Consider the following 57,671-nt stretch of genomic DNA (forward strand, 5'->3'; position numbering starts at 1 on the left):
CCAGCGTTCATCCTGAGCCAGGATCAAACTCTCCGATAAAGATCTAGCTCAAAAAGAATCAACAGGTCATGCTTCACTCTTTAGTTTTCAAGGAACACGCTGAAATTCTTTTTTATCAACCGCGTTTCGCGGCGACAAAATAGATAATAACACCTTAAATAAATTTCGTCAACACTTTTTTTAAAAAAATGTTTTTGCGGCATAACCTCGGGATGACACTCAACAAAATCATCAGGGGATTGGGCCTCCCTGACCGCCCGACAAATATGCGGGAAGGCCAGAGAAGCATCCCCGGCCCTTTCTTTACCGATCTCGCCTCAAGCCTCTTTTAGATCTTTGGAGACGGCAACAGCCTCCGGCTTACTGGATGGCAACCGGAACACAAACAGCAGCGCGAGAACCGCGATGCCGACCAAAATGAGGAAAATGTGATGCAGACCATAAACGAGCGCTTCCCGCATCGTTTTCATCACGCTCGACGGAATTTGCCCGATGTTGTGCGGATCGAGCAAGCGGTTGAGATCTGACACATTGATATTCTTCACCTCGGCGTGCCCCATCATGAACACCTTCATGTAATGGTTAAAAAGCGTCCCAAAGACCGCCACACCGATCGTTTGTCCGAGCGAACGCAAAAACGTGTTGGAAGCCGTGGCAGCTCCGCGCAGGTTCCACCCGACGGAAGACTGGACAATAACCGTGTATACCGTCATCGAGAAGCCGAAGCCGAAACCGATTATAAGCATGATCACGCTTAAAACCCAATCTGGCGTCGTCTGGCTGATAAAAGCCAGAGACACATTTCCTGCCAAAATGAGAATCAGCCCCAGCACCGCCGTTTTGCGCGGACCGACTTTGAGCATCAGCCTGCCTCCGAGAGTGGCACCAATCGGCCAGCCAATCGACATCGGCAGCAGCGTTAACCCCGAACCGGTTGCTCCGCGCCCGTGTACCCCTTGAACCCAGAGGGGCAAATAAACATTGAGCGCGATCAGAATGCCGCTCGACAAGAGAGCAGCCAAATTGGAAACGAGGATGGACGGAATTTTGAACAATTCCAGCGGCAGCATCGGCTCTTCAGCCTTGAACTCCACCCAGATGAAGATCAGCAAAAACAGGATTCCAACCAAAAACAGGCCGATGATGATTGCCGATCCCCAAGAATAGACCGTTCCTCCCGTTGACAGGGCAAACAGGATCGAGGCGACGGCGATGGAAAAAGTGAGAACACCTAAATAATCGATTTTTCTTTCGCGGGAATCTCCTTCTTCCCGCAAAAAGATCCAGAGCATGATCACAGAAACCAGACCAAACGGCAAATTGATATAAAAAATCCACCGCCATGATACGTAATCAACCAGAAACCCGCCGACAAGGGGGCCGACCAGTCCGGATAATCCCCAGATCGAACTAAACCACCCCTGAACTTTGGCCCGCTGTTCATAAGGGAAGATATCGCCGATAATCGTAAAGGTTGTCGGCATGATTCCTCCGGCGCCCAACCCTTGCAATGCGCGGAACCAGATCAGCTGATGCATCGACGAAGACAATCCGGATAACATCGAACCCAATAAAAATAAAGCGGCCCCAACCGTGAAGACGACTTTTCTTCCATAGAGATCAGCCAGTTTGCCGAAAATGGGCGTCGTCACAGTTGAGGTGAGAAGGTATGCGGCAAATACCCAACTGATGAATTGCAATCCCCCCAGTTCACTGGCAATCCGGGGCATTGCCGTACTGACGATCGTGACCTCAATTGCCGCCAAAAACGTCGCGATCAACATCGCGATGGTCACTTGTTTACGATTCGTTTGCATGAACCAACCTCCACAACTGGGCAAAAATTTAATTGCTCCATTTTATCATAGCATGCTTCCTTTTCCCCAAAAATCATAAAACAAACCTTTTTATTTATTATGTTGCAAAATCGGACATCTTCTTGATCCCGCCCGCACATCCCTTTGATTGCGCAAAAAATGCGTTCGTGTTACAATCTTTCTGACATTGAAAGCGCTTTTTAAGGAGGGGCCGTATGCTGCTTTCCGGCAAGCTGAATAAAATTCGCACCTTTGCCCTTGGCCTGATTTTTGCCGGCGTGGGAGTCATGTATCTGGGATTCCTGGCCAAAGACCTGATCGCCCTCTTCCTGGCGATTGGCATGATCTTCATCCTGGCCAGCGTTGGCATTTATTTTTGGATCGGAATCATCTCCACTCAATCCGCGCACATCATCTGCCCCGCTTGCGGGAAACAGACAAAGGTGTTGGGAAAAAAGGATGAATGCATGCATTGCAGAGCCATTTTATCGTTTGACCCCGCAGATGCTCCCAAGCAATCCGAAACACCACCAATGTAGCGAGGCCCTTCACTGACAAAGGGCTTCGCTTCGTTATGCCGGCCCGAAACTTCTCTTCCGAGTCAATTTCCGCTATAATAGTACCAATTCTTTGAAAACGGGACAGGCTGTCGCCAAACTTGAGAAGCAATCTTGGAAAACCGGCAGAGATCCATGACAGGGGTTAAGCAAAAGGTTCTACAGATCCTTTGCCCCAAAGGAACCGGAGCACCGGAACCCGACAGACTTCTGTTTTTCGGCCTTTGCAAAACAATTTGTTTCTTGAAACATGATGCACCGAAAGGAGGAACAGGCAATTGAAACCACATAATCTTCTTGAAATGGTCTCACAAACGGTCAGCCGATTTCCGGACAAAACGGCGCTGCTGTGGACGGAAGACAGCCAGCCGCGCTCGATGACTTACCAAAAACTGTGGGCCACCGTTCGCGATTTCGCTTTTGGCCTGGAACGGCTGGGAATAAAGGCAGGAAGCAAAGTGGCCATCATCTCGGAAAACCATCCCCGCTTTCTCATCAGCGATCTTGCCATTTTAAGTTTGGGTGCCGTTTCCGTTCCCATCCATCCGTTGAAACCGGCCGCCGACATCAAAAAAATCCTGCTCCATTCCGAAGCCGAGGCTGTCCTGGTCGGAACTCCTCCAATGCTGGATCAGCTTGATCCGCCTTCAGAAATCCGTCACACCATTCTGTTGACCGGAAAAGCGGAAGGAAAACGCGGAGCCCTTCGCTTTGAAACAGTCATCCAGTTGGGGCAAACGGTTGCCCTCGAGGAGCTGGATTGGGTTTACCCCGCGATTCAGCCCCCTGAGCTAGCCGCTATTGTCTATCAGCAAGGCGTCCATGGAAAACCGAAAGGAGCGATGCTCTCCCATGCCAACATTCTCAGCCACCTGGAAAGCATCTCTCATGTCATCCCGATGGTATCGGATGACATTGTCCTTTCCGCTTTGCCCGCCTCCTCCAGCCTGACCCGGCTGGCCGGACAGATGGCCCCGCTCCGATGCGGTGCAACGATTGCATACACGGATCAAACAGATGATCTGCTCAGCCCCATGATCCAATACCGGCCAACCATTTTCATCGGAAGTGCGAAACAGGTGGAACGTCTGTACAATCTGGTGCACAGCGAAATCGAACGTTCCCAATTCAGGGCATTTCTTTTTCGGACGGCACGCCGCCTCACGCAAACCTACTACGATCATGCCCGTAAGGGTTTCAACTGGCCCATACCCGGTACAGCCAGATGGACGCACACCCTGGCCCATACCCTGGTCTTCTCCAAATGGGTGCACCGGTTCGGCGGAAGATTGCGATTTCTGATCAGCGATCAACTTTCCTTGTCGGATGAGGCACGGGGCTTTTTTGAAACACTGGGTTTGCCGGTTATTACAACGCACAATACCGCCGCTTGCACTTCCATCATATTGGCAAGCCGTCTTACTGATCCGGCAGACGGCAGCAGAAATACCCTGCCCGGGATCGAATACCGTTTCCTCTCGGACGGCGAATTGCTGGTGAAAAGCGCCAGCGTAATGATGGGCTACTACAACCGACCGGAGAAAACCCAACAGACGATTGTGAACGGATGGCTTCACACGAGGGAATTCGCTGAAGCCGTTTCGGACGGACAGATCAAAATGACCGGGCTCAGAAAAAATTGTGTCACCTTGTCCGACGGAACTCTGGTAGACACCGATGATTGCGAAGATGCGCTCAACGCAAGCCCTTTGATCGAGAGAGCCGTTTTGCTCGGAAACGCCCGTCCGTACATAACCGCGTTGATCACACCTGATCCCGCTGCCTGCGCCGGAAAGAGCCCGGCAGAATTGGAAGAGCTGATAAAAGAGGAAATCGACCGCCGGTTAGAAGGTTTTTCATTGATAGAAAAGCCAAAGCGGTTTGCCCTCCTGCACCGCTCTTTTTCCCAAAGCCGCGGGGAATTGACTTCTACCCAGAGGCTGCGGCTGCCAAAAATCGAGGAAAACTATGCGGAAATCATCGAAGCCATGTATAGCGAAAGCACAGCTTCCCGATCGGCTGCCGCAACCGAAAGCAAAGACCCTGCCACACCTTAAGCAGGGCCTTTTCATTGCTTCTCTTTTTTTTGACATTCAGGACAAACTCCGTACACTTCCATGCGATGTGTTTCAACCTGATATCCTGTCGCCTTTGCTGCTTCCTGCTCCATTTTGAAGAGCGGCGGATGATCAAAATCGGTGATCTTTCCACACTTCCGGCAAATCACATGATAATGATCGTCCATATTGGCATCAAAGCGGCTGGAGGCGTCACCATAGGTCAATTCCCTGACCAATCCCGCATCTTTGAACACACGCAAATTATTGTATACGGTTGCCACGCTCATATTGGGAAAATTTCCTTCCAGCGCCTTATAAATCTCATCAGCCGTCGGATGACCCATTGAAGAGTAGAGATAGGTTAAAATGGCATGACGCTGCGGGGTCATACGAACTCCAATCCCTTTGAGCATCTCGACTGCTTCTGCCAGGCGGTTGGTCATTGTTCTCCACCTCGCTGAATCCGCCCTGTGAAAGAACGATTCTCACTTAATAATCTATATAATTAGTCTACGCCCCCCTTTGCCCTTTTGTCAATGAAAGAGGTCATTTTCCTGTATCGATCCTTTTTTATTTTTGTCCGGATTAAAAAATAACAAACACCAAAAGAGGCGAAAACATTCATATCCAAATCCATAAAGCAGGGTCTTGGCGCTTCTCTTTGCCCCGGTCGTAACGGTCGATGCGGAGAAGCACCAATCCCCTTTTGCTTTCGTCTGTCGACAGCTTCAACTTCTTTCGTCTGATCTTTCCAACTTTTGCAATTAGAGTTAAAGAGATACTTTCAATTGTTTTTTAGAATCCAGATTAAATAATCAATCTCCGTTCTCAAAGAATGACCGGCAATTCCTTTAAACCGCGCATCAGGAAACTGGGGCGCCATTCCAACTGTTCAAGGGAGGTGCCCGGCTTTATATCGGGGAAGCGGTTAAGCAGCGACGAAATGGCAATCTGCGCCTCCAAACGGGCTAAAGGTGCTCCCAGACAGTAATGGATCCCATAGCCAAAACCGATGTGCGGATTATGTTTACGGGTGATATCCAGTTGATCCGGATTGACAAATTGCTCCGGATCCCGATTGGCCGATGCCAGAGCAACCAGCACCATATCCCCTTTTTTAATGGTCTCTCCATGCCAGTTCACATCTTCTATCGCAAAGCGGTTGGTCGTAAACTCAACCGGGCTGTAGTAACGCAGAAACTCTTCCACCGCCGTTTGAATCAGTTCCGGATTTTGCTGCAAAAGGGCCATCTGATCAGGATTTTCAAGCAGGGCCAGCACTCCGTTTCCGATCAGGTTGACCGTTGTTTCATGCCCGGCGACAATCAGCAGAAAAATCATGGCATAAAGTTCTTTCTCAGAAAGTTTATCTCCTTCTGCTTCTGCATGAACAAGACTGGAGATCAGATCATCGGTTGAATTTTGCCGGCGTTTTTCCACCAATTCCTGCAAATAAGCGACAAAAGCTTTGATTTTGGGACCAGCCTTCCTCATCCGGTCCGGATGATTATTGGCATCAATGATCGCGTTGGACCAATCGCGAAATTTCATCCTGTCTTCAGTGGGAATTCCCAGCATTTCGCTGATTACGATGATGGGCAGGGGAAAGGCAAACTCACTCATTAAATCGATTGGTTTTCCTTTTTCCATTTTCTCCAACAGCCCGTCGGCGATATTTTGGATATTCTCATGCATCCCCTGGATCATCTTGGGCGTAAACGCTTTGGATACCAGACTTCTGAGTCGGGTATGATCGGGCGGATCCATCGCCAGCATGGTTTCCATTAAGTACTCTGATTCCTCAAGCACGATCAATTTTTTAAACCGCTCTTCCCCGAGCGCGGTTCGCCCTCTTTTGATAAAGCGGCTGTCCTTTAAAGCCGAAAGCGCATCCTCGTAGCGGGTAATCAGCCAGGCATCGAGCCCGTTCGGCATTTTCACTTTGTAAACGGGCGCTTTTTCCCGCAATTCAGTATAAAACGCATAGGAGTGTTTCTTATAATCCGGAGCAAACAGATCAAACTGAAGTTTCATTGAGGCCCCCATCCTTTTTGGAGAAAATAAATTACTCTATTATATTCCCCTTTTTTAATTCATTAATCAATGAATTGTTTTTTAAAAAACCGGGCAGTCCAAAATGGTCTCCCCTTTTTTATTTGGTCCAGGTTGCAAGGGTATGGCGAACCCATTCGCACAGGAATTCTTCTTTCCTTTTGCGACTGCGGCTTTTTTCCGGAAAGTAAATATTTTGTGCCAGATAAAAGATAATGGCACCGACAAACTGATTCACCATCATCGACGGATCAAATTGATGAAAGTGCCTCTCATCGATCTTTGCTTCGATCAGGGCGCAGATCTCCCGCCAGACCTCACAAAGCTGATGGATGCTCCTCTGCAACAGCGCAGGGTCGAGCAGCGAACGTTCTTTCAGATAGATGATGAGCAATTCCCGGTCGCGAACGGCATATTTCATCAAAAGGCTGCCAATTTGAAAAAGAACGTCTTTAAGCTCGTCAATCTCCGCAATCTTTTGCAATTCTTGCTTGATCCGGCCGATTTTCCGGTCGATCTCTTCTTCAAAAATCGCATGCAAAATTTGCAATTTCCCCCCGGGAAAATAGTGATACAGAAGCCCGTCCGCCATTCCGATGCTTTCATTGATCGCTTTCGTTGTTGTACCGTGATAGCCCCGCTCGGCAAATAACTTTTTCGCCATCTCCAACAGCTGCTTGCGCCGCTCGATCGCCTGGATTTCCCGGGTTTTTTTCCTCGTTTCCCGCAATTTATTACCACCTCTTCATTTTGCCTTCAGTGAAAGATTCAGTTGGACAATTTAGGCATCACCACCCGGTGTGGCTCATATATATCTAACAAACCAAAGGAAAGAGAGTGAGGTTTATGGCAAAAGGATTCGCCAGGATCATAGGAGTTTTGCTCACCCTCATCGGGGTGATCGGCTTCTTTTTACCAACTCAAGGCACCATTTATAATCTCCTGCATTTAACCTTGGCTCATAACCTGTTTCATCTGATTAGCGGCATTATCTTTTTGGCCGTAAGCGCCCAAGAGAAGTGGAGCCTGCTGACTGCACGGGTCTTCGGCGTTTTGTACGGCATCATCGCGATTCTCGGCCTTTTCGACGGCCTTGTTGAAAATACTGCCACGATTGAAGTCGTTCATATCCTGGTCGCCCTTGCCGCTTTATACTTCGGATTCAGAGATTGGGCCAGGGAAGTCAAAGTGAAAAAGGAAAAACAAACCGAATCAAAAGGTTCATAATTTGACCCTTAATTCCCCACCCTTCTTTCCCGGTGGGGCTTTTGTGCATGACGGCGGATCAGCCGCGAATCATGCAAAAAGGCGGTGTTTTAGTTAAAAGGCGACTTTTGACTGATCAAAAATCGCCTTCTTCGCGTTCTCCTTTTACCGCCCCGCCGGCTCGTATTTCCCCTTCTCCTTTTTCACTTTTTTCCCGTACCAACAGTAAGGCAGGAGGTCGCAGATCTGGCATTTGGGATTTCTCGCGGCGCAAACGCGGCGGCCGTGCCAGATGATCCGATGATGGGTGTCGCTCCATTCGGCCCGGGGAACCCGTTTCATCAGTTGGCGCTCCGTCTCAAGCGGGTTGTCGCTATCCGCAAGGGCCAAGCGGTTGGCCACCCTCTGTACATGCGTATCCACCGCCAGCGCCGGAACACCAAAGGCATTGCTCAATACGACATTGGCCGTTTTGCGGCCGACTCCGGGCAATGCTTCCAGCTGCTTGCGGTCTTGCGGCACCTCTCCTCCGTACTTCTCCACCAAAATGCGACATGTTTGCAAAATGCTCTTGCTTTTATTGCGATACAATCCCAGACCGCGAATGTGCTCCGCCAGATCTTCCTCGGTCAAATCAAGAAAATCTTCCGGCCGGGGGAACTTTTCAAACAATCCTTTCGTCACTTTGTTCACCTGGCGGTCGGTTGATTGCGCCGACAGAATCGTGGCGATCAAGAGTTCAAAAGGATTTCGGTAGTTCAGTTCACAATGGGCATCCGGATACATTTCGGCGAGGGTTTCCAAGATTTTTCGCGTCGGTACGCGTTTCGGCTTCTGCACTTCCATTTTCTCCCCTCCCTACAAAACGCGTTTAGCCGCTTCAATAATCAATTCGTCGCTGCGCGCGTCAAAAGGCGTGCGGTAAAATGTGCCAAAGCGATGAAGAATTTTAAATCCGCACAGGTTTAAAAGATGGTTGATTTCGGACGGGTAAACATAACGGAGCCGGAACAGCGTGCGGATTCGCTCAATCATTAAACCTGAAGGATCAAATCGTTCCATGTAACGAATCACATTGGCAATTTGGGCAAAATGGTCATATTCGATAAAATCATGAAGCTCTACGGTTTCACCTGTTCCCGGCACCGGAAACGTACCGCGAAAAGTATAACGTCCATCCGTTTCATAAAGAGCTTTAATTTTGGGAACGAAGATATTGAAAGCAAACAATCCCTCGTCCGCCAAATGGACGCGCACCCGTTTCAGCGTTTCCACCTGGTCGCGAACCGTCAACAGATGCAAAAACGAACGGTACGGAATAATGATCAGGGGAAAACAGCGTCCCAATTGAAAGCGGGACATATCCCCTTCGATCCATTCCACCATCCCGGCGAGTTCCATTTCCTCCGCTTTTCGTTTCGCTTTTGCCAGCATGGCCGAAGAAAGGTCAAGCCCGACTACCTTGATTCCGGCGCGGGCGATCGCCAGGGTAATCCGTCCTGTCCCGCATCCGAGCTCCAAGACCGGACCTCCCGTTTGCTGTGCCAATTCTACATAATAGGTGAGATCGTGATCAAGCCCCGTGGATGTCCAATCGTAATAATCGGGCCAATCGTAAGCATTCACCATTTTTCACCACATCCTTTATCGATTGGCGAAAAACGGGCCCTGTGGCAGGAACCCGTCAACGGAGATGTTCTTTGATATATTGCAAAACTTCCTTTACATGCCCCATCGCTTTCACTTTTCGATAAACCTTGACAATCTGTCCTTCCTCATTGATCACAAAGGTCGAGCGTTCGATGCCTTTAAACTTTTTGCCGAACATATTCTTGTCTTTAAGCACACCATAGGCTTCACACACCTTGCCGTCGGGATCACTCAGAAGCAGGAAAGGGAGATTCTGCTTTTCCACAAATTTTTGATGGGAAGCAACGGAATCCCGGCTGACTCCCAAAATCACCGTATTCAGATCTGCAAATTCCTGATGGTGATCACGAAAACCGCACGCTTCCACGGTACAACCCGGTGTGTTGTCTTTGGGATAGAAGTACAAAACAACATTTTTCCCCCGATAATCGGAAAGCGACACTTTTTCTCCGTTGGATGCCTCCAGTGTAAACCCGATCGCTTGCTCTCCTTCTTGCGGCATGATTACACCTCCATCATTTACTTCACAGGTTATTCACATTCTACCATTTCTCAAAGGCGAAATTAAGCGCTGCAAATGGATGTTGAAAATGGGAAGCGGACAGATCCATGACAGACAGGCATCCACGCAGTCCCGGGAGGGGAGCGGAGACGTCACTGAGCAACCGGCAACACCCTTACGTGAAAAAAACGAACGGGGCCTGTCATCGGCCCCGGCTGGAAATATATGCAATCGCTATCGTCAGATAAGAGATTTCAGAAAGACGTTCAAACTGCGGATCGAGCAGATTGCCTTGATCCCCCAAATCGGCACCACCGTCAGCAGGATAAAAAGTTCAGCGATCAATTTCATCCGACTCAATCCCTTCTTAAGAAATGCAATTTATACTCCAATCATAAGAAGGGCATATAAGAGAAATATGAGAATCGGATTAATCTTTGATTAGAAACGGGGCAACATAATGATGACCGCAGTCCCTTTCCCAAGTTGGCTCTTAATGTCCAGCTCTCCGCCCATTTTTTTAACCAGTTCCAGCGCGATGGAAAGTCCCAGCCCGCTGCCGGTGTTTTTGCGCTGTCGTTTGGCCCGGTAAAAACGGTCAAAGATAAAGGGGAGATCAGCCGCAGAAATTCCCTGCCCCGTATCCCGCACCACGATTCGGATGCGCTTCGGGGTTCCCCGCAATTTGACCGTGATGCGGCCGCCTTCTTCCGTATATTTGCCCGCGTTGTCCAAAAGGATATCCAGCAGTTCCTCCAAATCCGCCTGATAGCTTCTGCACTCAAGTTCCTCATCCCGGGCATCATAAACAATCTCCAGCTCACGGTGAACTTGCTGCCAGCGCTTCACCCGTTCGGCAATAACCGAAGTGATGTTGAAAGTTTCCGGTTCCTGAACCGGCTCCTCCATTTCCAGACGGGCCAACTTGAGCAAGCGCTCAGTCATTTTTTCAATCCGGGTCAGCTCCTTATCCATGGTGGAAAGAGCTTCCTCCGCCACATCCGGCTTTTTCATTCCCCAACGGCGCAATAAATTCAAATAGCCCCGCACCACGGCGATCGGTGTGCGCAACTCGTGGGAGACATCGCTGACAAAGCGATTTTGCTTTTTTATCAAATCATAGATCCGATCGAGCAGTGAGTTAAACACTCTCGACAGCAGCGCAATTTCATCCCCGGTGTTCGGCACCTTCAGCCGGTGAGTCGGCCTGGCCGGATCAAATTCCTGTACCGCCTTTGTAATCATCTTCACCGGGCGAAACGCGATCGTGCTCATCACATATCCGCCGATCACCACAAACACGAGGAGCACGGATGAAGCAATGACCAATGCGGTGATCATCGAGCTGATATACTTGCCACTGGAAGAATAATCGGAATATAACTCCATCCGCCCTTTTCCCCGGTCGAGCGGCATTGTCAGCACCAGCACTTCCCGGTCGGTATATTTTTCGATCTTCTCCTTTTTGTTGGGATAGGACATCGGCAGAAAGACTGTTTCGGAAATTCCCTTGTTAACGGAAGCGATCACCCGTTTGTTCCGAATCAGCCTAACTGCTTGTCCTTCTTCGATCATCGAGGGGAGCCATGCGGAATAAGGAAGTGAGGAAAACGCCTCCTGATCGTAAACTTTCTGAATCGAGATCAGCTTATCCCGAAGCACCGATTCTTCCGTTCCAATCAACCAGTTCTTTAAAAGAACGTAGACAAAGATATGAAACAGGATCAAAATCCCAATCAGTCCGATCGTCGATAAAACAACCAGTCTCCAGCGTATCGGCATCTTAATGTTCCCGAACCACATAACCCACTCCCCGCACGGTTTCAATGAAATATTCCAGACCGATGGATTCCAGTTTCGCGCGCAAATAACGGATATAGACGTCCACGACATTGGTGTCCCCCGCATAATCGTAGCCCCATACCTTGGTCAGAATCATCTCCCTTGTCAGGACATGATTTTTGTTTTGCATCAGGTAGGAGAGCAAATCAAATTCGCGGGCGGTCAATTTGATTTCCTTTCCGTACGCTTCGGCCTTTCTCTCATCGAGATAGAGGGTAATCGGGGTCACCCCGATCACGTTCGCCTCCTCTTCCCATGAATGCCGCCGTTCAATCGCCCGGAGGCGGGCCAAAAGTTCTTCAATCGCAAACGGTTTTGTCAGATAGTCATCCGCGCCGGCATCCAACCCGCTGACACGGTCGGGAACGGCATCTTTGGCCGTCAACATGATGATCGGAACCTGGTTGTCGGAACGAATTCGGCGACAGATCTCGATTCCGCTGAGGTCAGGCAGCATAATGTCCAGTATCACCAATTGCCAGTCTTCTTCTTTCATCATTCTCAGCGCAGATCTGCCGTCATGGGCAACCTTGACCTCATATCCTTCATGTCTTAACTCCAACTCCAGAAACCGGGCAATGCTCTTTTCATCTTCAACAATCAAAATTTTCTTTTTCATCCCTACCACCCAAACCTCTGCTTTTTCCGGGCTTTTTTTATTCTCTCATTTCCAGAAAAAACTTCCAAGTGTTAAAAAAACAGGCCAATTCACAGCCCGTTTGACCCAAGTTTTTTCATTCCCGGATTACACATGAATGATTCCTGCGGGAGGGACCGTCATCCTTCGGACTTTTGGCTCCGGCCGGCGGCGGAATTGGCGGACCCGGTTGAGTGGGAATTGGCGGCTGCGTCTCCGGCGGATTCGGTACTTCCGTTTTTTCTTCCTGCCCTCCCGGTTTCTGTGGCTGCCGGGGTGATACCAGTTGCTCCCGTTGATTGACAATATTCAGTGTGGAACCGATATTCATCGAGCCCGCATCCGCAACCGTATTCACCTGAAGCGAACGAATTTCCACATGAATCAATGCCCGTCACCTCATCCCGTGGAATCCACAATATCCGGATCGAGATACACATTCCGCTCAAAATCGAGGTTCCGGCTGAAATCCCCAATCGGTGAAGATCCACCAAGCGATTTGGTAAAGCTTTCCGCGCCGATGTTGATAGTATTTCCGAAATTGACGGAAGCAGCACTGGATATGCTGTTGATTTTGATATTAAAAATATTGTTGATCGTCCCCATGGATGTCCCTCCCTCGGTCAGTGTTACTCCCGGTCATCCATCTTCAGTTTCATCGCATGGTTCTGAGAAGGTTCCTTATGAATGAGAAACCGAATTTCCAAAATCCCTTTGCGGTAACGCGCGCTGGTATATCGCCTGGCAACAGGAACACCCAATGGAATGGTTTTCTGAAATTCTCCTTTTTTACGCTCGGAAAGCGATACATGAAACCCTTCATAAGGGTTTGGGATTTGTCCTTTTATCCAAAGCGTTTCCCCTTCCACTCTCATTTCCAGGGTATGGATATTTTCCATCCCGGGCAAATTGATCACCACAATCACTTCATTCGGCCCATGAAACACATCGACGGCCGGTTCGTCTTTTTCGGCCGCATGCATGATTTCCTTAAAAAAATCTTCCCCCAGAAACTGCCGGGCCAAATGATGCCACCGCGCAAATTGGGTATTCCCGCTCACCAGAAAAACCTCCTTTACAGGCCGAATCACAATACGGATGCCCATATTTTATTCGCTTGGGCTTTGTCCTGTCACAATTCTGGCATCAATTCTTACCTCATCCCCATATATTTTAAAAGAGATTGCCCATTTCATCCCGACGGAAAATGCATAACCTTTCGGCACAGCCGAGTGATGCAGGCTTAAGCATGCTCCGGAAAGGAGCGGACACAACCGGCGGAATATGGAATGGTTGGAATGAACAGACAACGACATTCCTGTGACGCATTTTCGCAAAAAACATGAAGCACTGGAAAAGGGATTCAGCTTGCTTAATTCATTTTTATTAATGAAGAAAACCAATAGTGCACATAAAGGAGTGAAATCGCTTGTACGGATATGATCCTTTCTCTTATCTTTGGCAACGGCTGGAGCAGATGGAGCAGGACCTCAATCAGTTGAAGCAGCAAAATGAAGAACTGCAAAAGCTGGTCGAGAAAATCAAGCCGCTTCAGGTGGAAAAAATCGAATACAAGATTCACGAGCTGCATGTGCAAACGCTGAGCGGAACCTTAAACGTCGGTTTAACCGCCACCGGAGACGATTCCGCCGTGGGAGACATTATCGAGCAGGTGGTGGAAGAACACCGCAAAAATCTGGTGAATGAAGAAGAGGGAGGGCAGGATGAGAACCCCGGAGCCGACAATCCGCAGCAACATTTTTCCTCCCCGTAAAAAAGACCGCGCGATTGTTGGAATAAACAACCCGCGCGGTCAGTTGTTCAGTTGCCTGCTCCCCGATAGTGGCGAATGCCCCGGTTCCAGCACATCAGACCAAACCCGAGATAAAGGATGCCAACGAGCGGGGTGAGGAAGGCATACCATTTCCAATGGTCATGATCCAGAAGGTAACTTGCCGGGTAAAAGCCGACAAAAGCAAACGGAAGAACCCAGGTGAGCGCAAACTGAATCACCCGATGGTAGATATTTACGGGATAGCGGCCATAATTCCCGATATTGTAAATAATCGGCTGGATATCAGATTTGGAATCCGAATAGAGACTGATGCTGGTCAAGGCTATATAGATTCCTCCGTAAATCATCACACTGCCCAACGTGAACAGGAAAAGAAGGAGAATATCAATCAAATCCCAACTGAGATCCAGTTTCCAAGCGGCATACCCCATCACGACAAGTCCGGTTAACCCGCCGACAAGGGATTCCGGAGTCATCGTCTCCATGATCACCTGGACCAAGCTGTAGACCGGCCTGGTCAACACCCTGTCCAGTTCTCCTTTGATCACATAGCGGTCATTAAAATCCCAGAGATTGAAAAATGCAGAAAAAACCGCCCACGGAATGAGAAAATAGCCATAAATAAAAATCACTTCGTAGCGATTCCAGCCGCCGAGGCTTGATGTATGCTGGAAGACCACCAGGATAAAGATGAGATTGATGCCCTGATAAAAAAAGTTCATGATGAACTGGGTCACAAAATCCCAGCGATACGCCATTCTCGTCTTGATATATTGCTTGAAATACTCGATGAACAAATGGAGATGAAACATATTAACCACCTTGTACAATCAGCGTTTTTCTAGCTTTTAACCAGATCAGCTGAATGGGAATCCAGAGCAGCACGCACCAAACAGCTTGGATCAATATGGCATGGACAAAGTCGGAGCCGGCCAATCCTTTGACCAATACCGTGCTCGGCAAATAACTGATCGCCTGAAACGGAAGAAACTCCAGTACTTTTTGCATCCAGTCAGGATAAAAGACGATGGGGATCGTAAGCCCCGACAGCAGATCGACGATCACTCGCTTCGCCCAGATCAATCCTTGGTTGTTTAAAATGAAAAAGGCGAGCACGCCTGTCAGCAGGTTCACTTCCACGTTGACGATAAACCCGAGCAGCAGACTTAAGGCAAATTTGGCCCATACCGGCGAGACTCCCGGCAGATCGATCGGAAAAATGAACGATACCACGATCATTCCGGGAACACTGAATAAAAACAGGCGGAACAATCCTTCTCCCAGCCCCTGAAACGCTTTGACCAACAGATAGTGATAGGGGCGTATCAACTGAACGGCAACGGTTCCGTCACGAATCTCCTGCGCGATCTCCCGATCGAGATTGTTGAAATAAAACGCCCGCGACATCCAGGAAACGGCGATGTATGTGGCCATTTGCATCACAGTCATCCCCTGCAGCGTTCCCTTGTTGCCATAGATGGCCATCCACAAAAAATAATAAACGCCGATGTTCAAACTGTAGATGATAATGCCGCTGTAGTAATTCACGCGGTACGCCAGCATCATGAGAAAACGGATGCGAATCACTTCAAGATACACCTTATACAATCGTCATCCCCTCCTGATAAATTTGGCGCACAATCTCTTCGGTCGATGCCTCTTCAATCCGCATTTCCTGAACGGGCACATACTGAACCACACGGGAAAGCACTTCCGATACCGCCAATTCACCGTGATGAATATGGGCAATATATTGCCTTTGCCCCGTCTGTTCCCATTTTACCGGAAGCCCTTCCGTTCTCTGCTCCAGTTCATTCAACTGGACGTTCTTCGCAAAATCCAGGTGAATCTTGCGTCCGCCACCCCAGTTGAGCCGAAGTTTGGTCAGGCTTCCGTCATAGATGATGCGCCCTTTGTCCAGCATCACAACGCGTGAGCACAGGGCCTCGATATCTGAAATGTCGTGCGTGGTCAGCAAAATCGTCGTTCCCAACTCTTTGTTGATCTCTTTCAGGAAGCGGCGAATATTTTCTTTTACCAGCACGTCCAGCCCGATCGTCGGTTCATCCAGAAACAGCAGCGGCGGCTGATGAATCAGTGCGGCAGCCAGTTCACAGCGCATCCGCTGGCCCAGGCTCAATTTGCGAACCGGCTGGTCAAGCAGATCACCGATTTCCAAAACTTCCACCATCCGTCCGAGATGGCGTTTATACTGCTCATCCGGCAACCGGTAGACTTTTTGCAGCAGGCGAAACGACTCCTGCACCGCGATATCCCACCAGAGCTGGCTGCGCTGCCCGAAAACGACGCCGATCGTTCGCACAAATTTTTCCCGTTCGCGATGAGGATCGTAGCCGTTCACTTTCAACTCTCCGGCCGTCGGTTCCAAAATCCCCGTCAACATCTTGATTGTCGTCGATTTCCCGGCGCCGTTTTCCCCGATATAACCGACGATTTCTCCCTGGTCAATTGTCAAATCAATCGCATCAACAGCCCGGATCACCCGGTACTGCCGGTTCAACAAATCGCGAAAGGCCCCCGCTAATCCCGGGCGGCTCTGATATACCTTAAACTCTTTGGTTAACCCATGAGCTTCAATCGATCGCACTTTCTTTCCACTCTCCCTTTTGTGAGATCGTCATAAGCGCAACCCAGAGGTAAAAGTCAAGCCAGGCCGGCCGGGCTTCCCCGCATTCCGTCCCGCTATACACTTTCAAAGAAAAAAAGGCATTCCCTGTTGCAGGAATACCTGGGTCACCATTCTATTTTAATCCTATCGATCGGTAAAGTGAACTGCATCTCCATGGAAAAAATTCCGTTCTGCTCCAACATTCACAGCGGAGCAATCTGTACACCGGCAGCCATCAGTTGCTCACGGATGGTCTTCGCAAACCGGAGTGCATGTTCGCCATCTCCGTGAATGCAAATCGTATCCGCCCGAATCTCCAGGTCTGTGCCTCCAAGCGTTCTCACTTTTCCTTCGCGCACCATCCGCAGCACATGCGAAACCGCTGCGGACGTGTCCTCGATTAACGCCCCCGGTTCCGTTCTCGGGGTGAGGCTCCCATCCTCCTGATAAGTCCGATCGGCAAACACTTCGCTGGCCGTTCTCAGTCCTACCTCTTCTCCCGCCTTGATCAACTCGCTGCCGGCCAGGCCATACAGGATCAATTCCCTGTCCACCCGATACACAGCCCGGGCAATCGCCTGTGCCAGATCTGGGCGGGCGGCCGCCATATTATAAAGAGCGCCATGCGGTTTGACATGCCTCAATTTCCCTCCTTCCGCCGTAACAAAGGCGGACAGGGCGCCGATCTGGTAAACAACCATATCATAAGCTTCCTGGGAGGAAATCGCCATCTGGCGGCGGCCAAAGCCAAGCAGATCGGGCAAACCGGGATGGGCTCCAATCGACACCCGATGTTCCAGTGCGAGTTGCACCGTTTTCCGCATTACAGCAGGATCACCGGCATGAAAGCCGCAGGCGATGTTGGCCGACGTGACAATCGGCAGAATCGCTTCATCCATTCCGATCCGGTAAGATCCGAAACTTTCACCCAGGTCACAATTCAAATCGATGCGAGTCATCCGTTTCCCTCCCGTTTTTTCACAGCAGTGCCAGCCTTTTTTTCAACAGGGCCAATTTTTTTTCCTGTTTGCGATACTGCCTTTGCGCCTCATTGACCGAAACTTCGGCAAACCGTACTTTTTCACCCGGCTTCATCTGGGCGAGCACCGGCAGATCCGCAGTGATGACCTCGGCGATTTTGGGATAACCGCCGGTTGTCTGGCAATCCGCCATCAAAATAATCGGTTGCCCGTCGGCCGGTACCTGCACGGTTCCCGGCGTCACCGCTTCAGATAAAAGCTCGCGCGGATGACACAGAGAAATCTCCGGGCCGGTCAGCCTGTATCCCATCCGATCCGACTGCGCGGAAATTTGAAACGCCTCCGTAAAAAAATTCTCCTTTCCTCTCTCCGAAAACCATGAAAATTGTCCCCCACGGGTGACACGAACAGTCGGATTGGCGCGGTAGGGCGGGAGAAAACCGGGGCCGACATACCATTCCCCTTCGGCATATGCCCGGTTCCCTGCTCTCCGGGCAAGTTGGCTCAGGCGCCGAAGTGCTGATTTACTCATGGTCCCAATAGCGAGCCGGTCTCCTATCTCCAGCGCCCTGCCGCAAAATCCGCCGATTCCTGCACGCGTATAGGTAGCTTTACTCCCCAAGACGGGCTGCACGGCAAATCCCCCCGCCACTGCCAGGTAGGCCCGGCAGCCCTTGACAGAACCGGCAAAAGAGAGAACGGCTCCTTTTCTGACATAGACCGGGCGCCAGTTTTTCACCGGTTGCCCGTTGATGCGGGGCTGAAGATCAGCTCCACAGATGGCGATCAAGAGATTCGCTTCCATCTCCAGCGTCGGGCCGGTCATGGTCATTTCCAGAGCGGCTTCTCCTTCTTCATTTCCAACCAGCAGATTGGCCGTTCGCAGAGCAAACGGGTCCATCGCCCCGCTGACGGGGATGCCGGCTTGGCGCCAACCCGTTCTTCCCAAATCCTGCAACGTCGTAAACAGTCCGGCCTTTTTAACGCTGATATGCATGATTTCCGCCAGCCTCCCAACGTTCATACTCCGCGCGGGAAATCGGCCGGAAGCGGACGATATCCCCCATCTCCAACAAACCGGGCGGGTTTCGGTCCACACGGAAGAGAGAGAGCGGTGTCCGCCCGATCAGTTGCCACCCTCCGGGCGAATCGAGGGAATAGATTCCGGTTTGCTTTCCGGCAATCCCGACCGAGCCCGCCGGAACTTTTACCCGCGGCGACGGCTTTCGCGGTGCGGCAATCCGCTCGGACATTCCGCCGAGATAGGGAAAGCCCGGAGCAAATCCGATCATGTAAACCAGGTATTCCCCTGAAGCATGAATCCGGATCACTTCCTCGGGTGACAGTTTGTTGTATTCAGCCACAAAGGGTAAGTCGGGGCCGAATTCACCGCCATAGCAAACGGGGATCTCCACGACCTTCGGTTGCAGCTCTTCCCCTGTACCGATGTCTTCGGCCAGGGATTGCAGTCGCCGGCTCATTTCCGTAAACGAGAGAGAAAGGGGATCATAAAATACTGTCAGCGTGGTAAAAGCAGGCACATATCCCGTCATTCCCCGGAAGGGATTTTTCTTAAGCGCGGCAGCCAATGCCTTTACCCGGAAATGTGTCTCTTGATCCATTTTCTGCCCCAATTCGGCCACAATGGCAGAATCGCCCATCGGCCGCAAAACCAGCTGATTTTCATTCATCTCAGCCTTCCCTCCCTTTTGCAGCACAATACCGGAATTTTGGCAAAAATCAAGGAAATCCCCCATCATCCGGGGGGATTACCCTTTTTTTACAAATAAGGTTCAATCATTTGCGCAAGCTTCGCTTCCAAGGCGCGCGGACCACGTTCCACCTCTTTTTTCGTAACCGTAAACCGGAGAATCCGCTCATCCAGATTGAGCGCTTCCTCCATGGAACTCATCAGATCAACCGCTTTGCGATCCAACGATAAAATGATGTCGACTTCGTGCACGTGCGGATAAAAGACGAGGCTGACTTCATCAAACGCCTCCCTGTATTCCCCGCTTTCGGGTATCATTTTGTATTCCTGAATAAAGGGATGGCGGGAATAGAATTTATCAAAAGCGTAATCGACACTCGTCAGGCGGAAACCGATTCCCTCCATCCCGTGTAAAACGGCATCGATCAGCGGATGCGGCAAAATCTCAACCCCATCAGTATCATTTGGGTCGATCGCCATTTTAATATCGAGCCCGGTCTTCAGATAGATGGGCGAACCACCTGTGGAAACCGGCGCATCAAGCGGCATTTCAAATTGAAACGGAAGAACTTTCGATTCATGAGGACCGATTTCAAACTCCTCTGTCAAACGAAATTCGCTGACGACATACTCTTTATGGGTCCCTTCATGGTGGTACTGAACGATGAGATAGAGGTAGATCTCATCAATCATCTGAGGAGCCTGTCCCCCCTGGATAAAAACTTCACCGCGAATCATTTCCCCCTGGCGGTATGTAGCTTTCTCCAGTCGCGTATCCACTTTGGCTGCTCCTACCCCTAAACTGGCTAATGCTTTTCCAAAAACCGACATTGTTCCCCTGCACTCCCCTGATTTGATTCTCTGCTTCGTTCTGCAGCCCCTTGAGGGACCATCCATTGCTTTTGCTGACGGAGGGATTTCCGGGTCTTTCCCTTGCATGAAAATCCGAACAGGCTTTTTCCCCCAAACCCCTCCGCCCGGTTCCGGGATCCGGCTTGCAATAACCTGATCCCTACGGTTTCTGATTCAATAATTCGTCAATCTTTTGCAGCGGATCTTCCTGCACCTTTTGACTGTTGATCGTCAGGGTCCCATCGGGATCGCTGAACTTCCAGGAAAAGGCGCTGTTCAAAATCCGTTCGGACCGGATCATCTCCACATCCATCTCCACTCCGGTCTCCGAAACGTTGAAAATGATATTCATATTATCCACATACCCGTGATAGCGTCCAGTCGGGCGAAATTGAAACATCTGAAAAAACGGAAACGGTTTTTGATCCGGATCATACTCATTATGAATGTGATAAAGAATAAAACCGGCATCTTCCATCTGTTTTAAAAGTTTTTGGACAAGCGGGGCCGGAAAAACCTCAATTCTGTCCAAGTCCGTAGGATCAATTGCCATTTTGATATCCAATCCGGTCTTGAGGTAAAGCGGAAAACTGCCGGTCGACATCGGAGTTTCCATCGGCAATCGGATTTGAAACGGAATCCGTTTGTGTTCACCCACTTGCAAGGTAAACGATTGAGACAGCCGATATTTCTCCATGGCATGAGCTATTTTTTTGTGATTTCGGTTTACCGTAACCACCAGGTAAAGATAGATATCTTCAACCTCTTGCGGGCTGTTGCCTCCCCGGACAAACACTTCCCCTTTCACCGTCTCTCCCGGGTAAAACCGGCTTCCCTCAAGCCGGGTATCAACCGTGGCGCCACCAATCCCCAAACTTGCAAGCGATTTGTAAAAAATCATGGATGAACACCACTCCTTGCCGGTTCAATATAAGGGGGCTAAAAGCTGTACGACCCTGCATCAGTCCTGAACATAAATTTGCTTCATATATTCCTCAAACTGTCTGGCCAGCCGCTCATGATCTTCGTTTTCGCGCTTCAGACGCTCCTGGCGCAAACGTTCCTGCGTGATCTCCTGTTGTCTTGCTTTTTCGGACGGGTCTGTATTCTCTGCTTTTTCGGAGGGCAGCGGAATGTTTGGCCAATTTTCTTCCAGATCTATTAAACCTGCTTGTTTTTTGATGATGGTCTTGTCAAGCAAGTAATATTTCGAGGATTGTTCCAGATCCTGGCGTTGCTTTTTCAGGCGCTCTTTTGTCTGATTTTCCAACAGTTCCCGCTGTTTTTGCAGCATCTCCTGCTGCCGGCGTTCAAATTCTTCAGCCTGTTTTTCCAGCAGGCTCTGCGCCATTTTTTCAAACTCTCGCCGCAGTCTCGCTTCCAGCTCTTCTTCTTTCTTTTCCAGCTCCTGCCGTTTTCTCTCCCATTCCAGCCTCTCTTTTTCCATCCGTTCCAATTCTTTTTGCAGCCGTTCTTCCTGCTCTTTTTCAAGCCGTTTGCGCTCTTTTTCCAACTCTTCGCGGCGCCGCCGTTCCTCTTCTTCCCGCTGTTTCGCCAGCCGTTCCTGCTCGAGCCGTTCTTTCTCCTGCTGTTCGCGCTCCCATTCTTCTTGCTCTTCCTTTTCAATCATCTGTTTGAATTCGTCTTTTTGGCGTTTCAGGAGCTCCTGTTCTCTCTTTTCAAACTCCTGGCGCTGCTTTTCCAGAAGTTCGGCCTGCCGTTTTTCAAGCTCCTCCCGTTGCTTGCTGAGCAGCTGCTCCTGACGTTCTTCAAATTCCCGCCGCAACCGCTCCAGCGTTTCCTGTTCCAATCTTTTCAGACGCTCTTCGCGCTCGGCATCTTCCTGCGGGATTTCTTTGCGATTGGCATCTTCCTCCGGGAGCTCTTTTCGGTCCGCCTCTTCCTGAGAGAGCTTTCTGCGGTCAGTATCTTCCGTCGGGAGCTCCTCGTTTTGCGCTGCTTCCTGCCTGTTGGAAACTGCATCCTGCGGAGTCTCTTCCGTGACAGCGGGGGCCTGTTCGGCCGGGACCGAATCAGCGGCAACGGCATCAGACGGATTCATTTGTTCAGCGAAAACCTCGGGCTCTTTTTCATTTTCCTGTACACTGGGCTGTTCTTCCACAGGCGGATGGTTTTCTTGCGATGATTCTTTACGTTCCCGGAACAGAAAGGAGAGAAACCCTTTTCCTTCTTTGCGCCTTTCGTATGCTTCAATTTGCGCGAGCACGGACTCAGGTGAATGGTTCTGCAAACATTTCGAGATCAGCTTGGCCATCGGTTTGGAAACGGGAAAACCGACGGGCAGCCTTTGCAGCGGCTTTTCCCGAAGCCGTCCGGACAACAAACAGTAGAAAAAGGTGCCCCAGTCCAGCGTTCGGGAATAAGTGATTTTCTCCGTCCCGCAGAACAAAACTTTTAATTCATCATTTGCCGTCATTCCGATATTGCGCGGATCAAGCAAGATGTACATTTTGAACGGCTTGGCTCTGAGCTCCCGTTCCAGTTGCAAAAGCTCTTTTCCCCATGCAACCACTTGATCTTCATCCACTTCTCTTTCCGAAATCACTTCCCTCAGCGGACGAATCGGTTCATAGGGCCGGATCAACACGAGAAAACGTTCCTCGTCGTACACTTCCTCAATGGGAAGAAGGAGCGGATGGTTCAAAGAGCGGTATTGCTCGACAACCTGGGGAGGTGCGGCCCCTTCCAGGAGAACCGACTCCAGGTAATACCGGGTGGAATCTTTGCGAGCCACTGCCATTTCCCCGCCAAAAAATTGAACGACGTGTTCAACATAATATAATCCTCGATACCATTCCCCCACTTGAAAAACGGACAAGTTTCTTCGCCTCCACAATTCACTTCCCAAATACAAGATAAACCCGGAAAAACCACATATGTTCCCAATTTGAGGATAACACAGGATGAAAGAAACAGACAACTGAACAACCTTTGAAATCGTGAATCACGGCCGGCTTGTTCCATGCCCGGCGGAATGCTCCCCGCCACCGCCAATCGCCCCGGGACACCCCCTGTCGCTCCCCTCTTTCACCTAGGCATTTCCCCAAAAGCGCGTTACAATGAAAGAGACATTTTCTAGGAGGAGGATGGTTCCTTGAATATACAACGTTCAGAAGAGCTTTACCAAAAAGCGCTAGACGTGATCGTGGGCGGCGTCAACAGCCCTTCCCGCTCCTTCCGGGCTGTTGGAAACGGAACGCCCATTTTTATGAAAAAAGCACAAGGCCCGTACTTCTGGGATGAAGACGGCAACCGATATATTGATTATCTGGCGGCATTCGGCCCGATCATCCTGGGGCATGCCCATCCGGTTGTCACCGCCGCCATCATCGAACAGGCAACCAATGGTGTTCTGTACGGAACGCCGACAGAAAAAGAGGTTCTGTTTGCGGAAATGCTGCGCGATGCGATTCCGTCAATGGAACAGATCCGCTTTGTCAACAGCGGAACCGAAGCGGTGATGACGACGATCCGGCTGGCACGCGCCTACACCGGCCGCGATAAAATCCTCAAGTTCGCCGGATGTTACCACGGACATTCCGATCTGGTGCTGGTTGCCGCGGGATCAGGCCCTTCCACTCTGGGAACCCCGGACAGCGCCGGCATTCCCAACAGTATCGCCAGCGAAGTGATCACCATCCCCTTCAACGATCTCGATGCTTTCGCAGAAGCAATGGAGCACTGGGGCGATCAACTGGCTGCAGTCCTGGTGGAGCCGCTTGTCGGCAACTTCGGCATCGTGCCGCCCAAACCCGGCTTCTTGCAAACCGTTAAAGAACGGGCGCATCAGGCGGGTGCGCTGGTCATTTTTGACGAGGTGATCACCGGTTTCCGCTTTCATTACGGCGGCGTACAAACATTATATGATGTCGAACCCGACTTAACCGCCCTCGGAAAAATCATCGGCGGCGGTCTGCCCATCGGAGCATACGGAGGTTCCCGCAAAATCATGGAGAAAGTGTCGCCGACGGGACCGATGTACCAGGCGGGAACCATGGCCGGAAATCCTCTGTCAATCTCAGCCGGTATCGCTTGCATCAAACAACTGTCACAACCCGGTACATACGAACGGTTGGAGCAAATGGGGAAAACTTTGAGCGATGAGATCATCCGCCTGGCCGGCAAATACGGAAACTCCGTTACGGTGAACCGGGTTGGCGGCGCCTTTACCGTATACTTTACTGACAAAACGGTTGAAGACTATGAAGGGGCAAAAGCTGCCGACGGCGAGCAATTCGCCCAATTTTTCCGTCTCATGCTGGAGGAGGGAGTCTATCTGGCCCCATCCAAATATGAAGCCTGGTTTTTAACAACTGCCCATTCGGAAGAGGATATTCAATTCACCATCAGAGCAGTGGAACGGGCATTTCGCCAAATGAAGCCGTAACAGACCGCACAGCTTGAAAACAACTGCCGGGAGTGATCCGCATGGAAGAAGCAACAACCTTATACGAAAAAATCGGAGGAGCCGACCGGGTACGCGCGCTGGTTGAGGCCTTTTATCCCCGCGTCCAGGCTCATCCGCTGTTAAAGCCGATCTTTCCCGAAGACATCCGTCCCGTCATGGAAAAACAGTATCTCTTCCTGACGCAATTTTTGGGTGGCCCTCCTCTCTATACCGAAAAATACGGCCATCCAATGCTCAGGGCACGGCATCTGCCTTTTCCGATCACGCCGGCACGCGCGGAAGCCTGGCTCGATTGCATGAGCCGTGCCATGGACGAAGTGGGGATTACGGGTCAGGAGCGCGAGCTCTTTTTCGGCCGCCTGGTCATCGCCGCCCATCATATGGTGAATCAAGAGGATGACTGAACGATATCAAAAACTCCCGGCCTCGATCACAAGCCGGGAGTTTCCATTTTGCCTCAGTCCAGGAAGCTTTCAATCATGTAGAGAATCTGTTCAAACCACGAACGCTTCGGGCTCGCCTTTTTTTCCGGAACGGGTTCGCCCGGCTTCTTTCGCCATTTTTCTTTCTCCGCGCCCAGGTTTTGAAAACCGATCAATTCCTCACAAGCCCATCCATCCCGGTCGGCATCCAGCGTATTCTGGGAATGCCGGAGATAATAGCGTTGGGCATCTTCCCAGCGGTCAAACGAATAACAGCCGATTTCCTTCGCCTGCACCGCATGAAAACCGGGAATTGTCAAAAACAGCAAGAGCAGAGCCAAAACAAAACCGATTTTCCTTTCCACTTTACACCAACTCTCTAAATAAAAAATTTTTAAATATACACAAAATCATCTCAATATGATAAGATTATTTCTAACCATCATCTTTAATACCCTAAAGGTAAAAAGCTACACTCCCCCCTGTTTACGATCATATCAAAAAATTAATACTCCCCTTAAAAAAACAAAATCCCAATAAAAGGAAATAAATGAATAAAAATTCATGATCATTTAAGAAAACGCTTACAGCAAAACTGCCACTTCCCGTTATTATCAAAGGTTTACGCAATCGACATCCTGAGATCATTTTTGTATAAAAGATATTGGAAAATGAATAAAAATGGCATCTCATACTTGCTATGTCATAAATTTTCATGTTATTCTTTTATTGCAATACGATGTTATGTTTTCTGCCAAAGCAATTTTTTTAAAAAACCATAACTCCTCTATCCAAAATTTTCTGTCAGGGAAAGGGGAGACATTATCATATCGGAGGTGAGGAGGAGCGATGACCGTTCCTGTGAAAAGAAGAGCAGACTTAGGGCGCTTCCAAAACCTGACTGCCAATGAACATGACAGTTGTGGCATTGTTGCCGTGATCGAAAAAGATGGAACACCCAAACGTCAAAACATGCTGGATACCATCGCAGCCCTGATCAAGATGGAACATCGTTCCGGATTTATCAATGGAGAAGGGGACGGTTGCGGCATCCTGACCGATATTCCGCGTGACCTTTGGGCGAGGGAATCTTCCCGCCAGAGCAAACTCCCCTCATCCATCGTACATGAACCTCGCTTTGCCGTTGCTCACATCTTTTTACCCAAACTCGGAAAACAAACCGATCATCATAAAAATGAAATCTTGCGTCTCCTCGCGCAGAACGGATTGCAAGTAGTGGCGCAAAAACTTGACCAGGTAAACAGCACCGTCCTGGGAAAAAACGGACTTCTGGATGAGCCTCATTTCTGGCAGTTGGCCGTGTTGGCGGAGAGTGATCAGAACTTGCCCCGCCGTTTATTCGACCTGGTCGTGGAAATTGAACAGAAATTTCCGGTGCAAGTCGCCTCCTTCAGCAATACGACGGTTGTTTACAAACTGATGGGCGCCGCCAGCCTTCTGCCCGACTACTTTGACGACCTCAACGACCCTGAATTCAAATCAGTCGTCACCATTGGCCACAACCGCTATTCAACCAACACTTTATCTAATTTTTTCCGTGTTCAACCTTTTTCCCTGCTCGGTCATAACGGAGAAATCAATACCATTCGCAAGCTCAGGGACGAGGCCAAAATGATCGGCGTTCCCCTTGATGATGACAGCAGTGATTCGCAGGATCTGAACCGCTTGCTCGAGACGCTGATCCATCATTACGGGTTTAGTCTGTTTGAAGCCATTGAAATGGTTTTCCCGCCCATTTTGCATGAATTAAAGCACCTGCCATCCGAGTTGAAAGATTTATACACTTACTACAGGCAAACGTGGGGACCTTTCGCCCAAGGGCCGGCCGGCATTGTTTCCCGCTACGGGGATGAATGTGCCTTCAGCGTTGATGCGCTCGGCCTGAGACCCCTTTGGCTGGTGGAAAACGATCGCGTCCTGTTCTTCAGTTCCGAACAGGGAATTATCCCCGCCAGAGAAATGGTCAGTGAACCGAAGCCGCTCGCACCCGGAGAAACGGTCGGGGTCCGGCTTGCTCCCAAGGTGAAGGTGCTGCAGCATCACGAACTGCAACAGATTGTGCTTCAACGGGCGAAGAAGCGTGCAGATTTCAGCGGTTTTCAATCCTACCTGTCCACACCGACGGGAAAAGGCAAGCCCGATACAATCATCCCTCCGGCCACAAACCAAGCATATGCGGCGTTTGGCTGGGAACGTGAACAAATTCAACTGGTGGAGCAGATGGCCGATACCGGGGTTGATCCGATTCGCTCCCTGGGACATGACGGCCCGCTGGCGGCTCTTGCCAAGGTGAGACAAAACATTCCCGACTATATCAAAGAGAGTGTCGCTGTCGTCACCAACCCGGCAATTGACCGCGAACGGGAAATGGAGCATTTCTCCACCCGCGTCATTATCGGCCCGCGCCCTTCGCTCTCCTCGACTCAAACGGAAGCTGTCCGAGTGGAGCTCCCCTCACCGATCCTCGTGGAAGGTGCGCAAGCCGGTGAAGTTTGCCTCGATTCGGCTACACTCTCATTCGAGGAACTGATCGAACGATTTGAGCAAACCGGATCAGTCACCCGTCTTTCCCTTTCCTATCAGCGGAAAACAGGAATAAAACAAGCATTGGAACAATTGGGGAAAGATGCGATCCAAGCCGTAAAAGAAGGAGCGAACCTCCTTTTGCTCGATGATAACGGCTGCCATCAGGGTGACAACTTGTTCCTGGACCCGCATTTGGGCATCTCGACAGTGGATCAGGCGTTAAAACGGGAAACGGGGCCGGACGGGCAAAACCTCCGCCGTCAGGCAAGCATTGTCGTCCGTTCCGCGGCCATGCGCAACCTGCATGACTTGGCTGTCGCTATCGGATTGGGAGCAGATGCCGTCTCGCCATATCTCATGTTTGCCACAATCGCCGAAAAAGAGGAAAAATCAGCCCTGAAACTCTTTCAGGCAATTAACAAAGGCTTGGAAAAAATCATCTCCACCATCGGAATTCATGAACTGCGCGGTTACGCCCGCCTGTTCTCCTCCATCGGTTTAAGCCCCGAAGTGGCGGACACACTCGGCATCGTCAATTATTGCGGCTCTGACCAGGCTGGTCTCCACTGGCGTGATATGGAGAAGGATGCAGAGGAGAGACAAACCGATTTCCATAGCGACAAAGCCAAACCAGCCCGCCTCTTCCACCTCTGGCCGCGCATCTGGAAATCGATCGGTCAATTGGCCGGCGGTTCGATCCAATATGACGAATTTGCGCAAAAATTAAATGACCTGGAAAAAGAGAACCCTGTCTCTCTGCGCCATGTGGCCGATTTGCGGCAAAGCGGAGACCAGGGGATCAATCCCGCAGAAGTGGATATCCGCGTTGGAGATCACGACTTGCCGTTTGTGATCAGCTCGATGTCGTTCGGTTCCCAGAACGAGGTGGCTTTCCGCGCATATGCCGAAGCGGCAGACCGCTTAAACATGATCAGCCTGAACGGCGAAGGCGGCGAAATCAAAGATATGCTCGGCAAATATCCGAAAACGCGCGGTCATCAGATCGCATCCGGGCGATTTGGCGTCAATGTCGAACTGGCGAACTCGGCCAACATTTTGGAAATCAAGATCGGCCAGGGGGCAAAACCCGGGGAAGGCGGCCACCTGCCCGGCAAAAAGGTCTCGGCCAAAGTGGCAGCGGCCCGCAACGCCACACCCGGCAGCGACCTGATTTCGCCCTCCAATAACCACGATATTTACTCAATCGAAGATTTGGCGCAAATCATCACCGAATTAAAAACCGCCAACCGCCAGGCAAAAGTGATCGTCAAAGTGCCGGTCGTGCCCAATATCGGAACGATTGCCGTGGGCATTGCCAAAGCGGGCGCCGACATTATCACCCTGAGCGGATTTGATGGCGGAACCGGGGCTGCCCGGATTCATGCGTTGCAACACGTGGGTCTTCCGGCGGAAATCGGCATTAAGGCCGCACATAATGCGTTGATCGAGGCAGGCATTCGCGATCAGGTCGAATTGTGGGCCGACGGCGGAATGCGCAGCGCGCTCGACGCGGTGAAACTGATGCTCCTCGGTGCAAACCGGATTGGTTTCGGTACCCTGGCCATGCTCGCCATCGGGTGTACCACCTGTCGCGGCTGTCACTTGGACACCTGCCATGTCGGGATCGCCACGCAAATCGAAACACCGGAAGAAGCGGAAGAACACGGACTTCGCCGGTTTGTACCCCGGGACTTCGATTTGGCCGTCGCCGGACTGATGACCTTGTTCACAGCATTTGGCGAAGAAGTGAAACGGCTCACCGCGCAGCTTGGCTTTAAACGTGCCCAGGATCTCGTGGGCCGGTCCGATCTCCTGGAGCAGGTGAGAGAGCAGGATAAACTCGATCTGACTGAGCTATTGCGCCTCAGTTCAGAATGGACCAATATTGGGGTGAAGGAAAAAACGGAAACACCGGCTCTCGTTGCCGCGGGAGCATCGCTGGTGATGTCCGAATCTGCCGTTTCGGCAACCCAGGAATATTCGCACACGTTTGCCGGCATTCACAGCGCTCACCGGGTGTTGCTCTCAGATCTTTCCGGAACCCGGGTCCGCAACCGGCTGGATGGCAGCTATCATTCCCTGCCGAAGTGGAGTTTCTCCTTTACGGACGGCTCAGTTCCCGGGAACGGATTTGCCGCCTTCCACGCCGACGGCATTTCGGCAACCGTTCATGGCGGAGCGCAGGACGGTGTCGGGAAAACAGCCTTCGGCGGCAAGGTCGCCATTCTCAAAACACGCAACCGGAACGGCATTTATGTAAACGGCTCTGTGGGAAAAAGCTTCTGCTACGGCGCGCAAAAAGGGTTGTTTATCGTTCAGGGCAACGCGGACTCCCGTGCAGGCATTCGCCTCTCCGGCGCCGACATCATCATTGCCGGTGACATCAAGGAGCCGTTGCGGGATGAACTCGGCATGATCGGAAATCGCGCCAATATCAAAGGATTTGCTTTTGAATATATGACGGATGGACGTGCAGTGGTTCTCGGGGACCCGGGACCGTGGATCTGTTCGGGCATGACGGGCGGTGTCGTTTACCAGCGGCTGCAACCGGAACTGGGTCTGGATGAAGCCGCCGTCATGCGCCGGATCGCCAAAGCGGCCAAAGTGGCGATGGAACCGCTGAGCGAAAAAGGGGTGAGAGATCTGCAAGAATTACTGGGCCTTTACCACACGGAGCTCATCCTTTCCGAACAGTGGGATGAAGCGCAAAAAGTCGAAGACTTGCTCAAGGATCTCGACCGCCATTTCATCCAAATTATCCCGCAAAAACAACAGGCGGACCCATCCATCTCCACCGAATAAACCAATCATTCAATTCATCCTCCCCGGGATCGGGGGGGATTTTTTTCAGCACCATTTTTGATTTATCTGCTTTTCCCGCCGGATTTCCCGCATTTTTCACATCAATAGACAAAAGTTATTTGTAACATTAGCGAAATATATCATTTTTTTGAAGGAAGGAAAAGGAATATGCAGAATATTTCATACCCAACTGAGGATTTGGTGTGAACTGAAAGGTGGGTATCTGATGTTTAAAAGTTTTACCCCTCCCTATCGGGATCAAAAAAGAAAAAAGATCGCCAGCAGCATTGCCGTGCTTGAAAAAATACCGCTCGGCGGAATCAGTCAGTCCGTCCTGATTCGCAGCCGCGATACCAAACACCCCCTCCTGCTCTTTATCCACGGAGGTCCGGGCCACGCGCAAATCGGTTTTGCCCGGCATTATCAAGAGGAGCTGGAAAAGCATTTTATCGTCGTCAACTGGGATCAGCGCGGAAGCGGCAAATCCTATTCAAAACGGCTCGATCCGGCTTCACTGACCATCGAACAGCTCGTTGCCGATGCACACGAACTCATCATTTATCTCTTAAAGCGATTCGGACAGAAAAAACTGTTTTTGGCCGGACACTCATGGGGAAGCATCGTCGCCGCTCTCGTCGCCAAGCAATACCCGGAACTGATTCACGCCTATATCGGGATCGGGCAAATGACTGATGTCGAACACGGAGAAATGATTTCCTACCAAATGGTCCTGATTTACGCGCGCCAAAATGAAAAATTCTTTGCCGTCCGCGCGCTAAACCGGATCGGCTATCCACCGTATCGCCGGATTCGGGATCTGTTGGTGCAGCGCAAATGGCTGTCCAAATTCGGTGGGGATGTACGCAAAGGAAGCCTGTTCAGCTTTCTCAGGCGCGGACTGTTCTCGCGAGAATACACCCTGGCCGACTGGTGGCGCTTTTTTCAGGGAACACGCTTTACGATGAAACATCTCGGTCCGAAAATCATGCAAATGAACCTGTTTAACGAGATTTCCGAGCTCAAGGTGCCCGCTTATTTTTGCGTCGGCCGGTATGATTACCTCTCTCCGTTTGAACTGCAGGAAAAATTCTGCGAGCAGTTGAAAGCACCCAAAAAAGACCTTATCTGGTTTGAAAACTCAGCTCATTGCCCTCATTTTGAAGAACCTTCATCCTTTTTGGTCGTCCTCTTGCGCATCAAAGAAGAGACCGCCATTCTGAAGCGGCAAACTCTCTCCCACACTCTCAATTTAAAAGGCGCTTTGCTTCAATAGAGCAATGTCGCCTTTTTTCGTCCGGTTTCCCTGTCGATCCAACAACTGTAATCGTAATACTCACCGCAATATGGGCAACCTCCCCTTACTCGATGGTTTGGTTACGGTGCAGGCAACAATCCGCCAATCTCTTCCATCACCCCATTCGAATCATCAAAATAAAAAACGAATCACAACGATCCGCAGCAATCGGGATTTTCTGTTCAGTTGCTCCCCGTATGGTGAATGGCTTGATAATGTTCAATGATATAAGGGTAAATAAGTTTAAATAACAAAGTCCCCAAAAAACTTCCTAAAGTATTTAAAATAATATCATCAACATCGAAACTCCTGTACTTATAGTTGATTAACAGAGAGACAAAAATCTGTAACAACTCAATGGATAGACTAACCAAAAAACCGATAAAGACTGCTCTTGTAACAGATTGTTTTATTTTCTTCGAAATAAATGGGAGAATCACTCCAAGAGGCATTAACATAACTAAATTGCCTAAAATCTGCTTAATCGCGATGGTTGGCGATACTGCCTGTGTAGCGGTAGTATAAATGCTAAAAAAGGGAATATAATTATCTTTCTCCGGATACATACGAACCAACGGATCTGAATTATCAAAAGGAATAGGCAGAAGAGTAACACCTATCAAGCAAACAATATATACACCCAAAATGATTTCAAAAGGACTTTTTGCCAATTAAAAAATTTTCTTTTTATTATGTAATAAGGTAATCGAACCAGGAAAAATAGAAGTCCTAAAATTAACCCTATAAAGATATTAAAGCTAATCATCGTAAACCTCCCAACACATGAATAGTTTCGGCCCATATCTTCAGTCACCGTTTCGACTGCTCCAACACCATCCTGAGGTTATTGCACAACAAAAAAGTAATCACCGGATTCCACCCTTGGCCGTTCTTGCAATATCTCCCACCTTGCAAGTGGGTCATTGATTGAATGCCTCACCAAGCGGTATAAGCCAAAGTGTTTTCCCGATCCATTGCAATCCTCCTTTTCAATCCACAGAGGATGATTCAACAAGAACGAGCTTTGTTACCCCAACTCGATTACCGTGATCTCCGGACGGCAAGCAAACCGGAACGGCAAGATGGTTGTCCCGATGCCGCGATTTGTATAGAGGGTAAGCCGCTCATTGATTTGATATAACCCGGAAGAAAACTTCCTGGACAGTGGCGGGGTAAACAGCGGGCCGAAAAATGGCAGGTTAATCTGACCGCCATGGCTGTGACCGGATAATTGCAAATCGACCGGATCAGAGGAGATAACCTTGGCAAAATCCGGTTCATGGACCAGCATCAAATGAAAAAGATCGGGATCAAATCGGGCATCGTTAAAAACTTTTGAGTGATCCGGTTTCCCGTTCAGCAAATCGTCAAGGCCAGAAACAGAAATAACATCATTCCCTTTTTTCACGAGCGTCCATTCGTTGATCAACAAGCGAAAACCGGCACTGGTCAAGCAGTCCTTCACCAAAGCCGTATCACCCCAATAATCATGATTGCCCAGGATGGCGAACTTTCCATAAGGAGCGTCGATTTGTTTCAACAGATCGGATACCTTTATCGCCTCACCGCGGGAGAAGCGGCGGTCGATTAAGTCCCCCGTAAAACAGAAGAGATCGGGATGAAGAGACCGCACTTGGTCCACAAGCGTTTGCAACTGCTCCGGACCATAAAAAAATCCAAAGTGAAGGTCGCTGATTTGCACAATCTTCATACCCTTGAAAGAAACAGGAAGTCTCGGGGATGAAATGCGAATCCGATTGATCTCGAGCTGATTTTTTTCCACAAAAAATGAATAACCGGTCAGTCCCAATACGAAAAGCCCTGCTGCCGCAAGAATCCCCTTTTTGAGGAAATTTCTGCGGGTGAGCTTTTTTTCTGCATTTATTCGCGTTACCGGCAACTCTTCTTCACCTCTAATCCCCTTTCCAGCAGCGAATGATAAACATGGATCTTGCTCCACATCCCCACCCGGTACTTGGTTCGAACTCACACTCTTCCGGATGTCTCCGGGACATTTTCAGTATAATAAAAATACCATTGGGAATTTTCATTTTATAAAAATAAAGTGAAGGGATGGGATAGCGGATATATGGATGCAGTAGTCGAAAATATGAAAAGCCCCGAAGAACGTGAAAAAAATGCAAGGATCGGTTTCCGCCTTTTTTGGATCGCCATCGCCTTCTTCATTACCGGCATTTTGCTTTTAATCTTTTTCGGTTGATCTCCCCTCCTTTATCAGCTGCACGTCAGCGGATTGGTAAATATGGGTTCACGAAACATAAATTTTATGAGAAAATAAAAATGAGTGATTGTAAGACTAACCCCTTTTTGTCTTATTCCTCCTATGAGGAAGGGAACACGGTTCCCACCAGTCCGCATTGGAGAGGATGATTTCATTGAAACGAGACCAAATCTTGAATAGCGAAGATTTACTCCTCCCTGCCAAAAAAACGGCTCCTTGCTCGATCTGCGGCAAGGAAGCGCATTATGTAGAGGTTAGCTTTGAATCTCCCATCTGTTCCAAAGAGTGTGCCAAACAGATGTGGAAGTTATATGTTGATACACAAATTTCTCGCAAATATAAAACAATTGACTTTTATACGGCCGATTAACGATGACGCACAGCCCCTCCGCATTGGCTGTGCGTCGTTCTATGATTTGCCGGGACTCAATCTCTCTTTCCCTCCACCGTCAACGGTCCCGTTTTGATCTCCCTCAATCGCAACGAATCTTTGATTTGCTCGGCCTGGTCGACAAAAAGCACTTCGGGCAAAATCACATGCCTCTTCAGATCGACCGGCATCATTACAAATCCATCCTTGTATGTATCCACCACCACATACGGTGAGGAGCCCTGTGTCACCAGGTATTCCGTCTGGTTGGAGGCGATAATGTAACCGCTCGCCCTGGAGACGGAAATGACAATCATCACCAGTGCCAATCCTGTCAGCAGCCAATTTTGTCTCATGGCAAAGAACAACAGGAGTGCCGTAAGCAGAACATATACAAGGAAAAAGAAAAAAATTTCCCAAAGCGATTGCTTGAATTGATAATCCAGCTTCAGCCCGAGTAACAAACCGATGGAGAAGGGGAGAATCACCGGCAAAACAAATTTGCCGTAGCGCATCGCATAAGGCCGCTGCAAAAACATGGCCAGTACCAGAATGACAAAAACAATCGAAGCGACAGCCAAAATGACGGTGTTCAAACTGACATCCGCATAGAGTGAGGGGAGCCCGTAATATTCTTTATAACTCACATCCGAAAGATAAGCGGCAAAATAGCCCAAGCCGGTAACTCCCCCCAATAAAATTCCATCGGAAAAGGGCATTTTCTTGATCATTTTTTCTGTGGCAGATATCTTTTTTCCCTGATCAGTTACCGCTGTCAACAAAGAGAGGATTTTTCCTGTACCGTTGAAGTTTCGCTCTGTGTTGTTGCTGTCCACTGGAAACAAAATCCCCCTTCATTCCGGCATGGAGTCAAAAAGGCCCCGATCCGTTCAGACAACAGGCTGGATGTCCATCCCTTTAAAAACCCCAATAAGCCCGGAACAAATCCGTTGTCGTATTTGCCGGGTAGATGACAAACAGGATCAGATAGGTTGTGATCGCGGTAATCGCCCCAACAAACCAGATCCGTGCCGTCCAGCGGCCGAACGCACGGTGACGGTCAAAACGCTTTTTATAGGCGAAATAAAGTGTAATTACCGCCAAGATCGGAGCGATTGAAGTCACCGTGATGTGGAAGGTAAGAAAAGCCGTGTAATACGGCAACAGATAATGAGGTCCGCCAAATGGCACGTTTCCGAGAAACATCGTCCGGTACATATAAAGGGCGAAAAAGCCCGCCGCGAAGATTACGGAGGCAATCATCAGACGGCGATGCACCTTGACGCTGCCCCGTCGGATCATCACCCATCCGATCGCCATCAGAATGGCGCTGATCGTGGTACACGATGTACTGACCAGCGCAATCACACTTCCTTGCACAAAGCATAACCTCCTTACAAAAAACCGTTCATTTTTTCGGCTCAACCCGGGATGCAATTCTCCGGCATGGTGCCCGCTGACCGACCACTTTCTCAGAAAAAATGCCCTCCGGCCTGTCGCTGGCAGAGGGCATTTTTTCTTACATCAAAATAATTCCTACCGCAGAAATTACCGCAATCACAATTCCCAGCATGATAAAGATCGCATAGTAAGCCGATCCTTTCTGTCCAAGATGCATGAAGGTGAACAGCTGCAGGAAAACCTGAATGACGGCAAACACGAGAATCAGCGGCAGAATAAGATGTTCGGCAACGACAGAGCCCGATTTGATCACCACATAAAAAGCTGCCGCCGTCAGTATAATCATGATCAGAAAAGAAATCAAGTGTTTGACCGCGCTTTCCGGCTTAGGTGATACGGCGTGATTATCGGAATGTTGGTTTTCTGTCACCGCTTACCCCACCTTTCCGAGAAGATACACGAGCGTGAAAATGAAGACCCAAACAACATCGATAAAGTGCCAATACAGACTGGCCACAAACAGTTTGGGAGCCATTTCCTCCGTGATGCCCCGTCCGGCAGCTTGCAACATCAGTGTGGAAATCCAAATAATCCCGAAAGTTACGTGCGCTCCGTGCGTGCCCACAAGAGCGTAGAAGGAAGAGCCAAAGGCACTGCTCGTAAAAGTATGCCCTTCATGCACATAATGAATAAACTCGTTGATCTCCAAAATGAGGAAGGCGAGTCCCAACAAAACGGTTACTGCCAGCCAGAACATCATTACCTTCTTTTTCAGTTGGTTCATCGCCAGAATGGCCAGTACGCTGGTCAGGCTGCTGGTGAGAAGGAAAGCCGTGGCCAAACCGACCAATTTCAAATCGAACAGTTCATGTCCGGATGGACCGCCCATCGTTTGATGCCGCAAAGCCAGATAGGTACCAAACAGACAGGCGAAAAGAACGGTTTCTGCCCCAAGGAACAACCAAAATCCAAGAACTTTATTTCTGCCCTCAAATGTGGCCGTCTCCAGATGGTTCGGCATATGGGGACTTCTGCTTGCTTCCGTATGTGTTGCCATTATGCCTGAACCCCCTTATTCGTTTCTTCAATCTCATCCGGTTCAATGTGGTAACCATGATCACGATCAAATGAACGCAAGAACAGGCAAACGATTACCAGCACCAACCCGATTATTGCACCGACGAAATTGCCGCGGAAGATGAACCCGAAACCGGCGATGAAAAATCCGAGCGCCATCAGGATGGGAATGAAGGATGAAGATGGCATATGAATCGAGCCGAGCGGTTCAGCAGGAGGCAAACTTTTGTTTCCTGCCTGTTTTTCCATCCACCAGGCATCATACCCGCGCACCAACGGCAATTGGGCAAAGTTGTAAACCGGCGGAGGTGACGAAATCGCCCATTCCAGCGTACGCCCGTCCCACGGATCGGCCGGAGCAGGAGCCGCTTTTTTGAACGACCAGTAGATGTTGTACAAGAAAGCGATCGTTCCGATGGCCATTCCCACTACCCCGATAGTACTGATCAGGTTGAGACTGTCCAGCCCCATGCCCGGCTGGTAGGTGAAGACGCGTCGCGGCATTCCGAACAGTCCCAGGAAGTGCTGCGGAAAGAAAGTGAGGTGAAACCCGATCAGGAATGTCCAGAAATGGATTTTTCCGATGGTCTCATTCAGCATCTTGCCGAACATTTTCGGCCACCAGTAGTAAGCTCCGGCAAACAATCCCATCACGGTACCGCCAACAAGTACGTAGTGGAAGTGGGCCACGACGAAGTAGCTGTCCTGGTACTGGAAGTCAGCCGGCGGAGCAGCAAGCATCACCCCGGTCATCCCCCCCATCACAAAGGTCGGGATAAACCCGATGGCAAACAGCATCGCTGTCGTGAAGCGAATTTCGCCGCCCCACATGGTAAAGAGCCAGTTGAACACCTTGATCCCGGTAGGCACTGCAATGGCCATTGTCGCCACCGCAAAGATAGAGTTCGACACCGGTCCAAGTCCAACGGTAAACATGTGGTGCACCCAAACCATGAAGGAAAGGAATGCGATCAAAACGGTCGCAAACACCATCGAAGTGTAACCGAACAGGCGCTTACGCGAAAATGTGCTGATTACTTCGGACATCACCCCGAAGGCCGGCAAAATCACGATGTACACTTCCGGATGGCCGAAGATCCAGAACAAGTGCTCCCAGATTACAGCGCTTCCACCCATGGTGTAATCAAAGAAATGCGAACCGAACAAACGGTCAAACATGAGCAGCAGAAGAGCGACTGTCAAGGGAGGAAAAGCAAACAGGATGATGGTTGATGTAACAAAGCTGGTCCATGTGAACATCGGCATCCGCAGAAAAGTCATGCCCGGAGCACGCAAATTGATGATTGTGGCCATGAAGTTCAGACCACCGATCAAGGTTCCGATCCCGGCAATCTGCAAGCCGAGCACATAGAAATCGACACCCGGTCCGGGACTGTAATTGTTCAAAGCGAGCGAAGTATAAGAAGTCCAGCCAGCGTCCGGCGCACCGCCGAAAATCCAGGAGAGATTCATTAAAAGCCCGCCGGCGAAGAAAAGCCAGAACCCGAGCGCGTTGACAAAGGGAAAAGCGACGTCCCGCGCACCGATCTGCAGGGGAACGACCGCATTCATCAGACCAAAGATCATCGGCATCGCCGCCATGAAGATCATGGTCGTTCCATGCATGGTCAGCAATTCGTTAAACGTATCCCCGACAAACAGGTCGTTGTGGGGAACCACCAATTGCAACCGCATAAACAGCGCTTCGATTCCGCCGACCAGGAAGAAGAAGAAACCCGACAGAAAGTATAAAATCCCAATCTTCTTATGGTCCACCGTGGTGAGCCAATCCCATACTTTGCTATTTTTTACGCGTTCCAAGAAGGTTTTGTTATACCCCCCGGTAAGGATCGCCGTAAGAAACAGCGCAAATACGATCAGCACTATCAGCGTCCCCATGGTGTTCCCTCCTTCTTTCTACTTTTGATAGATTAATAGTTTTGTGAGATGAGTAGAGATTGCGAAATTTCCCGCCCAAAAAAAACGGTTACTTTCGACTCATCAAGTAATCGGTCAATGCCTGAATTTCATCCGGTTGCAAGTAATTGATTTTCGGCATCAAGGCTCCCGGCTTAACTGCTTGCGGATTATGAAGCCATTGTTTCAAATGCTGTTCATCATGAGGCAAAACGCCTGCAATTGTTGTGCGCGTCCCGAACTTGTTCAAATCCGGGCCTTGGACATTTGGATTGATTCCAGCATGGCAGCCCATGCAGTTTTGCTGGAAAAGCTGTTCCCCTTTTTTCTCGCTTGCCGTTGTCACGGGAGCTGGAGGGGCTTTCATTTCTGCGACCCATTTATTGAAGTCGGCATCATTCGAAGCGATCACCTTGAAATCCATCAAAGCATGGCCGGCACCGCACAATTCAGCGCATTTCCCCTGATAGACACCAGGTTTGTCGGCATCCAGAGTCATATGGTTGACGCGGCCGGGGACTACGTCTGTTTTCCCTTGGAGTGATGGTACCCAGAAAGAGTGCAAGACGTCTTTCCCGTGGATTTCCAGATCAACTTTTCTGCCGACAGGAATATGTAACTCTTGCGCCGTTTTAATTCCCAGGTCCGGATACTCGAATTCCCACCAATATTGGTGACCTGTGACCACAACGCGAATCGCATCCTTTGTTTTCGGCTTCTCGGAAAGATCAAAGGTAGTGCTTACCGTCGGAACCGCCAGAATCGCCAATAAGATAATCGGAATGACAGTCCATACAATTTCCAGTACGGTATTACCATGAACCTGTTCCGGCATGCGGTCAATGCCTTTCCGTTTCCGGTAGCGAATCAGCACATAAATGTAAATCGTCGTCACTACTGCAAAAACGGCAAGCATGAGAATGAAGCTCCAATTGATGAGATCCAATTGTTTCTCACCCGCTGATCCGTGCGGGTCGAGAACGTTCATTTCCACCTTGCTGTTGCTGCACCCTGACAGAGCGAGCGCAAGTAGTGCGAATACTGGCAAGACTCGCCACATACGTTGTCGACTCACCACGATCCAACCTCACTTTCTGTTAGCTTGATCCGGCCTCAAGAGCCCAAGGCCGGATCAATGATTTACAACAGTGCATCTCCAAATCTATATGAAGCTCTTATTAAGCACTGTATCCATTCTTACAGCATTTGAATCAGATCATAGATCGTAACATCTAAAACCATGGCAAACAGGATCGCCGTCAAATAGATCAGGGAGTAGAAAAACAGCTGCTTTGCCCATTTTTCGTGATCCTGCGTTTTGAAGCCTTTCCATGCCAAAGCAATATAGATTCCTCCCAGAATAAGAGCGAGAACCAGATAAATCCAGCCACACGCTCCCGTAAAGAAGAGCAACAGAGAAGAGAAAAACAACATAACCGTAAAGAACAGCGTTTGTTTCTTGGTCTCCGCGGCTCCCTTGACAACCGGCAACATGGGAATTCCAGCCGCACGGTAATCCTCCGCTTTGCGCATCGCCAACGCGAAGAAATGAGGAGGCTGCCACATAAACAGAATCAAAAACAGAGCCCAGGCATTTAAATCAATGTGCGAAGTAACAGCAACCCAACCGATCATCGGCGGAACTGCCCCGGAAAAACCGCCGACCACCGTGTTCAACGTGCTGGTTCTCTTCAGCCACATGCTGTAGATGACGACATAGACAAATGAACCGATAAAACCGAGAATCGCGGCTAGCAGATTGACTCCGAACGCAAGGATCAGGAGTCCCAGCACCGTCAGACTGATTCCGTACCAAAGCGCCACCGCCGGCTTGATCCTTCCCCCGGCCACCGGCCTTGTCTTGGTACGCTCCATCAAAGGGTCTATATCGCGGTCAATAAAGTTATTCAACGTACAGCTGCCGGCAATCACCAAAGCCGTTCCAAGCAACGTGATCAGAAGGGTTACCAATTGAAATGAGTGGATTCCTGCAGCCACCCAGTATCCGGCAAAAGTTGCAATCAAATTGCTTTTATTGATCCCTGGTTTGGTAATTTCGATATAATCACGCCAGGTAGCTTTAGATGCTGATTCAAATGGCTCCGTTTTGATGATGCGATCTGCAGCGGTTTGCTGAGATAATGGTTCCACCGCACAGACCTCCTTTCTAAGCCAAGAAACGCAGTGAAATAAAACTGTTTTCCCCACTTGGAAAACAGGTTATGGCTATACAGAAAGCGGGAAATATTTGATTATAACATGCAAAAAATGTAACAATCGTAGGTAGAATGCCCTATGATTTTACATTCCATTTCTCAAATATTGGAATCGAGAAATGTCAAAAGTCATGGTTTATATCATCACCATTTTAGATGATCAACAACCTTCATGCAAGGGTGGCATGGATGGCTCATTCAGAGATATAACAATGAATCACCGATATTATATCCCTTTTGCCCGCTTTCCTTTCATTAAATCCTTTCTATTTTAGTCTAAACGATGGCATTTGTTTGAAGGTGACATATCTGTGAACAATTTTTGATCAACTGCCGGGATTTTCCTGGAAATGAGAACGGGACAAAAAAACGGCACGGTTTCCTTCCGCGGGAAACGTACCGTTTTTTGGTGAATTTATTATTTTTCATGAAGCATACGGCTCGATTTAAGCCATTTTACCGCTTCCACACACGTTCCGTTTTCGACGGGGATTTGCTTTAGTTCATCCATCAGCATGTAAACTTGCTGCAATCCTGAGGTTTCACCCAGATTTTGATTTTTCCCCTTGGCCAATTCTTCCAAATTCGGAATGCCCGGCCCGGTATCCTGTACCTGAATCTTAATTCCTTTCCGGTCTTCTTCCTCCACCGTCGCGATCGTAATGATTCCCTTATCCGCATATTGAACGACATTGCGTGCCAATTCTGAGATCGATTGTACGATACGCGCTTGATCCAGTTCGTCAAATCCCACTTCCCTGGATAATTCGCGCGCTTCACTGCGAATATGTACAATATCCCATTCGTAGTTGATTTCAAAGGTTTTACGCATGTTTCCCCTCCATCAAGTGGTGAGAGTCCCGATTTGCCGTCTGCGGATCATTTACGGTCCCGTCCAAATTCTGTACATTGAATAAATCGGCGTACAATCCGTTTTTCCGCAACAATTCTTCATGTGTCCCTTGTTCCGCTACTCGTCCGTGCTCGATAACCAGAATTTGATCCGCATGTGTAATAGTGGAAAGCCGGTGTGCGACTACGATTGTCGTTCGATTTTTCGCCAGGCGGTTCAGCGATTCCTGAACCAGATGTTCGGATTGCAGATCAAGTGCCGATGTTGCTTCGTCCAAAATCAGGATTTCCGGGTCCTTGAGAAAAACCCTGGCCAAAGCAATCCGCTGCTTCTGGCCTCCGGACAGTTTGACACCCCGCTCCCCGATCTCCGTCTCATACCCGTCCGGAAGTTCCATGATAAATTCGTGGGCGTTTGCTGCTTTTGCCGCTTCGATGATTTCTTCTTTGGTCGCTGTAACCTTTCCCATCCGGATATTTTCCTCCACTGAACCGCTGAACAAAATGTTTTCCTGCAAAACCATTCCGATATGGCTCCGCAAACTGCGCATTGTAAAATCTTTCACATCGATTCCGTCTATTTTCACCTGTCCCTCGATCACATCGTAAAAACGGGGGATCAGGGAGATAATCGAGGATTTTCCTCCACCACTCGGCCCGACCAGTGCCACCGTCTGTCCGGCAGCAACGGAAAAATTCACTCCGTCCAAGATCCAGTCCTGGTCGTCATGATAACGAAACCGAACATTTTCAAACTCAATTTTCCCCTTAACCGCCGGGATCTCACGAGCCTGCGGAAGATCGAAGATATCATAGGTCTCATCCATGAACTCGAACACCCGATCCATTGAAGCAAAGGCCTGGGTCAAAGTTGTGGAAGAATTAACCAGGCGGCGAATCGGATTATAAATCAGGCCCATATAGCCATAGAAGGCCGTTAACGCACCAATGGTCAACTTATGTTCAATCACGAGATAGGCTGATGTTCCGATCACGATAATCGGGGCCAAATCAGTAATCGTGTTGATCGCCGCAAATGTTTTGGCGATCCACCTTGTTTGCAACAACGCTTTATCCAAGTAATAAGCATTTCGTTTTTCAAATTGCTCTTGTTCTTCCCTTTCCAAATGAAAAGCGCGAATAACGGAAATCCCTTGAATTCGTTCGTGCAAATGCCCTTGCAATTCGGCCAGTGCCTGCGAGCGCTCTTTCGTGTAGCGACGCATGTTTTGGAAAAAATATTTGACCGAAACCGCATATAACGGAAAAATCGCAAGGGAAACAGCGGTCATGAACGGATCGATCCAAATCATCATCGATACGGCGATGAGAAGGGTCGACAGATCCAGCCAGATATTCATCATCCCGGTTACGACAAATTCTTTTGTCTGTTCGACATCATTGATCACGCGAGAGATAATCTGCCCGACCTTCTGATTCTGATAAAACTTCAACGATAGTCTTTGAATGTGATCAAACAACCGGTTGCGAATATCAAACAAAATTTTGCTCGCTGTCCATTGGGCAAAATATTGCCGGTAATACTCGACCGGGATTCGGACCACCGTAAACAGCAGGAAAGCTCCGCCGATCACCCAGGCGAGTTTCTGCAATTTTTCATGTGCCGCCATCGAACTGAGCAACAGATGATCGACCACATACTTCAATAACAGCGGCAACAACAGCGGAATCCCGAATTTTAAAATCCCGATCGCCATTGTCAAGCAGATTTCTTTCCAATAAGGCTTAACAAACCGAAGATAACGTCTCATACTCCCCATCTTTATTCAACCCCTACAATTTGCTTTTATATCCACATTGCCATGGCCCGGAGTATGGTGCAAGACGACCGAAGGAGAATTTGTCCCTCCGGCACATACAACCCCGCTCTTCCCCGTTTCATCCTCTGCTGTATCTTCTTCGGTTTAGTTGTTTAACGCCTTACACTTTTTATAACGAAAGTTAGACCCAAAAAGATTCATGGCAATTTTTTAAAAATGTTAAAACACAGGTTTTTGAGTCTAAGCAGTAAGTCATCGGTGCAAAACTGGTTCACCTGCGGAAGCAAATGCCCTCAGATGCCAGATTGTAACCAATCTCGCCCAAACAGGCAAGGGGAGGAAAACACGAGAAACATCTTTTTGGAGCAAAACTATTATATCATAAACAATACTGAATTTTCGTTCAAAATAAAAAAGGCCGAGACTCTTTTGTGAGACTCGGACCTTTTCTTGTTTGTTTTTTAATGTCTGGCTTTTTCAAGGGCTGGGAGCAGTTTCGGATTGAGAATTTTGATGTAGGTCCCTTTCATTCCGAGCGAACGGGATTCCACGACACCTGCGCTTTCGAGTTTTCTCAGCGCATTTACAATAACGGAACGCGTGATTCCGACACGATCGGCAATTTTACTTGCAACGAGCAATCCTTCCATTCCATCCAGCTCATTAAAGATGTGTTCTGCCGCTTCCAATTCACTGAAGGAGAGCGAATTGATCGCCAATTGCACGACTGCGCGGCTGCGTGCTTCTTCTTCTACCTGACCGGCACGTTCACGCAAAATTTCCATCCCGACAACGGTTGCTCCATACTCAGCCAAGATCAGGTCTTCTTCTTCAAAACGCGTGTTCAGGCGGGACAGCACCAGCGTACCCAGATGATCCCCACCGCCAATGATCGGCACCAGGGTGGTAAACCCTTCGCGGAACATGTCCTTCATCTCCGTCGGGTAAGCGGTATAAGGGCTGTCCACACCAACGTTGGTCATGGTTTGGTCTACTTCCATGAGAAGTTTGGCATAATCAACCGGGAACTCGCGGTTTTTGAGATATTGTTCCATCCGCTCGTTGGCCAAGTCATGGTTGATCGCCATGCCGAGCAGCTTTCCTTCTGCGCTGACCACATAGATATTGGCGCCGATGATGTCACAGAGAACTTGTGCAACTTCATCGAAGTCAACCAAATGGTGGCCTACATTTTTTTGCAAAATCTTGGAAATGCGACGTGTTTTTGCTAACAGATCCATTGTGTCATTACCTCCAAAGAATCAGATTTGATTGGCTTTTATGTTTATGGGCCGTCTATCAACCCGCCTTTTGCCAGGCGATTGATTTATTTTTACGGGATTGAGGGAAAGCGGTAAACACTTACCTATTATGCGACATTTAAGCAATTAAGCAATTTGGTTTTTGTGAACAATTTTTGACTTTTATACCTATTTTAAATTGTTTTCTTCATTCAGCATCAAAGCGAAGCTGATAATGAAGGCCGCCATAAAATAAGCTCCACCTTCCCATCGAGTAAATCGTCGGGAACGAGTCCAACGCTGCTATACCGACTGTCCCTGCTGGCATAGCGGTGACGGTTGTCACCCATGACAAACACGGTCCCGCGCTTTACCCGGATCGGGCCGAAATTGCCATCTTCGATCGGGCAATCCGTATAAGCCTCATGTACCTTCTTCCCGTTGCGATAAAGCTGCCCGTTTCGAATCTCGATTGTGTCCCCCGGCACACCGATCACCCGTTTGACCAGAAACCGGTGATGGTCGGACGGATCGCGAAAAGTAATCACTTCCCCCACCTTCGGCTGATCCAGTACAAACGCAAAACGATTGACAAGAAGCCGGTCACCATCCTGCAGAGTCGGTTGCATCGAAGTGCCGTTTACAACTGATAACGCTATCCCGTACTGATTGACTGCCCAGGCAAACACGGCTGCATAGATGACCAACATCGTCCATCTATTCAGTCCCTTTACCCGAAACATGCACATTCACTCCATCATCCCGCTTCAGTCTTCAGCATTAGGTACTGATGATACCAAAATGGAGCGAATTCGGGAGAAAATGGTTCCTCCTGCCGCAATACCCGTCCTTCCAGTTCCTGTTTGGCTCTGTTCACACTGTCCACAACCGTTTGGGGATATCCGTAGTGCAAGCGATTCGCTTCAAACTCGTCCCCATCCACCCATTGGTAATGCCAATCAGGCTTGACGATCAAATCCCAATCGTAGTCGATATAGCAGAGCGTTTTTCCCGCTTCGTCCCACCAGTAGGGTGATGCAATGTTGCAGTAATACTCCTTGAGCCGGAACTGGTCGTCATACAAGATAACCGTATGGAACCAATCGCGCTTGGAAAAAAGACAAATTGCCAAACCCGGAAAATCCCATTCAACACCATTTTTTTCTACCACTTTTGCATTGTAGTTGGCAAGTACCAGCGGTTCTCCCGGTTGCAAAATCACCGATTTTTTCCAAGCCCTGTGCATCAAATTCCCGTATTTTAAGCTTTCAATGCGAATCGTATCACCCTTTTTTGGTATCATTTTCCTCACCTCAAGCGCTCTAGTTTCTTTATTTCCAAAAAGAGAAAAAAATAAAACACCTAAAACTCAGAATTTATCATTTAAAGCCTGAGGCGTTGCTCTTGGCCGGGATCAGACAAAAAGCATTCCGGCCGCGACAAGCGCAATCCCGGGATCAAAGTGAATAAAAACAGGTGGGTCGGGACGGGCTGAGTCCCTCGTGGCCGACATGTGCGCGCCCGCAAGCACTCCGGCGCCTCTTCGCGGAAAAAGGATTGACAAACGGCAGCCAATCTGATTATCTTAAAATTCACTTGGTTATTATTTGAAATTAACACGTTTTCATTATAGACTCGCCCGATCCTGATGTCTGCCTTTCCCCACTTTCGTTGATTTAAATGTTTAAATTTCTTCGTAAGCGGGAAAAGGCATGGAGTCGTCTTCTCCATGCCCCCGGTATCAGAAAGTGATCGCAATTTGCTGTCCCATTTCAACCGAACGGGCTTTGGCCCTGAGCACAGCTTTTTTTATCGCTTCATCCAGCTGGTATTGATCCAAAACTTCGAGCCCGGCCATCGTGGTCCCTCCCGGTGAGGTGACTTCACGTCGCAATTCTTCCGCCGCCTTGCCGGTCTTGAGGAGCATTTGCGACGCTCCGAGCAAGGTTTGCACGGTCAATGCACGTGACGTTTCCGGGGAAAGCCCGGCCGAAATCCCCGCCGCCTCCAGGGACTCTGCCAGATAATAAACATAGGCGGGCCCGCTGCCGGACAATCCGGTGACTGCATCCATCAAAGACTCATCAACGACGATAACCGATCCGATACTGCGAAAAATCAGTCGAGCTGTTTCCAGTTGCTCCGGGCTGACGTGGCTCCCCGGACAAATCGCCGTCGCCGACTGACCGACGGCACAAGAGGTATTTGGCATGACACGAATCACCGCCATCTTTCCGGTGACGTGCTGCTCAAGCAGAGAGGTTGAAATGCCTGCCGCCACCGACAACAGCATCTGATCTTCCGAAAAGAGATGGCCCCAGGTCTGCAACACTTCCGGCACATCTTTCGGTTTGACTGCCAAAATCACAATGTCCGATTTCGCTACTGTTTCGATACGTTGCTTCGTTTCGTCCAACCGGTATCTTTCGGTCAGTTCTTTCAACCGTTCCTGATCCTCGCGGTTGATAATCGAGATCTGTTTCCGGCTTACCTCCTTTTGCCGGAGCAATCCTGCCAAAATCGCTTCAGCCATGGAACCTGCCCCGATAAAGCCAATGGTTCGCTCTTGTAACATGGATTTCTACCTCCTTTTGATGACTAAAAAACAAAAACCTCCTTCATCCCAAAGGACGAAAGAGGTTAACTCCCGCGGTACCACCTTTGTTGACGCCATGAAAGCGCCCAGCTCAGCGCGATTTAACATCGCTCAGGATAACGGGTTGGCCCCGATCTGATTTATCATCAGCCGCATCAAAGGATGGGTTCGAGCAGCCAACTGGCAAAACCTCTCAACCTGCGGGTTTCGCTCTCTGTACAGTTGGGGAATGCTCTACTGGTCCTTGTCATCACGTTTCGCTCTCAATTGTTAGTAGTAATTATGTGAAAAAAAACCCCTGATGTCAACAGGGAATAATCAAATCGGCCGGAATTGCTTTATGATTGATTTCTAAGGGAATTCCTTATTTTTCATCCTTTCCTTTGCTTCCGGCACGCAACCATCCGCATTCTCCCCAATATAGCAGCCATTCACAAAAACTTCGGCAGATTCCTTTAAACCATCATCTAAAATAATGATTTATTTTTTAACACGAACCGTTCGCCATCTAAATCTGTTCCGGCTTTTCCGCCTTATGCTTACCAGTCAATCCAACAAAAAAATAAGCCGTTCAAATAATTTTAATTTGAAAGCGTATTCAAAGTGTAGTATTCTTAACATAAAACAGATACCCTATTATGTGGGAAGACATTTATCTTCCTCTCCCCTCCTGAAAGGATTTGGACACAAAAAAAATCTGCCGTACTTCAGGCAGATTAAAAACAGACAAAACCATAGGCAAAAAACAAAAACAACGATCAACCAGTACATCGCTGACTGACAAACAGCTCTTTTTCCAAACGGGTGGAACAAGTATTGCTGTAACCGAGATATTGGTAAAAGGGGAGCAATTTTTCCGTACCCTTGTCTACCGTGATCCAAATCCTTTTTACCCCTTTTTGCAAAAAACGGTACTCCAATTCACGCACTAATGCAGTACCGACCCTTTGTTTCTGAAAGTTCGGGTCAACAGCGAGACAATAGAAGAATCCCGTGTGTTTGTCAATTGTTCCCACAATGGCTCCGATCACCCGTTGATCCGGTGCTTCGGCCACAATAACCAGATCCCGGTCGTAAGCTAACTGTTCATACAAAACCCGAAGCGTTTCCCTTTCCTTCTGATGGGAAGCTGTCATCTGCCAGATTCTTAAAACGTCATGTACATCTGCCAGTTGAAAAGAGCGTAGGCGCATAACCTGATTCTCCTCCATTGGGGAAGTATCACATACCTTGGCTTTTCTATTTTACCTCAAGTTTCATTTTTATTTCAATCTGCGAAAACCATCCTGCTTAATTAGAAAATCCCGATTTTACCTGCTCACCCATATTCCACAACCAGGGAATAAAGATAAAAATGGCAAATCCTTGTAAAAAGGAAACATGAAAACCCATCCATCGAAAACTGACAACTCCGGCCAGCACCACCGTCCAAACCAGCAGCGACCACCAGCTGAGGAACGGAGAAAATTCCCTGGTGCGGAACATCACCGCGGTGTAAATTAACCCCCCGATCGCCCAGCACGTGGGTCCAAATACACCGACCATCCGGATCAATAACGAGTCCCATTCCTCCAGATGCCGGATCAGATTCAGCGTCGGCATCTGCAAAAAAAGATGAACCATGAGAGGAAACAGAAGCATCTGCACCAGATGGTAAAGCAGAAAGACCGCCCCTCCGATCAGTTGAATCAACCAGGCCCATTGCAAAATGATGCGAAACCGGTCATTTAAGGCAAATAACAAAATCGTATAGATGGCCAAAAATGAGAGCACGGCCAGAAACGAACTCACCCAGGCGAGCATGACCCATTTTTCATGTTCCAGAAAATAAACGGATCTCGACAACCAAGGCTGTTTCGCCATCTGCAGTAAAACAAATAAAATCAGCAGAACGGACACGAAATGCAGGCAAGCTGAACCTTTGAACACCCAAGAAAACCATGGCTTTCTGACACCGTGTGGCGGCGCTGTTTTCATCTGTCGGTCTCCTTCCGTTTCGATCCTGCCCGACATTCCACTGGCAAAACGATGCAAAGATTAAAGATTACAGATAAAATTTTCTCCCTATTCCCATTTTATCCTAAACCACACCAATTTAACCCATTTATGACCGCCCGCATGAACAAAAACGGAACGTGAAGAGAACCGGAGAACCCTGAATCCAACAAAATCTGCCACACGGAAGGACGAACAATCGGACTCAGGGAAAACGGGGCAGGAAACCGCCTTTTACACGATGGGGCTCGGACAGCGATCTCCGGCCAGAAGGATCGCCTTCTTCAGCGCCAATGCCTTGTCCATCGATTCCTGATATTCCAGCTGTTCATCAGAATCGGCCACTATGCCCCCGCCGACATGAAAAAAGGCCTTTCCCTCCCGGACAATGATCGTGCGGATGACCATGCTGAGATCAAAGCCGCCGCGAACATCCAAATAACCCAAACCGCCGGAATAGATGCCGCGGGCCACCGGCTCCAAATCATGCAAAATCTCCATCGCCCGAATTTTCGGGGCTCCGGTCATGGAACCTCCGGGAAAAGCTGCCCGAATTGCCTCAAGCGCCGGAACGTCCGGCTTCAGCCTCCCCTCAACGACCGTCACCAACTGATGGACGGTAGCATAAGATTCCACTTTCAACAGTTCCGATACGCGGACACTGCCAGTTTCGCATACCTTTCCCAGATCATTGCGCACCAAATCAACAATCATGACATTTTCCGCACGGTCCTTCTCATTTGATTTCAAGTCCAAGACGAGCGCATCATCTTCTTCCGCACTCCTTCCCCGCGGCCTCGTTCCCTTGATCGGTCTGCTCTCCAGCCTCCGCCCTTCCAGCTTCAAAAACCGTTCAGGGGAAGTAGAGAGGACAAAGAGATCGCCAAACCGCAGATAGGCGGAAAAAGGAGCGGGATTGATCCGGCGCAATATCCGGTACAGATCAAAGGGATGACCGGAAAAATCAGCGGAAAGCTGGTGGGTGAAACACGCCTGATAGATATTGCCCGCAGCGATTTCCCCGAGGATTCTCCTGATTTTGCGGCAGTAGGAATCATACGATTCCACTTGGGCAAACGGCGTACTCCCCTCCGCAGGAGAAATGTCGGGTTCGGGAAGCGGTGTATCAGATGCCCGTTTTACGGCGGACAGCCACTGCTCCAGATCTTTTTCCCCGTCACTGTCGTTGACCCGTTTGCTCAAATATGATTTTCCTTCCAGCTGATCGTAAATGAGAACCTGGTCGGCAAACATCCACCATGACACCGGAGCCTGGGTGGGATCCTCCGGGAGATCGGGAAGTTTCTCAATAAACCGGTTCATTTCATAACCAAAATAGCCGACCAACCCCCCGATGAACGGAAAAGGCTTGCCGGTTCCTGCGGGCGTTTGATGCTCATCCAGCAACTTTTGAATCGCTTGAAAAGGGTCCCCTGTGTCAGCTTGCACGGTGTTTTGGTGAATCCATTCGATTTTCCCTGACTGCACCCGAACCAAAAAAGAGGGATTGGCCCCCATAAAGGAGTACCGGCTCAGTCCCGGTGCCAGACGATTTCCGTCGAGCCAAAATGCATAGGGTTCATCCCGGTAGAGATGGGCAAAGACGTGTTCCGGGCGAACCTTGAAAGGAATTTCACGTATGATCCATTTCATTGCAACAACGTCCTTCTTTTGCAAAAATGCATGATCTTTTTCTTTTTATCCAATACTTTTTTTGAGGTGATGGATTGTGTATACTGGCCGAAACCTTGAAGAATTGAGCATGACACCCTTAACAGACTGGAATCTGGATGAACTTTCGTACCACCACTTTATTATGGCGCAAATGTCTCCTTACTTAAACCAGCAAGGCGCCAGCTTGCACCGTCAGGTCATAAAAGAGATCGAAAACAGGGGCAATCAGACATGGAACAGCCAAACGCCGAATATTTATGACCATTTTTAAAGGGATGGCAAGCTGAATGCATGAGGAACGCGGTTTTCCGGTCATCGCCTGCGCAAAAAATCCCCCTCCGGTGATCCGGGTGTTTCATTGAACACCGGGACAACCAAGGGGGATTTGCTTTTACTGACTGGTTGTCGTTTTGGGCAATTGCGCATTTGGTTTTGTCGGATCAACCGTGATCGTGCTGAACGATTCAGGTGCTTTCTCAACTTTGCGCGACTGAACCTTGGCTCCCGGGCTGGTATATACATTGACCGTAAGATGGGAACCGGAAATTTTAATTTTCAGCAGAACCGGTTTGTTCAAATTGTTTTTAAAGCGGAAATCAGGTCCTCCCCAGGAGACGGTGGCATCCCGTCCTTTCGGCACATAAGTCACCTCGGCGCTGTGGTGTTGAATCGCCGTGACCTTTAGTCCCGCTTCATCGACACTGTTGTAGAGCGTGGAGGAAACCTGGCAGATGCCGCCGCCAATCCCTTCCGTAAACTCCCCTTTGACGATCACGTGCGCCGGTTTATACCCCCGGGCAGCCGTCCGCTCTCCGACGACTTTATTGAAGGAAAAACGCTCTCCTGGCAAAAGTACAAGATTATTGATTTGGGCCGAAGCCAGTTTGATGTTGGTGGTACGGTTTACGTTCCCCGGATCAAACTTGGTGGTGTAACTGCCGATCATCTTTTTGTTCACTTCACGCAGGTCTGCCGAGGAAACTTTCGGCGCAACCGAAATGGTGGGAATTTGCGTCGGCTTGTTGATATAGGGGCGAAGGTCTTTCAACCACGTTTTCACGGTCTTCACATCCATCACTCGGCCTTCTTCCCCGCGAATGATCGAATTTCCCCATTTATTGTGCTTAAATCTGGCGTTTTTCGGTTCGATTTTCACTTGATCCCTGACACTGTCCAGCCATTTTGCCAGCTTTTCCTGATTGATCGTCGATAAATCTTTCCCGTCATAACCGATACTGAGCAGATCTAGCTCAAATTTTTTATCATCCAAATATAATTGCAACTTAGCCGGTTTCGGCTGTTCTTTCACAGCAGCCGGGACGTCCGCCTTGACTTTGCTGGAATCAAACGCATATGCGCCAAAACCGAACAAACCGGCCACGGTCATCGAGGCGACCAGAGTGGCAATGAGGATTTTCTTTGGTTTCGGAGTGCTGTGAACCTCTCTTTTGATTGCGGAAAAGATTCCCGTATCCTCCTTGGCGGACTCTGGCCGGGGATTTGCCGGTTTCTGCACTTCCACCTGCACCGGCTCAGGATGATGATCCGCGCTGGCGGGTACGTCGACATCGCTGCTGTTGGCGTTTTCATTCTTCGACAGGGGGCCGTCTTTTTCGCTTGAACCGAAATCCCATCGGGACGAAAGCGGAAAATCCGCCGGTTTATCAGGATGCGCCTGTTCCGGTTCTGTTGATGTCTTTTCACTCCGCTCTTCTTCATGCCTCACTTCCGTGCCCGGTTCCGGTGAAGCTGGTGACTCCCCCGCCCCCTTTATTTCTTTCCGTTCGTCCCTTTCCTCGGACAAAGGCTGTTCGGGTTCGCGCTTTTTTTTGTCTTCCACCCGCTCTCTCTCCTCTGCAAGTATTCTCTTTTTAAGGAAATCAACTGAATCAAAGGACCAAACAAAAATTAAACGGATTCTGGCAACCTAAACGGCCCGGGGCTCCGGACTGATTCGTTTCCTCACGTATTTAGACCAACAGCATAAAGAAAATGTTTCGATTCAAACAGAAAACCATTTATTCGTCTTCAGGCATGTTGTCTGCATGTTCATGTGAACCAACCACATTCCTGATCTCCTTCGTTGGATGAAGTTTTTTGCGTCTCAAGCTCTTGCCTGATCTGCGTCATAATTGCAAGGCTTTATGGTAAACATTGGCTAACGTTATTTCCCCAATCGTTTCCTTTGTCACCCATTTCCAGTTCTCCGGAACCTCCCAACCGGTATCGGGCGTCTCCACTGTCATCACGGTGACTTTCCAGTGGCGATGGCTGAAGATGTGTTCAAATTGCCCCTTTATCATAAATTTCGTCGCAGGGATTTGTTTTTGGTCACAAAATTCCAAAATGGACTCCATTTCTTTTTGATCTGACCATCCGATGGTTGGCAATCCCCAAAGACCGGCCAACAGCCCCTGATCTGGCCTTTTTTCGACAAGAAAGTGCATCCCGCAGGTGATCAAGAGAATGGCCACCTCTTCCTCTGTCGGCGGTTTGGCCTTCTTTTTCCGCGGCAATTCTTCTTCCATTCCGAGACGGTATGCATCACATACCGAGAGAACAGGGCAGAATAAACATTGTGGCGAAGTCGGAGAACAGATTAATGCTCCCAATTCCATCAGAGCCTGGTTGAAATCCCCCGGAGCCTCATCCGGAATCAATGTTTCCGCCAATCGTTCCATCTTTTTCCGTGTGGACACCTTTGCAATATCGTCCGTAAGCGCAAAAAGGCGTGAAAAAACCCGCATTACGTTTCCATCGACCGCCGGGGCTTTCTTGTCGTATGCGATGCTTAAAATCGCTCCGGCTGTATAGGGACCGATTCCTTTCAGTTTGGAGATGCGCTCAAGATCATCCGGAACCTTTCCCCCGTAATTTGCGACAACTTCCTTAACGGCAGCATGCAAATTTCTGGCCCGGGAGTAATAACCGAGCCCTTCCCACGCTTTCAGCACCTGTTCTTCCGGTGCCTCGGCCAACGCCTCAAGGGTGGGAAATTGCTCCATAAACCGCTCAAAATAAGGAACGACGGTATCTACGCGCGTCTGTTGCAGCATGATTTCCGAAACCCAAGTCTTGTAAGGGTTTTTCTCTTTTCTCCACGGCAGATCACGCCGGTTGCGCCGATACCAGTCAAGAAGCGACCGTCGAATTTCCGCCACCACTTCCTCGCTGAGCAGGCAATCCATTTCTTCTTCCATTTTCGCTTTTGACAATGATGAAGCCTCCTTCTTTCAAAACCGTGATGAGAGGAAGTGCGCAACAGTATACAGATCCTTATAACCATCATACACAACCTTCATGTTCATGAAAGTGTACGATTTTTAACATTCCGCCTCAAATAGCGAAATCCGGTAAACTTACTAATGCAGTTCCTGTAAGAGTGAACATAAGGAAGACGGTTACCATGGAATGTTCACTTCTTGATCTGTTTTTTCACGGTAAAGGGAACCGCTTTTGTAATATAATTTTGTTAGATTTTTTAAGGTAAAATGGTGAAAAGGGGGATGGCATATGGATACGGCCACTCATTTGGTTATGGGAATCGGACTTTTTGGCTTGGCGCATCTTGACCCGGCCGTCGCATCAGACACGGAAACGGCGCAAGCCGTGCTGTTAAGTACAGTAATCGGTTCGGAAATCCCCGATATCGATACGCTTTACCGCTTTCGGGGAAACGCGCTCTATATACGGAAACACCGTGGTTTCAGCCATTCCCTTCCCATGTTGATCATATGGCCGCTCCTTCTGACAGCCGGCATTTCGCTTTTATTCCCCGGAGCCATTGCACATTGTCTGCTGTGGTCCTTTTTGGCCGTTTTTATCCATATTTTTATTGATATCTTTAATACATATGGAACGCAGGCGCTGAGACCGTTCTCTCATAAGTGGCTGTCGTGGAATACCTTGAACATTTTTGATCCTTTTATTTTCACCCTCCATCTGATCAGTTTCGGTCTCTGGCGGATCATGCCTGACCGGCCGGTGCCCATTTATACAATGCTTTATCTTATCCTCATCGCCTACATCGCTTGGCGCAGCATTGTTCATTTCCGACTGACGGAAAGGGTCAAACGGGAAGTGAGCCTGCCCGGGCGGTATACCGTTACCCCCACCGTCCGCTGGAACGTGTGGAATGTGATCGTTGAAACCAAGGAAAAGGTCAAGGTGGGAGAAATCCGCAATGGCTGCCTTGCCTGGACAGGAGAAATGAAAACGGAAGACCTGAACCACCCGGCCGCCCTGCAATCGAAAAAGGCGGACTCCATTGAGGCGTTTCTGTCCTTCACTTCTTACGGATATCCCCAGGTGATGAAGCGCCCTTACGGCTATGAAGTGAGATGGCTGGACGTTCGCTATCACTACAAAAAACATTTTCCCTTTGTGGCGGTCGCCTTACTTGACCAACACTACAATATTTTTTACTCTTTTGTGGGGTGGATGAACGAGGAGCAATTGGAGAAAAAAGTAAAGCATTTGTCCTGAAAAGTTTCAACGCTTCGTCATGGTGGAGGTGATTGAACGGTGAATTTGTCGCAACCGGATGCGCTGAATACGAAATGGGAGCAAGTCGGACAAGTAGCAACCGAAACAAAAACCCTCATAACCAGAATCATTGAAGACCCTTTCTCTTACATCATCCTCCCGGTAGCACAAATCGCCTTAATCGTGCTGATCGCGATCACCGGGGTTCGTTTTTTTGACCGGGTTATCGATAAAATTTTTGAATTCAGCCGGATCGGAACCAAAAAAGCACATACTCTGCGCAAACTGATCAAGTCGATTGCCCACTATACGATCTATTTCATTGCCGTACTGACCATCATGGTCAATCTGGGTTTTGATCCCCTTCCTGTGCTAGCCGGTGCCGGTATTTTGGGCCTGGCCATCGGATTTGGGGCGCAAAATCTCGTTCGGGACATCATCACCGGCTTTTTTTTGATTTTCGAGAGCCAATTGGAAGTCGGCGACATCGTGCAGATCAACGGGCAAATTGAAGGAACCGTGGAAGAAGTCGGACTGCGAATCACGAAAATCCGCGAGTTCAATCAGCGCCTTCATTATATCGCCAATGGCAATATCAAACAGGTAACCAACTACAATCGCGAAAAGATGCGGGCGATCGTAAGGGTCACCGTTCCATACGAATCCGATCTCACGATGGTGAACCATGCGCTGGAAGAAGTATGTAAAAGCATTGGAAAAAAATATGCCCCTTATTTAATCGAAGAACCAAAAATTATGGGCATTACCCGGATTGATCAAAATGGTGCGGAATTTACCATCACCGCCTTGTGCGATCCGGAGGAATATTGGGGACTGGAGCGGGAAATGCGCAAAGAGGCTGTTTTGCTTCTGCATAAAAACGGCGTTCAGATCGCTTATCCGCGCAGTATTGTCTATCATGCGGAAAACTTCCCCGATCTGGTCAAAGACATGGTAAAGCAGCAATAGTTGCCCACTGCCATGAGCAAAGGCAGGGGATTTCCGGGTCGTCCGCAGGGACGATGACGTGATCGATTTTGCCGGCTTATGGTCCTTCACCATGTTCTTGAACGCAAGTCTCCCAAACAATCCCGGCAAAGTTTTTCAACCCGGGTTCGGGCTTGCGGGAGTGGGAAAACATCCCCTCCCCCGCCTGACGCTCACTCTTACCCCCATCGCTGAAGCCGGGGTTGGTTCTCTCGCTCACAAAGATAAAAAAGCAGGCAGGGTGATCCCCTCCTGCTTTTTTCTGTGAAGATGCATCGCTGTCAGGTCGCAGTTCCCCCTGCGTTTCCAATGGTCTGTCTGGAGTCCGCGGGACATGCCACAGTCTCCACGCCGGGCAGTGCTGCCCAGTTTTTTATTACATCATCGTTTGCCATGCGGTTGCCAGTACGGCGGTCACTGCTGCGGCAACAATAATCCACAACAACGTTCCTTTCAGATCGCGAACGAGAATGCCTTGTGCATCGACGCTGGCTACTCTTTTTGCCTTCGCTTTTTTCCGTGCCACTGCGCGTTCTCTCCTTCGTTTGCAAAAAATTGCTGCTCTGCCTATGATCATACCACATTTGGCGCAGATCATGCGATTTCGGGTTTCTTCTGTCCCCCCCAAGCCGTCTCAGAATACGAATTGCGGGTCGGTGAAAAGACACAAATATATGCTCTTTTTTGCTCATCCAAGGGTGTCCCAGAGATAAAAAGTCGCATAGCTGCGATAAGGGGCCCATTTTTCCCCGATTCTTCTCACTTCACTCTCATCGGGTCTGGCCGGCAATCCGTAAAGTCGGCCGACTGCATTGCGCAAGCCGATATCCGCTGCCGGAAGCAAATCGGGACGGCGCAAACCAAACATCAGCAGGCATTCTGCGGTCCAGCGCCCGATTCCCCTGAGTGCGGTCAGTTTTTTCATCACTTCATCGTCGGGAAGTCCGGTCAATGTCTCAAGATCCAGCTTCCCTTCGGCGATGAGACGGGAGAGATCGATGATATACTCCGCTTTCCGCTGGTTGAACTGGAGATGCCGGAGATCTTCATAAC

Annotated in this window: 56 protein-coding genes (1 of these 56 running past the window's edge); 12 read left to right on the forward strand and 44 right to left on the reverse strand. The window is 49.3% G+C overall.

Annotation, left to right across the window (positions count from 1 at the left end; genetic code table 11):
• Positions 1-317: 317 nt before the first annotated feature.
• Positions 318-1,817, reverse strand: a complete 1,500-nt coding sequence (locus I8U18_RS13395; RefSeq protein WP_033101314.1) for an MDR family MFS transporter — start codon at positions 1,815-1,817, stop codon at positions 318-320.
• A gap of 215 nt (positions 1,818-2,032) precedes the next feature.
• Here I8U18_RS13395 and I8U18_RS13400 point away from each other — a divergent pair, with 215 nt between their 5' ends.
• Positions 2,033-2,356, forward strand: coding sequence for a DUF2614 family zinc ribbon-containing protein (locus I8U18_RS13400; protein WP_052154257.1), 324 nt, complete (start codon positions 2,033-2,035; stop codon positions 2,354-2,356).
• Between the two features lie 296 nt (positions 2,357-2,652).
• Positions 2,653-4,431 carry an AMP-dependent synthetase/ligase gene (locus I8U18_RS13405; protein WP_033101315.1) on the forward strand — a complete coding sequence of 593 codons (1,779 nt, stop codon included), beginning with the start codon at positions 2,653-2,655 and terminating at the stop codon, positions 4,429-4,431.
• A gap of 11 nt (positions 4,432-4,442) precedes the next feature.
• Here the strand turns inward: I8U18_RS13405 and perR are convergent, their stop codons facing one another.
• The 3 genes from perR to I8U18_RS13420 all read right to left on the reverse strand — a co-directional run bounded on the left by perR (position 4,443) and on the right by I8U18_RS13420 (position 7,216).
• Positions 4,443-4,877: a peroxide-responsive transcriptional repressor PerR gene (gene perR / locus I8U18_RS13410; protein WP_033101316.1), complete on the reverse strand. Its 435-nt coding sequence runs from the start codon at positions 4,875-4,877 to the stop codon at positions 4,443-4,445.
• 385 nt (positions 4,878-5,262) lie between these two features.
• Positions 5,263-6,468, reverse strand: coding sequence for a cytochrome P450 family protein (locus I8U18_RS13415; RefSeq protein ID WP_033101317.1), 1,206 nt, complete (start codon positions 6,466-6,468; stop codon positions 5,263-5,265).
• Positions 6,469-6,586: 118 nt separating this feature from the next.
• Entirely contained in the window at positions 6,587-7,216 is a 630-nt protein-coding gene (locus tag I8U18_RS13420; protein ID WP_198056409.1) for a TetR/AcrR family transcriptional regulator, read from the reverse strand.
• A gap of 116 nt (positions 7,217-7,332) precedes the next feature.
• Here I8U18_RS13420 and I8U18_RS13425 point away from each other — a divergent pair, with 116 nt between their 5' ends.
• Positions 7,333-7,713 carry a DUF4383 domain-containing protein gene (locus I8U18_RS13425; protein WP_052154258.1) on the forward strand — a complete coding sequence of 127 codons (381 nt, stop codon included), beginning with the start codon at positions 7,333-7,335 and terminating at the stop codon, positions 7,711-7,713.
• A gap of 144 nt (positions 7,714-7,857) precedes the next feature.
• Here the strand turns inward: I8U18_RS13425 and nth are convergent, their stop codons facing one another.
• The 8 genes from nth to I8U18_RS17805 all read right to left on the reverse strand — a co-directional run bounded on the left by nth (position 7,858) and on the right by I8U18_RS17805 (position 13,384).
• Positions 7,858-8,538: an endonuclease III gene (gene nth, locus I8U18_RS13430; RefSeq protein WP_198064836.1), complete on the reverse strand. Its 681-nt coding sequence runs from the start codon at positions 8,536-8,538 to the stop codon at positions 7,858-7,860.
• A gap of 12 nt (positions 8,539-8,550) precedes the next feature.
• The gene (locus I8U18_RS13435; protein WP_033101320.1) at positions 8,551-9,321 is read right to left on the reverse strand and encodes a class I SAM-dependent methyltransferase; all 771 of its coding nucleotides are present in this window, start codon (positions 9,319-9,321) and stop codon (positions 8,551-8,553) included.
• A 55-nt stretch (positions 9,322-9,376) separates the two neighbouring features.
• Positions 9,377-9,844: a thioredoxin-dependent thiol peroxidase gene (gene bcp, locus I8U18_RS13440; RefSeq protein ID WP_198064837.1), complete on the reverse strand. Its 468-nt coding sequence runs from the start codon at positions 9,842-9,844 to the stop codon at positions 9,377-9,379.
• A 441-nt stretch (positions 9,845-10,285) separates the two neighbouring features.
• Positions 10,286-11,626: a sensor histidine kinase gene (locus tag I8U18_RS13445; RefSeq protein ID WP_198064838.1), complete on the reverse strand. Its 1,341-nt coding sequence runs from the start codon at positions 11,624-11,626 to the stop codon at positions 10,286-10,288.
• 1 nt (position 11,627) lies between these two features.
• A complete protein-coding gene (locus I8U18_RS13450; RefSeq protein ID WP_033101323.1) occupies positions 11,628-12,305 on the reverse strand; it encodes a response regulator transcription factor in 678 nt (225 codons plus the stop codon).
• A gap of 115 nt (positions 12,306-12,420) precedes the next feature.
• Entirely contained in the window at positions 12,421-12,711 is a 291-nt protein-coding gene (locus tag I8U18_RS13455) for a hypothetical protein (RefSeq protein WP_033101324.1), read from the reverse strand.
• An 11-nt stretch (positions 12,712-12,722) separates the two neighbouring features.
• Positions 12,723-12,929 (reverse strand): spore germination protein, encoded by a 207-nt coding sequence (locus I8U18_RS13460; protein ID WP_033101325.1) that lies wholly within the window; start codon positions 12,927-12,929, stop codon positions 12,723-12,725.
• Positions 12,930-12,952: 23 nt separating this feature from the next.
• Entirely contained in the window at positions 12,953-13,384 is a 432-nt protein-coding gene (locus tag I8U18_RS17805) for an Hsp20/alpha crystallin family protein (RefSeq protein ID WP_198064839.1), read from the reverse strand.
• A gap of 368 nt (positions 13,385-13,752) precedes the next feature.
• Here I8U18_RS17805 and gerPC point away from each other — a divergent pair, with 368 nt between their 5' ends.
• The gene (gene gerPC, locus I8U18_RS13470; protein ID WP_198056413.1) at positions 13,753-14,097 is read left to right on the forward strand and encodes a spore germination protein GerPC; all 345 of its coding nucleotides are present in this window, start codon (positions 13,753-13,755) and stop codon (positions 14,095-14,097) included.
• Positions 14,098-14,144: 47 nt separating this feature from the next.
• Here gerPC and I8U18_RS13475 read toward each other — a convergent pair whose 3' ends face one another.
• The 9 genes from I8U18_RS13475 to I8U18_RS13515 all read right to left on the reverse strand — a co-directional run bounded on the left by I8U18_RS13475 (position 14,145) and on the right by I8U18_RS13515 (position 23,129).
• Positions 14,145-14,930: an ABC transporter permease gene (locus tag I8U18_RS13475; RefSeq protein WP_033101327.1), complete on the reverse strand. Its 786-nt coding sequence runs from the start codon at positions 14,928-14,930 to the stop codon at positions 14,145-14,147.
• 1 nt (position 14,931) lies between these two features.
• Positions 14,932-15,684 (reverse strand): ABC transporter permease, encoded by a 753-nt coding sequence (locus I8U18_RS13480; protein ID WP_052154275.1) that lies wholly within the window; start codon positions 15,682-15,684, stop codon positions 14,932-14,934.
• Between the two features lie 34 nt (positions 15,685-15,718).
• Positions 15,719-16,726 carry an ABC transporter ATP-binding protein gene (locus I8U18_RS13485; protein ID WP_033101328.1) on the reverse strand — a complete coding sequence of 336 codons (1,008 nt, stop codon included), beginning with the start codon at positions 16,724-16,726 and terminating at the stop codon, positions 15,719-15,721.
• A gap of 224 nt (positions 16,727-16,950) precedes the next feature.
• Complete coding sequence (locus I8U18_RS13490; RefSeq protein WP_033101329.1) at positions 16,951-17,706, reverse strand: LamB/YcsF family protein; 756 nt, start codon at positions 17,704-17,706, stop codon at positions 16,951-16,953.
• A 19-nt stretch (positions 17,707-17,725) separates the two neighbouring features.
• Complete coding sequence (locus I8U18_RS13495) at positions 17,726-18,724, reverse strand: 5-oxoprolinase subunit C family protein (protein WP_033101330.1); 999 nt, start codon at positions 18,722-18,724, stop codon at positions 17,726-17,728.
• Positions 18,708-19,418 (reverse strand): 5-oxoprolinase subunit PxpB, encoded by a 711-nt coding sequence (pxpB, locus tag I8U18_RS13500; RefSeq protein ID WP_198056414.1) that lies wholly within the window; start codon positions 19,416-19,418, stop codon positions 18,708-18,710. The genes I8U18_RS13495 and pxpB overlap by 17 nt, the downstream gene beginning before the upstream one ends.
• An 89-nt stretch (positions 19,419-19,507) precedes the next feature.
• On the reverse strand, positions 19,508-20,269 hold the full coding sequence (locus I8U18_RS13505; RefSeq protein WP_033101369.1) for a sporulation protein: 762 nt from the start codon (positions 20,267-20,269) through the stop codon (positions 19,508-19,510).
• A 181-nt stretch (positions 20,270-20,450) separates the two neighbouring features.
• The gene (locus tag I8U18_RS13510; RefSeq protein ID WP_198056415.1) at positions 20,451-21,191 is read right to left on the reverse strand and encodes a sporulation protein; all 741 of its coding nucleotides are present in this window, start codon (positions 21,189-21,191) and stop codon (positions 20,451-20,453) included.
• A gap of 60 nt (positions 21,192-21,251) precedes the next feature.
• The gene (locus I8U18_RS13515; protein WP_152568569.1) at positions 21,252-23,129 is read right to left on the reverse strand and encodes a hypothetical protein; all 1,878 of its coding nucleotides are present in this window, start codon (positions 23,127-23,129) and stop codon (positions 21,252-21,254) included.
• A 276-nt stretch (positions 23,130-23,405) separates the two neighbouring features.
• Here I8U18_RS13515 and I8U18_RS13520 point away from each other — a divergent pair, with 276 nt between their 5' ends.
• The gene (locus I8U18_RS13520; RefSeq protein ID WP_033101332.1) at positions 23,406-24,698 is read left to right on the forward strand and encodes a glutamate-1-semialdehyde 2,1-aminomutase; all 1,293 of its coding nucleotides are present in this window, start codon (positions 23,406-23,408) and stop codon (positions 24,696-24,698) included.
• A 41-nt stretch (positions 24,699-24,739) separates the two neighbouring features.
• Positions 24,740-25,123, forward strand: coding sequence for a globin domain-containing protein (locus I8U18_RS13525; RefSeq protein WP_033101333.1), 384 nt, complete (start codon positions 24,740-24,742; stop codon positions 25,121-25,123).
• A gap of 53 nt (positions 25,124-25,176) precedes the next feature.
• On the opposite strand, the gene I8U18_RS13530 is transcribed toward I8U18_RS13525, so the two are convergent.
• Complete coding sequence (locus I8U18_RS13530) at positions 25,177-25,506, reverse strand: hypothetical protein (protein WP_198059404.1); 330 nt, start codon at positions 25,504-25,506, stop codon at positions 25,177-25,179.
• A gap of 484 nt (positions 25,507-25,990) precedes the next feature.
• Here I8U18_RS13530 and I8U18_RS13535 point away from each other — a divergent pair, with 484 nt between their 5' ends.
• Both I8U18_RS13535 and I8U18_RS13540 read left to right on the forward strand, forming a co-directional pair.
• A complete protein-coding gene (locus I8U18_RS13535; RefSeq protein ID WP_198064840.1) occupies positions 25,991-30,490 on the forward strand; it encodes a glutamate synthase-related protein in 4,500 nt (1,499 codons plus the stop codon).
• 226 nt (positions 30,491-30,716) lie between these two features.
• Entirely contained in the window at positions 30,717-31,763 is a 1,047-nt protein-coding gene (locus I8U18_RS13540) for an alpha/beta fold hydrolase (RefSeq protein ID WP_232331042.1), read from the forward strand.
• Positions 31,764-31,966: 203 nt separating this feature from the next.
• On the opposite strand, the gene I8U18_RS13545 is transcribed toward I8U18_RS13540, so the two are convergent.
• Both I8U18_RS13545 and I8U18_RS13550 read right to left on the reverse strand, forming a co-directional pair.
• Entirely contained in the window at positions 31,967-32,455 is a 489-nt protein-coding gene (locus tag I8U18_RS13545; protein ID WP_081943895.1) for a VanZ family protein, read from the reverse strand.
• Positions 32,456-32,811: 356 nt separating this feature from the next.
• The gene (locus tag I8U18_RS13550; protein WP_198064841.1) at positions 32,812-33,684 is read right to left on the reverse strand and encodes a metallophosphoesterase; all 873 of its coding nucleotides are present in this window, start codon (positions 33,682-33,684) and stop codon (positions 32,812-32,814) included.
• Positions 33,685-33,873: 189 nt separating this feature from the next.
• Here I8U18_RS13550 and I8U18_RS18020 point away from each other — a divergent pair, with 189 nt between their 5' ends.
• Entirely contained in the window at positions 33,874-34,005 is a 132-nt protein-coding gene (locus tag I8U18_RS18020; RefSeq protein WP_255518414.1) for a hypothetical protein, read from the forward strand.
• Between the two features lie 447 nt (positions 34,006-34,452).
• Here I8U18_RS18020 and I8U18_RS13555 read toward each other — a convergent pair whose 3' ends face one another.
• The 16 genes from I8U18_RS13555 to pabB form a co-directional block, all read right to left on the reverse strand.
• Complete coding sequence (locus I8U18_RS13555; protein WP_198056421.1) at positions 34,453-35,232, reverse strand: hypothetical protein; 780 nt, start codon at positions 35,230-35,232, stop codon at positions 34,453-34,455.
• Positions 35,233-35,314: 82 nt separating this feature from the next.
• Positions 35,315-35,776 (reverse strand): DUF420 domain-containing protein, encoded by a 462-nt coding sequence (locus tag I8U18_RS13560; protein WP_370589397.1) that lies wholly within the window; start codon positions 35,774-35,776, stop codon positions 35,315-35,317.
• Positions 35,777-35,915: 139 nt separating this feature from the next.
• Entirely contained in the window at positions 35,916-36,227 is a 312-nt protein-coding gene (locus I8U18_RS13565; RefSeq protein WP_052154265.1) for a cytochrome C oxidase subunit IV family protein, read from the reverse strand.
• Between the two features lie 3 nt (positions 36,228-36,230).
• Positions 36,231-36,854 carry a cytochrome (ubi)quinol oxidase subunit III gene (locus I8U18_RS13570; RefSeq protein ID WP_033101338.1) on the reverse strand — a complete coding sequence of 208 codons (624 nt, stop codon included), beginning with the start codon at positions 36,852-36,854 and terminating at the stop codon, positions 36,231-36,233.
• Entirely contained in the window at positions 36,854-38,773 is a 1,920-nt protein-coding gene (gene ctaD / locus I8U18_RS13575) for a cytochrome c oxidase subunit I (protein ID WP_198056423.1), read from the reverse strand. Before ctaD ends, I8U18_RS13570 begins: the two co-directional genes overlap by 1 nt.
• Positions 38,774-38,861: 88 nt before the next feature.
• Positions 38,862-39,866 carry a cytochrome c oxidase subunit II gene (gene coxB, locus I8U18_RS13580; RefSeq protein ID WP_235281675.1) on the reverse strand — a complete coding sequence of 335 codons (1,005 nt, stop codon included), beginning with the start codon at positions 39,864-39,866 and terminating at the stop codon, positions 38,862-38,864.
• A 122-nt stretch (positions 39,867-39,988) separates the two neighbouring features.
• Positions 39,989-40,942 carry a heme o synthase gene (gene cyoE, locus I8U18_RS13585; RefSeq protein WP_033101340.1) on the reverse strand — a complete coding sequence of 318 codons (954 nt, stop codon included), beginning with the start codon at positions 40,940-40,942 and terminating at the stop codon, positions 39,989-39,991.
• A gap of 483 nt (positions 40,943-41,425) precedes the next feature.
• A complete protein-coding gene (locus tag I8U18_RS13590) occupies positions 41,426-41,839 on the reverse strand; it encodes an ATP-binding protein (protein WP_033101341.1) in 414 nt (137 codons plus the stop codon).
• On the reverse strand, positions 41,832-43,640 hold the full coding sequence (locus I8U18_RS13595) for an ABC transporter ATP-binding protein (RefSeq protein ID WP_198056424.1): 1,809 nt from the start codon (positions 43,638-43,640) through the stop codon (positions 41,832-41,834). The genes I8U18_RS13590 and I8U18_RS13595 overlap by 8 nt, the downstream gene beginning before the upstream one ends.
• 461 nt (positions 43,641-44,101) lie before the next feature.
• Positions 44,102-44,881 carry a GTP-sensing pleiotropic transcriptional regulator CodY gene (codY, locus tag I8U18_RS13600; RefSeq protein ID WP_033101342.1) on the reverse strand — a complete coding sequence of 260 codons (780 nt, stop codon included), beginning with the start codon at positions 44,879-44,881 and terminating at the stop codon, positions 44,102-44,104.
• Between the two features lie 218 nt (positions 44,882-45,099).
• Entirely contained in the window at positions 45,100-45,624 is a 525-nt protein-coding gene (gene lepB / locus I8U18_RS13605) for a signal peptidase I (protein ID WP_052154267.1), read from the reverse strand.
• A gap of 14 nt (positions 45,625-45,638) precedes the next feature.
• Positions 45,639-46,184: a DUF402 domain-containing protein gene (locus I8U18_RS13610; protein WP_198056425.1), complete on the reverse strand. Its 546-nt coding sequence runs from the start codon at positions 46,182-46,184 to the stop codon at positions 45,639-45,641.
• Between the two features lie 438 nt (positions 46,185-46,622).
• A complete protein-coding gene (gene proC, locus I8U18_RS13615) occupies positions 46,623-47,456 on the reverse strand; it encodes a pyrroline-5-carboxylate reductase (protein ID WP_198056426.1) in 834 nt (277 codons plus the stop codon).
• A 779-nt stretch (positions 47,457-48,235) separates the two neighbouring features.
• The gene (locus tag I8U18_RS13620) at positions 48,236-48,670 is read right to left on the reverse strand and encodes a GNAT family N-acetyltransferase (protein WP_033101345.1); all 435 of its coding nucleotides are present in this window, start codon (positions 48,668-48,670) and stop codon (positions 48,236-48,238) included.
• A 97-nt stretch (positions 48,671-48,767) separates the two neighbouring features.
• Positions 48,768-49,454 (reverse strand): hypothetical protein, encoded by a 687-nt coding sequence (locus I8U18_RS13625; protein WP_033101346.1) that lies wholly within the window; start codon positions 49,452-49,454, stop codon positions 48,768-48,770.
• Between the two features lie 252 nt (positions 49,455-49,706).
• On the reverse strand, positions 49,707-51,125 hold the full coding sequence (gene pabB, locus I8U18_RS13630) for an aminodeoxychorismate synthase component I (RefSeq protein ID WP_033101347.1): 1,419 nt from the start codon (positions 51,123-51,125) through the stop codon (positions 49,707-49,709).
• A 109-nt stretch (positions 51,126-51,234) separates the two neighbouring features.
• Between pabB and I8U18_RS13635 the strand changes: the two genes are divergently transcribed.
• Complete coding sequence (locus tag I8U18_RS13635) at positions 51,235-51,417, forward strand: hypothetical protein (protein ID WP_220185011.1); 183 nt, start codon at positions 51,235-51,237, stop codon at positions 51,415-51,417.
• A gap of 120 nt (positions 51,418-51,537) precedes the next feature.
• Here the strand turns inward: I8U18_RS13635 and I8U18_RS13640 are convergent, their stop codons facing one another.
• A complete protein-coding gene (locus tag I8U18_RS13640) occupies positions 51,538-52,986 on the reverse strand; it encodes a VanW family protein (protein WP_052154269.1) in 1,449 nt (482 codons plus the stop codon).
• Positions 52,987-53,272: 286 nt separating this feature from the next.
• A complete protein-coding gene (gene mutY / locus I8U18_RS13645) occupies positions 53,273-54,361 on the reverse strand; it encodes an A/G-specific adenine glycosylase (protein ID WP_232331040.1) in 1,089 nt (362 codons plus the stop codon).
• 298 nt (positions 54,362-54,659) lie between these two features.
• On the opposite strand from mutY, the gene I8U18_RS13650 reads away from it, so the two are divergent.
• Together I8U18_RS13650 and I8U18_RS13655 are read left to right on the forward strand one after the other, a co-directional pair.
• A complete protein-coding gene (locus I8U18_RS13650; protein ID WP_033101348.1) occupies positions 54,660-55,631 on the forward strand; it encodes a metal-dependent hydrolase in 972 nt (323 codons plus the stop codon).
• Positions 55,632-55,670: 39 nt separating this feature from the next.
• Complete coding sequence (locus I8U18_RS13655) at positions 55,671-56,600, forward strand: mechanosensitive ion channel family protein (protein WP_052154270.1); 930 nt, start codon at positions 55,671-55,673, stop codon at positions 56,598-56,600.
• 394 nt (positions 56,601-56,994) lie between these two features.
• Here I8U18_RS13655 and I8U18_RS13660 read toward each other — a convergent pair whose 3' ends face one another.
• Together I8U18_RS13660 and I8U18_RS13665 are read right to left on the reverse strand one after the other, a co-directional pair.
• The gene (locus tag I8U18_RS13660; RefSeq protein WP_160173864.1) at positions 56,995-57,144 is read right to left on the reverse strand and encodes a hypothetical protein; all 150 of its coding nucleotides are present in this window, start codon (positions 57,142-57,144) and stop codon (positions 56,995-56,997) included.
• Positions 57,145-57,306: 162 nt separating this feature from the next.
• Positions 57,307-57,671 carry the 3' end of a DNA-3-methyladenine glycosylase family protein gene (locus tag I8U18_RS13665; RefSeq protein WP_033101350.1) on the reverse strand. It continues 517 nt past the right edge of the window, so only the last 365 of its 882 coding nucleotides appear in the window; the start codon falls outside the window, past its right edge; it ends in the stop codon at positions 57,307-57,309.

This window comes from Thermoactinomyces sp. CICC 10522, from assembly GCF_016055075.1.
In the GTDB taxonomy this organism is placed as follows: Bacteria; Bacillota; Bacilli; order Thermoactinomycetales; family Thermoactinomycetaceae; genus Thermoactinomyces_A; species Thermoactinomyces_A daqus.

Bases quoted from the DNA above. Each gene is read 5' to 3' on its own strand.
- I8U18_RS13395 (WP_033101314.1), bottom strand. From the start codon at position 1,817: ATGCAAACGAATCGTAAACAAGTGACCATCGCGATGTTGATCGCGACG.
- I8U18_RS13400 (WP_052154257.1), top strand. From the start codon at position 2,033: ATGCTGCTTTCCGGCAAGCTGAATAAAATTCGCACCTTTGCCCTTGGC.
- perR (WP_033101316.1), bottom strand. From the start codon at position 4,877: ATGACCAACCGCCTGGCAGAAGCAGTCGAGATGCTCAAAGGGATTGGA.
- I8U18_RS13415 (WP_033101317.1), bottom strand. From the start codon at position 6,468: ATGAAACTTCAGTTTGATCTGTTTGCTCCGGATTATAAGAAACACTCC.
- I8U18_RS13425 (WP_052154258.1), top strand. From the start codon at position 7,333: ATGGCAAAAGGATTCGCCAGGATCATAGGAGTTTTGCTCACCCTCATC.
- nth (WP_198064836.1), bottom strand. From the start codon at position 8,538: ATGGAAGTGCAGAAGCCGAAACGCGTACCGACGCGAAAAATCTTGGAA.
- I8U18_RS13435 (WP_033101320.1), bottom strand. From the start codon at position 9,321: ATGGTGAATGCTTACGATTGGCCCGATTATTACGATTGGACATCCACG.
- bcp (WP_198064837.1), bottom strand. From the start codon at position 9,844: ATGCCGCAAGAAGGAGAGCAAGCGATCGGGTTTACACTGGAGGCATCC.
- I8U18_RS13445 (WP_198064838.1), bottom strand. From the start codon at position 11,626: ATGCCGATACGCTGGAGACTGGTTGTTTTATCGACGATCGGACTGATT.
- I8U18_RS13450 (WP_033101323.1), bottom strand. From the start codon at position 12,305: ATGAAAAAGAAAATTTTGATTGTTGAAGATGAAAAGAGCATTGCCCGG.
- I8U18_RS13460 (WP_033101325.1), bottom strand. From the start codon at position 12,929: ATGGGGACGATCAACAATATTTTTAATATCAAAATCAACAGCATATCC.
- I8U18_RS13475 (WP_033101327.1), bottom strand. From the start codon at position 14,930: ATGTTTCATCTCCATTTGTTCATCGAGTATTTCAAGCAATATATCAAG.
- I8U18_RS13480 (WP_052154275.1), bottom strand. From the start codon at position 15,684: ATGATGCTGGCGTACCGCGTGAATTACTACAGCGGCATTATCATCTAC.
- I8U18_RS13490 (WP_033101329.1), bottom strand. From the start codon at position 17,706: ATGACTCGCATCGATTTGAATTGTGACCTGGGTGAAAGTTTCGGATCT.
- I8U18_RS13495 (WP_033101330.1), bottom strand. From the start codon at position 18,724: ATGCATATCAGCGTTAAAAAGGCCGGACTGTTTACGACGTTGCAGGAT.
- pxpB (WP_198056414.1), bottom strand. From the start codon at position 19,418: ATGAATGAAAATCAGCTGGTTTTGCGGCCGATGGGCGATTCTGCCATT.
- I8U18_RS13505 (WP_033101369.1), bottom strand. From the start codon at position 20,269: ATGTCGGTTTTTGGAAAAGCATTAGCCAGTTTAGGGGTAGGAGCAGCC.
- I8U18_RS13510 (WP_198056415.1), bottom strand. From the start codon at position 21,191: ATGATTTTTTACAAATCGCTTGCAAGTTTGGGGATTGGTGGCGCCACG.
- I8U18_RS13525 (WP_033101333.1), top strand. From the start codon at position 24,740: ATGGAAGAAGCAACAACCTTATACGAAAAAATCGGAGGAGCCGACCGG.
- I8U18_RS13535 (WP_198064840.1), top strand. From the start codon at position 25,991: ATGACCGTTCCTGTGAAAAGAAGAGCAGACTTAGGGCGCTTCCAAAAC.
- I8U18_RS13540 (WP_232331042.1), top strand. From the start codon at position 30,717: ATGTTTAAAAGTTTTACCCCTCCCTATCGGGATCAAAAAAGAAAAAAG.
- I8U18_RS18020 (WP_255518414.1), top strand. From the start codon at position 33,874: ATGGATGCAGTAGTCGAAAATATGAAAAGCCCCGAAGAACGTGAAAAA.
- I8U18_RS13570 (WP_033101338.1), bottom strand. From the start codon at position 36,854: ATGGCAACACATACGGAAGCAAGCAGAAGTCCCCATATGCCGAACCAT.
- ctaD (WP_198056423.1), bottom strand. From the start codon at position 38,773: ATGGGGACGCTGATAGTGCTGATCGTATTTGCGCTGTTTCTTACGGCG.
- I8U18_RS13590 (WP_033101341.1), bottom strand. From the start codon at position 41,839: ATGCGTAAAACCTTTGAAATCAACTACGAATGGGATATTGTACATATT.
- I8U18_RS13595 (WP_198056424.1), bottom strand. From the start codon at position 43,640: ATGGGGAGTATGAGACGTTATCTTCGGTTTGTTAAGCCTTATTGGAAA.
- codY (WP_033101342.1), bottom strand. From the start codon at position 44,881: ATGGATCTGTTAGCAAAAACACGTCGCATTTCCAAGATTTTGCAAAAA.
- lepB (WP_052154267.1), bottom strand. From the start codon at position 45,624: ATGTTTCGGGTAAAGGGACTGAATAGATGGACGATGTTGGTCATCTAT.
- I8U18_RS13610 (WP_198056425.1), bottom strand. From the start codon at position 46,184: ATGATACCAAAAAAGGGTGATACGATTCGCATTGAAAGCTTAAAATAC.
- proC (WP_198056426.1), bottom strand. From the start codon at position 47,456: ATGTTACAAGAGCGAACCATTGGCTTTATCGGGGCAGGTTCCATGGCT.
- I8U18_RS13620 (WP_033101345.1), bottom strand. From the start codon at position 48,670: ATGCGCCTACGCTCTTTTCAACTGGCAGATGTACATGACGTTTTAAGA.
- I8U18_RS13625 (WP_033101346.1), bottom strand. From the start codon at position 49,454: ATGAAAACAGCGCCGCCACACGGTGTCAGAAAGCCATGGTTTTCTTGG.
- pabB (WP_033101347.1), bottom strand. From the start codon at position 51,125: ATGAAATGGATCATACGTGAAATTCCTTTCAAGGTTCGCCCGGAACAC.
- I8U18_RS13635 (WP_220185011.1), top strand. From the start codon at position 51,235: ATGACACCCTTAACAGACTGGAATCTGGATGAACTTTCGTACCACCAC.
- I8U18_RS13650 (WP_033101348.1), top strand. From the start codon at position 54,660: ATGGATACGGCCACTCATTTGGTTATGGGAATCGGACTTTTTGGCTTG.